This is a genomic window from uncultured Enterovirga sp., assembly GCF_964242715.1.
In the GTDB taxonomy this organism is placed as follows: Bacteria; Pseudomonadota; Alphaproteobacteria; order Rhizobiales; family Beijerinckiaceae; genus Enterovirga.
Window position 1 is genome coordinate 1 of sequence record NZ_CAXTAZ010000018.1, and the last position, 56,303, is coordinate 56,303.

At 65.7% G+C, this 56,303-nt stretch carries 52 protein-coding genes and 3 pseudogenes (1 of these 55 running past the window's edge); 14 read left to right on the forward strand and 41 right to left on the reverse strand.

Annotation, left to right across the window (positions count from 1 at the left end; translation table 11 throughout):
• The first annotated feature begins 344 nt into the window (after positions 1-344).
• Positions 345-965, forward strand: coding sequence for a tyrosine-type recombinase/integrase (locus tag ACFE87_RS10965; protein ID WP_375459669.1), 621 nt, complete (start codon positions 345-347; stop codon positions 963-965).
• Between the two features lie 513 nt (positions 966-1,478).
• On the opposite strand, the gene ACFE87_RS10970 is transcribed toward ACFE87_RS10965, so the two are convergent.
• From ACFE87_RS10970 to ACFE87_RS11000, 7 genes are all read right to left on the reverse strand, one after another.
• A complete protein-coding gene (locus tag ACFE87_RS10970; RefSeq protein ID WP_375459670.1) occupies positions 1,479-1,679 on the reverse strand; it encodes a hypothetical protein in 201 nt (66 codons plus the stop codon).
• A 298-nt stretch (positions 1,680-1,977) separates the two neighbouring features.
• The gene (locus ACFE87_RS10975; RefSeq protein WP_375459671.1) at positions 1,978-2,682 is read right to left on the reverse strand and encodes an amino acid ABC transporter permease; all 705 of its coding nucleotides are present in this window, start codon (positions 2,680-2,682) and stop codon (positions 1,978-1,980) included.
• Positions 2,679-3,377 carry an amino acid ABC transporter permease gene (locus ACFE87_RS10980; protein ID WP_375459672.1) on the reverse strand — a complete coding sequence of 233 codons (699 nt, stop codon included), beginning with the start codon at positions 3,375-3,377 and terminating at the stop codon, positions 2,679-2,681. The genes ACFE87_RS10975 and ACFE87_RS10980 overlap by 4 nt, the downstream gene beginning before the upstream one ends.
• A 25-nt stretch (positions 3,378-3,402) precedes the next feature.
• Positions 3,403-4,248, reverse strand: a complete 846-nt coding sequence (locus ACFE87_RS10985; protein ID WP_375459673.1) for a transporter substrate-binding domain-containing protein — start codon at positions 4,246-4,248, stop codon at positions 3,403-3,405.
• The gene (locus ACFE87_RS10990; protein ID WP_375459674.1) at positions 4,245-5,015 is read right to left on the reverse strand and encodes an amino acid ABC transporter ATP-binding protein; all 771 of its coding nucleotides are present in this window, start codon (positions 5,013-5,015) and stop codon (positions 4,245-4,247) included. Before ACFE87_RS10990 ends, ACFE87_RS10985 begins: the two co-directional genes overlap by 4 nt.
• Complete coding sequence (locus tag ACFE87_RS10995; RefSeq protein WP_375459675.1) at positions 5,012-6,139, reverse strand: pyridoxal phosphate-dependent aminotransferase; 1,128 nt, start codon at positions 6,137-6,139, stop codon at positions 5,012-5,014. The genes ACFE87_RS10990 and ACFE87_RS10995 overlap by 4 nt, the downstream gene beginning before the upstream one ends.
• Positions 6,140-6,327: 188 nt before the next feature.
• Positions 6,328-6,999, reverse strand: a complete 672-nt coding sequence (locus ACFE87_RS11000; protein WP_375459676.1) for a GntR family transcriptional regulator — start codon at positions 6,997-6,999, stop codon at positions 6,328-6,330.
• Between the two features lie 129 nt (positions 7,000-7,128).
• On the opposite strand from ACFE87_RS11000, the gene ACFE87_RS11005 reads away from it, so the two are divergent.
• Positions 7,129-8,463, forward strand: a complete 1,335-nt coding sequence (locus ACFE87_RS11005; protein ID WP_375459677.1) for an aspartate aminotransferase family protein — start codon at positions 7,129-7,131, stop codon at positions 8,461-8,463.
• Between the two features lie 110 nt (positions 8,464-8,573).
• Here the strand turns inward: ACFE87_RS11005 and ACFE87_RS11010 are convergent.
• The 3 genes and pseudogenes from ACFE87_RS11010 to ACFE87_RS11020 form a co-directional block, all read right to left on the reverse strand.
• Positions 8,574-8,996 (reverse strand): annotated as a pseudogene (locus ACFE87_RS11010) (transposase); the annotation flags it as partial.
• Positions 8,979-9,141, reverse strand: a pseudogene (locus tag ACFE87_RS11015) (IS5/IS1182 family transposase); the annotation flags it as partial. The pseudogenes ACFE87_RS11015 and ACFE87_RS11010, both read right to left, overlap by 18 nt.
• Positions 9,142-9,424: 283 nt before the next feature.
• Complete coding sequence (locus tag ACFE87_RS11020; RefSeq protein WP_375459678.1) at positions 9,425-11,608, reverse strand: diguanylate cyclase; 2,184 nt, start codon at positions 11,606-11,608, stop codon at positions 9,425-9,427.
• Positions 11,609-12,570: 962 nt separating this feature from the next.
• On the opposite strand from ACFE87_RS11020, the gene ACFE87_RS11025 reads away from it, so the two are divergent.
• Entirely contained in the window at positions 12,571-14,502 is a 1,932-nt protein-coding gene (locus tag ACFE87_RS11025; protein WP_375459679.1) for a putative bifunctional diguanylate cyclase/phosphodiesterase, read from the forward strand.
• Positions 14,503-14,814: 312 nt separating this feature from the next.
• Here ACFE87_RS11025 and ACFE87_RS11030 read toward each other — a convergent pair whose 3' ends face one another.
• Positions 14,815-15,837 carry a ketopantoate reductase family protein gene (locus ACFE87_RS11030; protein ID WP_375459680.1) on the reverse strand — a complete coding sequence of 341 codons (1,023 nt, stop codon included), beginning with the start codon at positions 15,835-15,837 and terminating at the stop codon, positions 14,815-14,817.
• 39 nt (positions 15,838-15,876) lie between these two features.
• Complete coding sequence (locus ACFE87_RS11035; RefSeq protein WP_375459681.1) at positions 15,877-16,458, reverse strand: carboxymuconolactone decarboxylase family protein; 582 nt, start codon at positions 16,456-16,458, stop codon at positions 15,877-15,879.
• Positions 16,459-16,601: 143 nt separating this feature from the next.
• Here ACFE87_RS11035 and ACFE87_RS11040 point away from each other — a divergent pair, with 143 nt between their 5' ends.
• The 4 genes from ACFE87_RS11040 (at position 16,602) to ACFE87_RS11055 (ending at position 20,564) form a co-directional block, all read left to right on the forward strand.
• Positions 16,602-17,678, forward strand: a complete 1,077-nt coding sequence (locus ACFE87_RS11040; protein ID WP_375459682.1) for a Gfo/Idh/MocA family protein — start codon at positions 16,602-16,604, stop codon at positions 17,676-17,678.
• Between the two features lie 77 nt (positions 17,679-17,755).
• On the forward strand, positions 17,756-18,328 hold the full coding sequence (locus ACFE87_RS11045; protein WP_375459683.1) for a hypothetical protein: 573 nt from the start codon (positions 17,756-17,758) through the stop codon (positions 18,326-18,328).
• Positions 18,329-18,396: 68 nt separating this feature from the next.
• A complete protein-coding gene (locus ACFE87_RS11050; RefSeq protein WP_375459684.1) occupies positions 18,397-19,305 on the forward strand; it encodes a Bug family tripartite tricarboxylate transporter substrate binding protein in 909 nt (302 codons plus the stop codon).
• A gap of 80 nt (positions 19,306-19,385) precedes the next feature.
• Positions 19,386-20,564, forward strand: a complete 1,179-nt coding sequence (locus tag ACFE87_RS11055) for an MFS transporter (protein WP_375459685.1) — start codon at positions 19,386-19,388, stop codon at positions 20,562-20,564.
• A gap of 596 nt (positions 20,565-21,160) precedes the next feature.
• Here ACFE87_RS11055 and ACFE87_RS11060 read toward each other — a convergent pair.
• From ACFE87_RS11060 to ACFE87_RS11090, 7 genes and pseudogenes are all read right to left on the reverse strand, one after another.
• Positions 21,161-21,658, reverse strand: a complete 498-nt coding sequence (locus ACFE87_RS11060; RefSeq protein WP_375459686.1) for a MaoC/PaaZ C-terminal domain-containing protein — start codon at positions 21,656-21,658, stop codon at positions 21,161-21,163.
• Positions 21,659-21,707: 49 nt separating this feature from the next.
• Positions 21,708-23,303, reverse strand: coding sequence for an acyl-CoA synthetase (locus ACFE87_RS11065; RefSeq protein WP_375459687.1), 1,596 nt, complete (start codon positions 23,301-23,303; stop codon positions 21,708-21,710).
• Between the two features lie 43 nt (positions 23,304-23,346).
• Positions 23,347-23,751, reverse strand: a pseudogene (locus ACFE87_RS11070) (PaaI family thioesterase); the annotation flags it as partial.
• Positions 23,752-23,767: 16 nt separating this feature from the next.
• On the reverse strand, positions 23,768-24,745 hold the full coding sequence (locus ACFE87_RS11075; protein ID WP_375459688.1) for a Bug family tripartite tricarboxylate transporter substrate binding protein: 978 nt from the start codon (positions 24,743-24,745) through the stop codon (positions 23,768-23,770).
• Positions 24,746-24,768: 23 nt separating this feature from the next.
• Positions 24,769-26,013, reverse strand: a complete 1,245-nt coding sequence (locus tag ACFE87_RS11080; protein WP_375459689.1) for a 4-hydroxybenzoate 3-monooxygenase — start codon at positions 26,011-26,013, stop codon at positions 24,769-24,771.
• A 44-nt stretch (positions 26,014-26,057) separates the two neighbouring features.
• Positions 26,058-26,861 (reverse strand): alpha/beta fold hydrolase, encoded by an 804-nt coding sequence (locus ACFE87_RS11085; RefSeq protein ID WP_375459690.1) that lies wholly within the window; start codon positions 26,859-26,861, stop codon positions 26,058-26,060.
• A complete protein-coding gene (locus ACFE87_RS11090; protein WP_375459691.1) occupies positions 26,858-27,706 on the reverse strand; it encodes a polysaccharide deacetylase in 849 nt (282 codons plus the stop codon). The genes ACFE87_RS11085 and ACFE87_RS11090 overlap by 4 nt, the downstream gene beginning before the upstream one ends.
• A 233-nt stretch (positions 27,707-27,939) precedes the next feature.
• Here ACFE87_RS11090 and ACFE87_RS11095 point away from each other — a divergent pair, with 233 nt between their 5' ends.
• Entirely contained in the window at positions 27,940-29,094 is a 1,155-nt protein-coding gene (locus ACFE87_RS11095; protein WP_375459692.1) for a cytochrome P450, read from the forward strand.
• A 28-nt stretch (positions 29,095-29,122) separates the two neighbouring features.
• Here ACFE87_RS11095 and ACFE87_RS11100 read toward each other — a convergent pair whose 3' ends face one another.
• Genes ACFE87_RS11100 through ACFE87_RS11110 form a run of 3 tightly spaced genes read right to left on the reverse strand, consistent with a single transcriptional unit; the run spans position 29,123 to position 32,102 of the window.
• Positions 29,123-30,094 carry a 3-hydroxyacyl-CoA dehydrogenase family protein gene (locus ACFE87_RS11100; protein ID WP_375459693.1) on the reverse strand — a complete coding sequence of 324 codons (972 nt, stop codon included), beginning with the start codon at positions 30,092-30,094 and terminating at the stop codon, positions 29,123-29,125.
• Positions 30,095-30,126: 32 nt separating this feature from the next.
• On the reverse strand, positions 30,127-31,098 hold the full coding sequence (locus tag ACFE87_RS11105) for a Bug family tripartite tricarboxylate transporter substrate binding protein (RefSeq protein ID WP_375459694.1): 972 nt from the start codon (positions 31,096-31,098) through the stop codon (positions 30,127-30,129).
• 44 nt (positions 31,099-31,142) lie between these two features.
• Positions 31,143-32,102: a Bug family tripartite tricarboxylate transporter substrate binding protein gene (locus tag ACFE87_RS11110; RefSeq protein WP_375459695.1), complete on the reverse strand. Its 960-nt coding sequence runs from the start codon at positions 32,100-32,102 to the stop codon at positions 31,143-31,145.
• Between the two features lie 181 nt (positions 32,103-32,283).
• On the opposite strand from ACFE87_RS11110, the gene ACFE87_RS11115 reads away from it, so the two are divergent.
• Positions 32,284-33,105, forward strand: coding sequence for an SDR family NAD(P)-dependent oxidoreductase (locus ACFE87_RS11115; protein ID WP_375459696.1), 822 nt, complete (start codon positions 32,284-32,286; stop codon positions 33,103-33,105).
• A gap of 45 nt (positions 33,106-33,150) precedes the next feature.
• Positions 33,151-34,122 (forward strand): dihydrodipicolinate synthase family protein, encoded by a 972-nt coding sequence (locus tag ACFE87_RS11120; RefSeq protein WP_375459697.1) that lies wholly within the window; start codon positions 33,151-33,153, stop codon positions 34,120-34,122.
• Here the strand turns inward: ACFE87_RS11120 and ACFE87_RS11125 are convergent.
• Positions 34,114-35,838: a TAXI family TRAP transporter solute-binding subunit gene (locus ACFE87_RS11125; protein WP_375459698.1), complete on the reverse strand. Its 1,725-nt coding sequence runs from the start codon at positions 35,836-35,838 to the stop codon at positions 34,114-34,116. The genes ACFE87_RS11120 and ACFE87_RS11125 overlap by 9 nt on opposite strands.
• Positions 35,839-36,053: 215 nt before the next feature.
• Here ACFE87_RS11125 and ACFE87_RS11130 point away from each other — a divergent pair, with 215 nt between their 5' ends.
• Positions 36,054-36,215, forward strand: coding sequence for a hypothetical protein (locus tag ACFE87_RS11130; RefSeq protein WP_375459699.1), 162 nt, complete (start codon positions 36,054-36,056; stop codon positions 36,213-36,215).
• A gap of 58 nt (positions 36,216-36,273) precedes the next feature.
• Here the strand turns inward: ACFE87_RS11130 and ACFE87_RS11135 are convergent, their stop codons facing one another.
• The 14 genes from ACFE87_RS11135 to ACFE87_RS11200 all read right to left on the reverse strand — a co-directional run bounded on the left by ACFE87_RS11135 (position 36,274) and on the right by ACFE87_RS11200 (position 50,059).
• The gene (locus tag ACFE87_RS11135) at positions 36,274-37,080 is read right to left on the reverse strand and encodes an alpha/beta fold hydrolase (protein ID WP_375459700.1); all 807 of its coding nucleotides are present in this window, start codon (positions 37,078-37,080) and stop codon (positions 36,274-36,276) included.
• A complete protein-coding gene (locus ACFE87_RS11140; protein ID WP_375459701.1) occupies positions 37,073-37,459 on the reverse strand; it encodes a hypothetical protein in 387 nt (128 codons plus the stop codon). The genes ACFE87_RS11135 and ACFE87_RS11140 overlap by 8 nt, the downstream gene beginning before the upstream one ends.
• Before the next feature lie 28 nt (positions 37,460-37,487).
• Positions 37,488-38,576 carry a mandelate racemase/muconate lactonizing enzyme family protein gene (locus ACFE87_RS11145; protein ID WP_375459702.1) on the reverse strand — a complete coding sequence of 363 codons (1,089 nt, stop codon included), beginning with the start codon at positions 38,574-38,576 and terminating at the stop codon, positions 37,488-37,490.
• Positions 38,577-38,608: 32 nt separating this feature from the next.
• On the reverse strand, positions 38,609-39,445 hold the full coding sequence (locus ACFE87_RS11150) for an amidohydrolase family protein (RefSeq protein ID WP_375459703.1): 837 nt from the start codon (positions 39,443-39,445) through the stop codon (positions 38,609-38,611).
• Positions 39,446-39,572: 127 nt separating this feature from the next.
• Positions 39,573-40,871 (reverse strand): ABC transporter substrate-binding protein, encoded by a 1,299-nt coding sequence (locus tag ACFE87_RS11155; protein ID WP_375459704.1) that lies wholly within the window; start codon positions 40,869-40,871, stop codon positions 39,573-39,575.
• Positions 40,872-40,891: 20 nt separating this feature from the next.
• Positions 40,892-41,719, reverse strand: a complete 828-nt coding sequence (locus ACFE87_RS11160) for a carbohydrate ABC transporter permease (RefSeq protein ID WP_375459705.1) — start codon at positions 41,717-41,719, stop codon at positions 40,892-40,894.
• Positions 41,716-42,648 carry a carbohydrate ABC transporter permease gene (locus ACFE87_RS11165; RefSeq protein WP_375459706.1) on the reverse strand — a complete coding sequence of 311 codons (933 nt, stop codon included), beginning with the start codon at positions 42,646-42,648 and terminating at the stop codon, positions 41,716-41,718. Before ACFE87_RS11165 ends, ACFE87_RS11160 begins: the two co-directional genes overlap by 4 nt.
• Before the next feature lie 51 nt (positions 42,649-42,699).
• Positions 42,700-43,671: a DUF6282 family protein gene (locus ACFE87_RS11170; RefSeq protein ID WP_375459707.1), complete on the reverse strand. Its 972-nt coding sequence runs from the start codon at positions 43,669-43,671 to the stop codon at positions 42,700-42,702.
• On the reverse strand, positions 43,668-44,888 hold the full coding sequence (locus ACFE87_RS11175; protein WP_375459708.1) for an ABC transporter ATP-binding protein: 1,221 nt from the start codon (positions 44,886-44,888) through the stop codon (positions 43,668-43,670). The genes ACFE87_RS11170 and ACFE87_RS11175 overlap by 4 nt, the downstream gene beginning before the upstream one ends.
• A 39-nt stretch (positions 44,889-44,927) precedes the next feature.
• Positions 44,928-45,740: a carbohydrate ABC transporter permease gene (locus tag ACFE87_RS11180; RefSeq protein ID WP_375459709.1), complete on the reverse strand. Its 813-nt coding sequence runs from the start codon at positions 45,738-45,740 to the stop codon at positions 44,928-44,930.
• 54 nt (positions 45,741-45,794) lie between these two features.
• Positions 45,795-46,673 carry a carbohydrate ABC transporter permease gene (locus tag ACFE87_RS11185; protein ID WP_375459710.1) on the reverse strand — a complete coding sequence of 293 codons (879 nt, stop codon included), beginning with the start codon at positions 46,671-46,673 and terminating at the stop codon, positions 45,795-45,797.
• The gene (locus ACFE87_RS11190; RefSeq protein ID WP_375459711.1) at positions 46,664-47,932 is read right to left on the reverse strand and encodes an ABC transporter substrate-binding protein; all 1,269 of its coding nucleotides are present in this window, start codon (positions 47,930-47,932) and stop codon (positions 46,664-46,666) included. Before ACFE87_RS11190 ends, ACFE87_RS11185 begins: the two co-directional genes overlap by 10 nt.
• A gap of 271 nt (positions 47,933-48,203) precedes the next feature.
• Positions 48,204-48,923: a molybdate ABC transporter substrate-binding protein gene (locus ACFE87_RS11195; protein WP_375459712.1), complete on the reverse strand. Its 720-nt coding sequence runs from the start codon at positions 48,921-48,923 to the stop codon at positions 48,204-48,206.
• A 47-nt stretch (positions 48,924-48,970) separates the two neighbouring features.
• The gene (locus ACFE87_RS11200; protein ID WP_375459713.1) at positions 48,971-50,059 is read right to left on the reverse strand and encodes an alpha-hydroxy acid oxidase; all 1,089 of its coding nucleotides are present in this window, start codon (positions 50,057-50,059) and stop codon (positions 48,971-48,973) included.
• A 388-nt stretch (positions 50,060-50,447) separates the two neighbouring features.
• On the opposite strand from ACFE87_RS11200, the gene ACFE87_RS11205 reads away from it, so the two are divergent.
• Both ACFE87_RS11205 and ACFE87_RS11210 read left to right on the forward strand, forming a co-directional pair.
• Positions 50,448-51,116, forward strand: coding sequence for an aspartate/glutamate racemase family protein (locus tag ACFE87_RS11205; RefSeq protein ID WP_375459714.1), 669 nt, complete (start codon positions 50,448-50,450; stop codon positions 51,114-51,116).
• 103 nt (positions 51,117-51,219) lie between these two features.
• On the forward strand, positions 51,220-52,026 hold the full coding sequence (locus ACFE87_RS11210; RefSeq protein ID WP_375459715.1) for an NAD-dependent epimerase/dehydratase family protein: 807 nt from the start codon (positions 51,220-51,222) through the stop codon (positions 52,024-52,026).
• Between the two features lie 24 nt (positions 52,027-52,050).
• On the opposite strand, the gene ACFE87_RS11215 is transcribed toward ACFE87_RS11210, so the two are convergent.
• The 3 genes from ACFE87_RS11215 to ACFE87_RS11225 form a co-directional block, all read right to left on the reverse strand.
• On the reverse strand, positions 52,051-53,148 hold the full coding sequence (locus ACFE87_RS11215; protein WP_375459716.1) for a substrate-binding domain-containing protein: 1,098 nt from the start codon (positions 53,146-53,148) through the stop codon (positions 52,051-52,053).
• 182 nt (positions 53,149-53,330) lie between these two features.
• Positions 53,331-53,993 (reverse strand): cupin domain-containing protein, encoded by a 663-nt coding sequence (locus tag ACFE87_RS11220; protein ID WP_375459717.1) that lies wholly within the window; start codon positions 53,991-53,993, stop codon positions 53,331-53,333.
• A 209-nt stretch (positions 53,994-54,202) separates the two neighbouring features.
• Positions 54,203-55,432 carry a Zn-dependent hydrolase gene (locus ACFE87_RS11225; RefSeq protein ID WP_375459718.1) on the reverse strand — a complete coding sequence of 410 codons (1,230 nt, stop codon included), beginning with the start codon at positions 55,430-55,432 and terminating at the stop codon, positions 54,203-54,205.
• Positions 55,433-55,685: 253 nt separating this feature from the next.
• On the opposite strand from ACFE87_RS11225, the gene ACFE87_RS11230 reads away from it, so the two are divergent.
• Positions 55,686-56,141: a substrate-binding domain-containing protein gene (locus ACFE87_RS11230; protein ID WP_375459719.1), complete on the forward strand. Its 456-nt coding sequence runs from the start codon at positions 55,686-55,688 to the stop codon at positions 56,139-56,141.
• Positions 56,142-56,147: 6 nt separating this feature from the next.
• On the opposite strand, the gene ACFE87_RS11235 is transcribed toward ACFE87_RS11230, so the two are convergent.
• Positions 56,148-56,303 carry the end of a phosphotriesterase gene (locus ACFE87_RS11235; RefSeq protein WP_375459720.1) on the reverse strand. Its footprint extends 930 nt past the window's final position, so only the last 156 of its 1,086 coding nucleotides appear in the window; its start codon lies beyond the right edge, outside the window; its stop codon occupies positions 56,148-56,150.

A 56,303-nucleotide genomic window follows, 5' to 3' on the forward strand; every position in this document is an offset into this window, starting at 1 on the left:
CGCTCCCTACCCAGTCCAACGGGCCCTCACGGCCCCGATGCGTTCTGAGGCCGTGCGAATGGGCGACGCTGGCCGAATGCAGGCCTGGGCCGGCAATCTGCTGCCCTGTCAAGAGCAGAGCCTGCAGGAGATGTGGTGCAAAGGCTCTGGACCGAGGCTCGCGCCATTCTCACCTGAGGCCTCGGGCGATATCCAGACCCTATCGATTAGGCAGGGACTCCGGCCCGAAGTGGCGGATCTTGCATCTGTTTTCGGGCAGGCACCTGGAGTCTGCTTCTGGCGCAGGTGATTAGTGGTCCGGCCCGTCGAGCGCGATCCTGACATCCCCTACTTAGGAGTGTGTCATGCGTTCAAATGTCGAGGCTCTTCGCGGATCCTGGAACCGCGGTCGAATCGTAGGGCCAACGCCTCCTCTTAAGCCGAGGCACATATGGGCCATCCGGACCCGTCTGCAGCACGAGGGCCGTACTCGCGACCTCGCCTTGTTCAACGCCGCGATCGACAGCAAGCTGCGCGGCTGTGACCTCGTCCGACTTCGCGTCTCCGATGTACACCTCGGCGACACGATCCGGCTGCGCACCACCATCGTCCAACAGAAGACCGGCAGGCCTGTACCCTTCGAGCTAACCGAACCCACGCGGGATGCGCTTGCGTCGTGGCTCCGCCTTCGAGGATTGCGGGGAAGCGACTGGCTTTTTCCGAGCCGAAGCCGCCCAGGCGACCACTTGACGACGAGGCAGTACAGTCGCCTGCTTGATGATTGGGTCGCTCTGGTCGGTCTCGATCCTGCGGCTTACGGAACGCACAGCCTCCGGAGGACAAAGGTCGCGCTCGTCTACAAGCGTACTGGCAATCTGCGGGCCTGCCAGCTCCTCCTCGGCCACACGAAGCTCGAAAGCACTGTCCGGTTTCTCGGGATCGAGGTTGACGACGCGCTGATCCTCTCGGAGCAGACCGACCTCTGAGACGAAGCACGGTGGCTAACAGCCGCCGTGCCCACCGAAGGACCGGGTTGGGTGGCAAGCCGAAGTTGGCTACCTACCCAAAGCAGGACGTTCGGCCTCGCGACCATGCAGGCAATCTGGGCGGTAAAACAGCATCCCGTGCAGCGCCAGTCTGACAACCTGATCCGTTGCCCCGGAGGAGCCTCTTGCGCCTGCGGAGAACCAACAAAACAGAGGCCTAGGTCGACTGGTCAGGACTCTCGGAGTGTTGTTTGATGAATTCCCAAAATGCTGAGGGCATTCTCCCCGCTCGTCGATCAGCGTAGATCTCGCATATGAATGCACGGTCACCCTCGTTCAAAAAAAGCTTAAATCGCGCATTCCAGGCAGATGCTGAGCTCGAAGTCCAAAGAAGCCACTGATTTGGAAAGACTTGTATCCAGTCGAACGCCTTATCGAGCGTCCGGCGAAGCGGCCCCGAATCAGGGGGTTTGCGAAAATCGGCTGTGATAAGAATGAAGCGCTTCCGAGGCATTATTTATCCACCTCTTCCGCATCGCCCTGCTCTGCAACTCCCTCTTCTACGTCCGGACCAGGAGGAAGTTTGCCAATCTTTGACTTGAGCATCTCCGTAGACAAGCGCGTCGCTCTCAATGCCCAGAATGCGCTTAGAGCACTCACAAGGGCGGAAAACCCTGAAATGATAACTGCGATTAGGCCAAGTTGGTCAGCCATCACTTAACCTCCGAAAGAGCTATGCAGGAGGTCGACACAACGCAGGCAAAAATCCACGTGAGACCAGAATAACCAAGAACATTCTTTGCAAAAAACATCATTAGAAAGCCCGTGCTCCGAAGCTCCTCGAACCAAGGCTTGAGCCGCGTCACTTGCCGATATCGTATAAAGGGCAGGCATGCTCCCCGGGCCCCAGATCTCAGCATTACCTATGACTGTCCACTGAAGAATCCTATTCTTTGTAGGCAATTTAAGAGCAGGTAAAGCTCGCCGTGCCGGCCATGCCGTCCCAGCACAGCTATCTGGCGAAGAAACAAAACGAGCGATTAAACCGGCCCCGATCCTCGAACCGGCGCATTCCGAAGCTCAATGAACAGTTCAGGATGAAGTATGCCCCGAGCAGCAATGCGTACACCTCGATGGGTGCCGTGAGCAGGCGATTGTTAATCTGCCGGCCGATCTCGGTGAGTTCGGCGAGGCCGATGAGAAAGGCGAGGGACGTGTTCTTGACCAGTGTGATGTAGCGGCCGGTCAAGGCCGGAATGACGTTGTAAGCCGCGATCGGCAGCACCACGTAGAGCACCTGCTGCGCCTGAGACATCCCAATCGCGCGCGCCGCCTCGATCTGCCCCGCAGGTACCGACAACAGCCCGCCGCGGAGGACCTCGGCGATATAGGCGGCATTGAACAGGACCAGCGCGACCAGCACGCTACCGAACTTCGAGGGGGAGAAACCGAAATACGGCGGCACGAAGTAAGCCCAGAAGATCAAGATCAGGAGCGGCACGTTGCGCAGGAACTCGACGTAACCGGCGGCAAGCCACCGCACCGGTCGGTTGCCGGCGAAGCGCGCGTAGCCCACGGCGAAGCCGATGACGGTGCTGGCGACGATGCCGAGGATGGCGAGGGTCAGCGTCAGCGCCAGGCCGCCCAGGACCGGCGGAAAATCGCCAACCAGTAGGCGGCGGAGATTGTTCGCCGTGAAGACCAGATCCCAGTTCACGCGACCACCCGCCTATTCCGCTGCAGGAAGCGCTGCATGAGGTTGCCGAACCCGGCGATGGCGAAGCAGACAATCAGGTAGAACAGCGTCACGACGAGCAGCGCCTCGACACCGCGGAAGGTGTAAACGTCGATGTAGCGCGCCTGATAGGTGATCTCGGTCACGCCGATGGCGAGCGCTAGGGACGTGTTCTTGACCAGGCTCACCGCCTCACTGGTCAGCATGGGCGAGACAATGCGCAGGAGCTGGGGCGCAAGGATCGCGCGGACCGTTTGCGGCAGCGTGAAGCCGATGGCCTGCGCCGCCTCGTATTGCCCGCGCGGGATGGCGTTGAGCCCCCCGCGTACGATCTCGGCGACAAAGCCACTATGGTACAGTCCGAGCGCGAATGTCGCTGCGATGAACTGGAACCCGTAATCGCGCAGGGCAACGATGGCTGCTTCCGGCAAAACTACCGTCGAGGAAAAGTACCAGAACAGTATCTGAACAAGAGGCGGTGTATTGCGGAAGAATTCCACGTAGAACCAGCACACGGGCTTCAGCCAAGGGATCTGTAGCCATCGCAGAACGCCGAAGAAGAAGCCGAGTATGAGCGCGAGCGCGAGGGAAGTTGCGGCGAGTTGAAGTGTAACCGCCGCGCCCTCGAGAAGACGGTCGCCGCTGGGGCCGAGCAGGATGCTCCAGTCGAGCTTCACGGTCGTGATTCCGGCCGCGGCCGGCTCAATCCCACAGGATCATCGAGAAGTTGATCTCGGACTTCTCGAGGTTGAGCTTCGTGCCAGGGCCGATCCAGCGACCGTAGATCTTGTCCCAGCTGCCGTCGCGCCAGATGTCCTGCAGCGCGAAATTGACTGCGTCGCGCCATTTTGAGTCGTTCTCGCGGAGTCCGATCCCGTAGTCTCCACCGCCGACCGACTCGCCAACAATGACGTAGTCGGACGGGCTCGGAGAGTTGGCGCGCAACCCCGCCAAAATGATAACGTCGGCCACAACGGCGTCGACCAGCCCGCGCTGCATGGCGAGGAACGCCTCCGGATAGCCCTCGAAGGTCTGCGTCGTGGCCTTCGGCTGGACCTTCTTCAGGTTCTCGACGACCCCGGCGCCGACCGTGGTGCCGGCTCGCTTGCCGGCCATGTCCGCCAAGGACTTGATGCTGCTGGTCTTCTTGACCATCAGCTTCTGCCCGGTCCAGAAATATCCGATCGAGAAGTCGATGACCTGGTCACGCGCACGGTAGTGAGTGAGCGTGGCGGCGATCAGGTCGATGCGCCCTTGCTGCAGCAGCGGCACCCGGGTTGCGGCCGTCACCGGGACGAGCTCGACCTTGGCGCCGAGGCGCGCCGCGACCTCGGTCGCGATGTCGATGTCGAAGCCGACGATCTTGCCGGCCTCGTCAACAATGCCGAAACCCGGCACCTCGGTCCGGACGCCCGCCCGAAGGGTGCCGCGCTTCTTGACCTCGTCCAGGGTCGATCCGACCTGTGCATGCGCAACCTGGGTCGCTCCGAGTGCCAAGCCCAGGGCAGCCGGCGCGGACAGCGCCGCAAGCAATCTTCGTCTGTTCATGACGTCTCCGCTCCCTCACTCTTGCCAAGCATGGTGCCGACGAACCTCTGCGCGTACGGGTTCTGAGGCGATTGAAAGAAGGAATGCGGCGTCGCCACTTCGACGATCTCGCCGGCATGCATGAACGCGACGCGATCGGCCACTTCGCGTGCAAAGTTCATTTCATGGCTGACGACGATCATGGTCATTCCCTGGCGGGCGAGCTGGCGCATGACGTCGAGCACTTCGAGGACCATCTCCGGATCGAGCGCCGAGGTGGGCTCGTCGAACAGCATCAGGGCCGGTTCCATGGCCAGGGCGCGCGCGATCGCGACCCTTTGCTGCTGTCCACCGGAGAGGAAGTCAGGGAAGACGTCGGCCTTCTCCAGAAGCCCGACGCGTTCGATCAGTGTCCGGGCGGTGCGCTGCGCCTCGGCGGCGCTCTTGCCCAGCACCTTGCGGGGTCCGAGCGAGACGTTCTGCACCGCCGTCAGGTGCGGGAAGAGGTTGAAGGACTGGAAGACCATGCCGACATGCCGGCGCATGTCGCGGAACCCGGCGCGACTGAAGGGAACCGCGTCGCCACGGAAGCGGATGCTTCCGCCATCCGGCGTCTCCAGGCCGTTGACGCAGCGCAGGAACGTGCTCTTGCCCGAGCCGCTCGCCCCGCACACTGCGACGACCTCGCCGGCTCCGATGCTGAAATCGATGGATTTCAGCACCTTCAGCGAGCCGAACGCCTTGGACAGGTCGGTGATCTCAAGCAGCGGCGCAGGCTCGCCCGTCATGCAGGTAGCTCCGCAACAAGCCTGGTCACGCCTTCCACGATCATCGGTAATGGGCCGACGAGATTGATCCGGATGTGATCCTGCCCGGCCGTCCCGAACGCGGCGCCTGACGTTACGGCGACACCAGCCCGCAACAGATGCTCCGTCATCGCGTCGCCCGACAGCCCGGTTCGCGCGACACGGGGGAAGAGGTAGAACGTGCCCTGCGGCGGCGTCAGTTCCAGGCGACTGTCCCCTGCGAGGAGCGACATGCAGGCGTCGCGCTTTCTCTGATAGGCTTGGCGCAGCGTCGGCGCCCAGGACGGCTCGACGACCAGGGCCTCCATCGCGACCTTCTGCGAGGCAAGGCTGACGGACGAGATCACCTGCTGGGTGCAGTTCGCGACGAGCCTGCAGACCGATTCAGGCCCGACGAGCATGCCGACGCGATGGCTCGGCATCGCGAACGCCTTGGAGAAGCTGTAGAGCAAGATCGTCTGGTCCCGGATGGCGTCGAACACGCCTGGGCTGAGGTGACGGTTGTCGTCGAAGACGAAGAGGTCGAAGCTCTCGTCACAGATCAACCAGAGCTTCCTGTCCGACACCAGCGCGGCCAGCGCCGACAGCTCCGTCTCCGTGAAGACGCGGCCGGTGGGATTGTGGGGCGTGTTGATAATGATGGCGCGCGTGCGTTGGCCAACGGCTGCAGCGACGGCGGCCAGATCGAGCCGGTCACCCGCGCCCAAGGCGACGGGAACTGAACATCCCCCGGCGAGCGCCACCGACGGCCCGTAGGTGACCCAGCAGGGGTCGACGATGACGACCTCGTCCATCGGCTCGAGCATTGCGAGCAGCGCGAAATACAGGGCCTGCTTGGCACCGATCGTCACGACAATCTCGGTGCGCGGCGAGCGCTGCACTCCGTGGATCCGCGCGAGCCGCCGAGCGAACTCCTCCCGCAGAGCGGGCTCGCCCCACGCGTCACCGAGCGTGTTCTCGTCAGGCCGGATCTCAGGTGATGCGAGCGGGATGGGCGCTCTCGGATCCGGCGAGCCGCCCGACAGGTTAAAGACCTGGTGCCCTTCGGCCCGCAAGGCTCGTACCCGCTCGCCGACGGCCAGGGTTCCGGAAGGGGGCAGTTCCAACAAACGTCGTGAAAGATGCACCAGGGCCCTCGTCAAGCAACCCACTCCGACCGACATTCATTGTAGAATGTCTACAAGCGCAATCCGAATGAGAAGCGAGACCCGCTTGTTTGTCAATTGCGCGTTGCCCGCTCCGCTCCCGTTCCTGTCGAGACATCGGCGTCGCAAGCCCCGCGCCACGGCTGCCGCTATGCCGCTTCCAGCGCCTTGAAGTAGATCTCGATTGCACGAGACAGATTTGTGGTCACGTGCTCGGTCGTCAGCTTGCGGGCGAGAGGAAAATTTCTGTCTCGAAGAGCTGTGCTGATGCGGCTGTGATAGTCGTATTGCGGACGACCGGAAAACTCTTTCAACATGAGCAGGTACCGCGCCGGTAAGGACATCGCATTGACTTGATTCATGACCGTCGACAGCACCGCGCTTTCGGCCGCATCGATGATGCGTTGGTGAAATGCGATGTTGGCTGAAAAGTACGCGTCAATGGCACCGGCCAGCGCGTGCTGCAGCATGTCGGCGTTGATGCGGTCGAGCGCGTCGGCCAGGACCCCGACATCCTTACCGGCTAGGACGTCGATCACCTCCCCTTCCAGCTGAGCGCGAAGGCGATAGAGCTGGCGCAGTTCCTCTTCCTGCCACTTGCGGACCCTGAACCCTCGTCGCGGCGAGTGCACAACCAGTCCCTGCAGCTCCAGAATCCGGAAGGCCTCCCGCACCGGCCCGCGGCTGCTGCCGAACTCGGCGCCGAGTTCGACCTCCCGCAGGTTGCTGCCCGGCGGGAAGCGCCAGCGAATGATATCGCCTTTGATCTTCTCCGCCAGGAAGTACGGAATGGTGTGCGGTAGCCCGCCCGAATCACTCATCCAAACCTTCCCTGAGCCGGACCTGTCGGCCCAGCTCCGCCCGCGAAGCAGCCATCTTGTAGACAATCAACACTTGACAACCAGTGCCCCCGCATGATGCATCCTGGCTCTCGGGACGGGAGAAGAGAGATGGACGCACGGGCAGTCAAGGAACTCGTCGACGAGTGGATGATCCCGACACCTCCCGGCGCGTACATGGCTGGCATCGAGAACCGACCGGTGATCGCCCGCGCTGAAGGCGTGGCCGTCTACGACACCAATGGCAAGCGCTACCTTGATTTCGGCTCGGGCCAGATGGCCGCCGCACTTGGCCACAACCATCCGCGCTACGTCGCCTCGGTAAAGCGTAGCCTCGAAACGATCAGCCACTCGACCAAGACGTTTCTGAACGTCGACCGGCTCGAGCTGCACCGCCGTCTCGGGGAAATCCTGACGCGGCCGCTACAGAAGAGCCTGTTCCTGGTCAGCGGCAGCGATGCGATCGAGGCTGCCGTCGACATGGCCCGCAAGGCGACGGGTGGGGTCGACGTCCTAGCGCTCAACATGGCGCTACACGGTTCGACCTCCTTTGTAACGCGTTCGCTCACCTTCGGCTGGAACCGCAGCAGGCACGGTCTCGCTGCGCCCGGTACCTCGGCGATCCTCGCGCCTTACGCGTACCGCAGCCCGTTCGGCGACGAGCCCGACTTCGTCGAGAAGTGCCTCGACCTCAGCTTTGAGATCGCGGACAGCAATTTCACCGGCAGGCCGGCCGCGGTCATCGTCGAGCCGGTCCTGAGCGCCGGTGGCGTCGTGGTGCCGCCGCCCGGGTACATCAAGGCGCTTCGCCAGAGAGCGCACGACCGCGGCATGCTGCTGATTATGGACGAGTCCCAGACTGGGCTCGGCAAGACTGGGCGGATGTGGGGCCACCAGCACGAGGACATCGTGCCCGACATCATGACGGTATCGAAGCATTTCGGCGCCGGCCTGCCGGTCAGCGCCGTGTGCACCACGCCCGCGATCGCCGAGCGGGCCGTCGGGAACGGCTACTTCGCGACCCGTTCGCACGCCTGCGACCCTATCGTCTGCGCGGCGGGCGTGGCCAGCATCGACATCATCCAGGAGGAGGGACTCGTCGAGCGCGCGGCCGCGATCGGCACGCGTGTGCAGGCGGAGCTTCGGGACATGATGCAGGAAATCGAGGCCATCGGCGACATTCGCGGGCGCGGGGTCCTGCACGGCATCGAGTTGGTCGAGGACCGAAAGACCAAGGCACCGGCCAACGAGCTTGCCCGCGCGGTGGTTCAGCAGTGTCAAGAAGCCGGGCTGTTGCTGCAGGCTCGAGGCAGCCACGGGCGGCTGAACGTCATCCGCCTCGTACCCCCGATGACATCGTCCGATGACGAGATCGACGAGGGCATGTCGACGCTCCGCAAGGCTCTCAGCACGCTCCAAAAAACAAGGCGCTTGCAAGCGGCGTAATGAGGTACATCTTCAGCCTGTGTGAGAGCGCCGAAAGACGTCAAGGCTGTGGCGGAAGGGGCTGACGGTTTGCGCGGCGGGCTTGCGGAGGAGCCTCCGCTCACTCGCGACATCACGACCACAGCCTGGCTGAACAGGTTTAGTCTACGGCACAGAACCACGAACTGCTTACAGGCAGCCTGGATGCCGGACCCTTATCCTTGCGGAAGTCAGCCAGCCTCGCGAAGTCGCGATCAGCCGGCCATTGAGTCAGATCAGCTCGAGGTTGCGCTGGCTCTCGCGTTCGAGACGACGGCTCGTCGGGACGCGGTTGAAATAGCCGTAGAGATAGAACTTGAGCAGCGTCGCCGGATGGTAGGCGGGCCGGCCCGTCGCCTCGGCACGGCGCTGGCGAAGCCCAACGCGGTCAGATCGAGATCATCGACGAACACCTCGATAAGTCGAACTGGATTGTCGGCCCCGATGTAGTCGTCGAGGCAGTCGGGAAGGGGGGTGACCTGCTGGCGATCCTTCGCGATCAGCATCCGGATCATCAGCTCGGGATCGATCGAGGGCCGTCCGATGTCGCTGTAGAACGGCCGCAGGTGCGCCCGCAGATCCGACAGATCGACGACCCGGTCGATCGCGCGCAAGTTGGTCAGCCGGGACATGACGCTCCAGGCTGAACTCGTAGAACAGCGCTTCCTGCGCCACCCGCCGCTCGCCCATCATCCCGTCGCCCTCCGTCCCGAGAGCGACTGAATCAGGACTTCAAACCCGCAGCAACGCCGACTTTTTCAACGCAATCGGCGCTACCACGACCTTGGTCGCGCGCAGGGCGAAGTCGGCCTCGCGCCCATCCCGGCCATTCGAGGCCGCGACACGGATGCGAAACCAGACACGCCACGTTCGAGGCTCGAACAGGAGGAAGGTTACCGTCCTAGAGAGCTTGGCGCCGTTTTCTTCAACGTCGGCGGAGGCCCTAAGCCGCCACTACCTGACGAGGTCCCCGGGCCGGCTGAGCCAGCTCGACCCGATTTCGCCCGGCGGCCTTGGCCGCATAGAGAGCTCTGTCCGCACGCGCGATCAGATCGGACATGGCCTCCCCTGAGGCGTATTGGGCGACTCCAAAGCTACAGGTGACGCTGACCTCCGCTACCATCATGGCGGCAAGCGCGCCCCGGAGCTTCTCCGCCACTTGGCAGGCCGCTTCGACGTTCGTGTCAGGGAGCACGATCAGGAACTCCTCCCCACCCCAGCGAACCACACGATCGGCCGGACGGACGAGACCTGATACAGTTCTCGATGAGGCGGCGAGGACCTCGTCACCTGTCGCGTGGCCGAACCTGTCGTTGACCTTCTTGAAGTTGTCGATGTCGTAGAGAACGACTGAAATTGGGCTTTCACGCCGGTCGGCCCGCGCCAATTCCCTCGGAAGAAAATCGTTCAACGCAAGACGGTTGTGCAGACCGGTCAAGGCGTCCGTCGTTGCCTTGACGCTCATCTCGCGAGCGAGATCATGAAGTTTGGCTTGAGCCGCGCGTTGCGCCTCCTCGTGCATCCATCGCTCCCTCCCGAGGAGGTAGATCACGGTCATGACCGTGACCAGCAACGTGATGATGATGCCCACGAACCGCGTCGCGAATATCTCGCGGGTCGGCTTCAGGATGATCAGCGACCACCCATCGGCCCCGATGAAGCGGCGGCGAACATATTCCCGTTCGCCATCCAGTTGTGTCCAGACACCATCCTCGATCTGACGAATGGAGATCGGTCGAAGATCGAGCTTCCCAAAACGGCTGCCGAGTTCGAGTAGGAGGTCGTTCTCAACCGGCCACAGGGTGCGACGGAGCGAGTCCGGCACGTTGGTCATGACAACGACCCCGTTGGGGTCGATAAAGAAATAGGGCCTGTCGAAATGCTCTAGGTCACTCGAGAACCCCTGCACGGAGGTCACGAGGGTCGCGGCACCGACCGTTCGATCGCCGGCGAGCACCGGCTGGCTCCTGGCGAAGAAGGTCGTACCTGACCCGGGCTCGAAGACGAAGGCCGATGTGTGCTTTGCGACGCTTCGGAAGGAGCGGACGAGGAGGCCCTGAAGTTCCTGGGCGGAAGGCCCGGACGAAGCCAGGACGGTACCCTCGCCATTGGTGATGTATCCGGCCTGAGCTCCGCCGGCCTCGATATGCAACCCCAAGGCCGAGCGTGCTTCGACGAGAGGGGCCGAGAGGGGGTCGGCTAGCAATTCCTGGACGGGCCTAGCGCCGGCTAGGGTCTTCACGAGGGCCTCGACCGCTCTCGTTTCGCCCGCAAGCCGGCTCGCGAGCAAATCAATGTCCCCGCTCGCCTCCAGCTGTACATTGTGCCGGTAGATGCCGCCCAGCCACTCAGTCAGTGTCCATCCAGCTACGAGGATCGTGGACATCGCAACCGCGGTCCAGATCAATTGCTTCCGCAGGTACTCCGCGAAGGAATTTGAGGAGACATCGCTGGAAAGCCGTTGGCCCCAGATGGCCCATGCGGAAAACGCGATCCAGCAGGCGAGAAAGCCACGCACCAGCTGGACTGGCATGCCGGTGAGGGCGGCGAATGCTGGATAGTTCAGAACGCTCGCGGGCCAGAATGACGCGGCGGGAACGATGGCGCCCGCCGAAAGGCCGTAAAGCGCAAACCCCACGGATGCCGCCAGCGCATAGGATTTGCCGCGTGCGGAAAGGGCATCCGCCCGGCGGACAAACATGACGCTCGCCGCCAACGATCCGAAGAGGCCGAAGCTATACCTCGCGGCGATCCCAGCCGGTAGGGTGCCGGCCCACAGCGCCACTGCGCCGATCCCGAATAGGATCGGCAGATAGGCCCATCGGCCGGGAACTCGGTGCCCCATGCCGGCCGCCTGCAGCCGAGCGAACTCAGTCAGGAACACGAAGGAGATCGTCATCCCGACCATCCGGATCGCCGCGAAGCTCGGGCTATCCCCGAAGAGCAAAGCGCTCAAATCCAGCCATTCGCCCGCGCCATGGACGAATCCAAAGCCAGCGAGCATCGTCCAGGATCGATCACGTGGCGGGCGCCTGGCGATCGCCCAGCATGTCGCCCCAAGGAGAATGAAGGCCAGCCCGTAGAAGAAGAAAATGAAGTCAAGCTGATCGCTCAGGAAACCTGCCATTGTCTGCCTAAGGTCTCCCTCGACACGGTGGATGGACATGAGGTTAGGCCTTCGACGGTTTCTAGCGGGTTCTGAAGTCGCCTGGACCGGCGGATAATGAGACAGACAGGGCCGCTATTTCGAGGACCGATCAGGTCGCCAAAGTGTAAGAAGGCGCCCGTTCTGCCTCATGCAGGCCGCGAAAGGGTCAGGCCGAAGCGCGCGCGACCTCGAGTATCTCTGCCCCTCGCGACTGTCAGCGCAGCCATTCTCAGGTCTTCCATCGAACCCGGTCCATCGCGTCCGTGCCTCTCACCGATCTTGCGCTCGAACCGGGAACGCAATTGTTAAGATCCGATCGGATCACGGACCCGTAGCGCCTCCCGGACCGATACTCCTGGGCGGAGTGCGAGGTCGGTTCCTTCTCGACGATTGTACCGGCCGGCATTCTGTGTCGGGGCCGTGTTCGACGTTGACCTGGACAGCGAACTCGCTGGCGCTTCTCAATGGGCTTCTTTCGAGCCACGGCATCGTTGCCGCCTCCATCGGACCTGGAGCCCTGCCTCAGATGAGCTCCAAGGCAACACGGACCGGCTGCCAATCGTAGCCCTTCTCCTACTGAGGCGCCGTTAGCCGTGGCAGTTGCATTTGACGCACCGGCCCAGCTGCCAGCTGATGGTCTCCGGCCCTCAGTAGGCCGGCTGCAGAGCCGGGATCGGAGTAGAAGCAGTAACCGCCACGCAAGCCGACAATTTACGCTTCCGGGCAATTCGCCAATCTCGGCTCATGGCGGCGCACCCCGGAAAGGCCTCGTTCGCGAAGTCAAGGGGCGGATCGCGCCGACTTCGACCTTAGGGACGTCACTGGGCCCCGAAGCCTCTCACCTATGTGATCATGTGTACGGGGCGGGCAGAGAACCGATTCACCTTTCTCAACCAGGGTCTTGCGAGATCAGGACCCGGGCGATGCGAAGAACCTCTCGTATGAAGACGCGAGCGAGCAAGGGCGAACCCGAAATGGCCAGCTCCAGCGCGCCAGAACTCGAGAAGGAATCCTCTCGCGTCCGCGACAGAAAATTGTCCGTTATCGCGAAGATCGTCCCGGTATCCGTCTTGATCAACGCTCTTAACGGCGTCTTTGTATCGTATTTGTTCTGGAACTATGGCCACAATACTGCCTTGCTGATCTGGTGTGGAACCAACCTGCTCTACTGCGGCTCGATGCTGCTGGATCCACGTTTGTTAAGGTGGACGGTCGAAACAAAGACGCCTTGGCTATACCGGTCAATCTTGTTCCGGGCACCGATCCTCGGCGTCATCTGGGGCAGCCTGCCCTGGATTGTGTGGCCCACACACACGCACGGCGACGCTCTGCTGGTGGGCATCATCGTCAACGGAATGATCGCGGGCGGCATGATGCGCCTGTCCGTCTTCCCGCAGGCCGCCATCACTTTCGGCTCCGTCGCGGCCATGCTCGTCACGGGAGCTGCTTTCAAAGCGAGTGTTCAGACCGGGATCGCTGCGCTCGTTCTGGAGACCTCCTTCATCGTGTTCATGGGCAAGCACATTACCAGCCATGTCGACACCATCGTGGAGAGTTGGTCGAGCACGGAGGCTGCTGCGCAGGCTGCCGTCGAGCAGCGCCTGAGGGACCCGCTGACAGGCCTGCCCAACAGGTTCGCCTGCAACCAGAGACTGGAGGCCATGCTCGGAGAGGCGAAGCCGGTCAGCATCCTCCTCCTTGACCTCGACAGGTTCAAGGACGTCAATGATGCGCATGGTCACGCCTTCGGAGACTACTACCTCCAGTCACTTTCGCGGCGGCTCTCGAATCTGATCGGCTCTCGGGGAACGCTATGTCGTACAGATGGCGATTCGTTCGTCGTGCTGGTCCCGAGCAAGGAAGCGGTCGAGGTTCTCGATCTCGCCCAGCTCTGCGTTGAAGCGTCAAAGGAGACGCTTCAGATTGGGAACATCGTGATATCGGGCGAACTCAGCGTCGGTGTCGTGTTCGCGAGCGGGCAGCCGCCGGATGCCCTTATCCCAGAGGCCGAGCTGGCCCTCAGCGAGGCCAAGGCGGCAGGTCGACGTCAGATTGCCGTTTTCGAGCCGAGGATGCGCAAGCAAGCGCAAGAGTGGCGCGCCTTACAAGCTGAGCTATCGCGGGCTGTCGAGCAAGGGGAGTTTCGTCTCGTTTACCAGCCCCAGGTCGACCTTCAATCAAACCAGCTGGTCGGCTGCGAGGCGCTACTGCGGTGGCAACATCCGGACAAGGGCCTGCTCGCTCCGGGCGCGTTCATCGACGGCTTGGCCGACGATCTTGCTGAGAGGGTCGGCTGGTGGGTTCTCGATGAAGCATGCCGTCAGTTCGGCGCGTGGCGTGACGACGGCCTCGACGTTGGTCAGATCGGCGTCAATCTTTTCGAGACCCAGTTCCGGTCCGGTCAGCTCGGGGCTCGGGTCAGAGATGCCTTGCTGCGCCACCGGCTTCCACCAAATGCGCTCGAACTGGAAATAACGGAGACGATCACGCTGCATCATCACGATGCTGCCCTGGCGCCCCTTAGATCGCTGCGCGCTGCCGGAGTAAAGATTGCCTTCGACGATTTCGGGACAGGTTTTGCTTCGCTCAGCATGGTCAAACGCTTTCCGCTAACCCGCTTGAAGGTCGACCGGAGTTTCGTTCGCGATCTCGGGCTCGACTTGCACGACGACGCCATTGTGCGAGCGGTTCTGGCGATGGCACGGGCTCTGAACCTCGACGTAGTCGCTGAAGGTATTGAGAGCGAAGGGCAGGCCGAACGGCTGGTTGGCTTAGGATGTCCTATCGGGCAGGGATTCTTGTTTGGACCTGGTCTGCCGCCCACTGATTTCACCCGCCGTTACGGTCGCGCTCAGATCAGAGATGCTGCCTAGTCGCCTTTGAGGGCTGGAGCTTGCCGAAAGCAAAAGGCCAGTTTTCCAACGCCGGGATGCAGACAACGATTTTGACGCTTCTAGCCCAGCTCCAACTTTCAACGGAGCTTCCTGGACGTGGCGGTTCGGAAATCCTGGGAAGGAGAAGCGAATTCTTCCACGAGCCTGAATGGAGTCGCGCTGCCGTTGGGCGTCATCGGAGCGCTCACGACCAGAGCGCGTCAGGTGCTCGCCGTGGCAGGTCAGCGAGGGAGTGCCGCCCCGGCACAGCACCTTGCCTTGGCTGCAAGCGTGCTCTCAGGCCGGATTGGCCTATCTCTGTGCGGCGGCGCTCGCAAGCTCGTCGGCGAGTTCGCGCCCGATTGCCCGCTGCCCGGTCTCAATCGCTCGGACGAGGTCGACCAGTTGGTCCAGAAGCGGCGTCGAAATGCCGTGCCGGCGTGCGATGGCGCGAACCGGCGCCAGTTGCGCCCCGATGTCGGTTGGACGGCGGCGAACGGCGAGATCGCGATGGTAGCCGCTGTGCTTCTTGGCCGATCGCCGCTTGAAGACGAGGTTCGCCTCGATGGAAGCGGCGACCGCATGCGGATCACCGCTGAGGAACGCGGCCGGATCGTAGCCCTGGAAGCCGCGAGGCGTGACGCCCTCGGCAACGGCGGTCAGCAGAACCTCCCGGGCGAGACCGGTCAGCGCCGGTTGCATCCGCGGGTCGCCGATGAATTCGACCATGGTGTCGTTCGTCAACGCGGAGGCGGCCAGCAGGGTGGCGTAGCCGGTCTTCCCCCACAGGATGGCGAGGACGTCCTCGCTCACGTCCGTGTCGGGCTCGAAGTCGCGCAGTATCCGACCGATGGCCTCGACCCGCTCCGTCCGTTCTCCGTCCAGCTCGCCGAGGACAAGGTTGCTGCGCGCGCCGTAGATGATGCGGCCGGGCTCGAGCCAGTCCGCGGAGAAGTTGACGAAGGCGCCGATCGTCCGTTCTCGCCCGACGATCCCGGCGATCTCAACCGGATTGAGACCATTCTGGCAGGAGACCAAGGCTCCATCCGGTGCGAGGTGCGGAGCAAGCTGCCGGGTTGCCTCGGCGGTGTGGTGCGCCTTGACGCAAAGAAGGATTAGGCCGTGCTGACCGGCGATCGACCCCGGTGTGACGGCCGAGGCCCCGACCGTGAAGCTCGCGATCGGCCCCTCGATCGACAGCCGGCCCGATGCGATAGCTTCGACATGTTCCACGACGACATCGACGAACAGCACCTCGTGGCCGGCCCGAACGAGGTGCGCGCCGATTGTGCCGCCGATCGCGCCCGCGCCCCAGATCACGATCGGTGCGGTCATGCGCGGCCCTCGTTCATCACGTGCGGATCGGCAAGGTGCTCACGCGCGCGCCTGCTGCTCGTCAAGCCACTTGCGCTGCCAGTTGAGCTCCAGTTGACAGACTTCCGGCGGCTCGAGCTGGACGTCGTGGCCGATTATCAACGCGCCGGCCGACAGGTAGAAAGCGCTGAGGAGGCCGAAATCCGTGACCTGGCGTGGGCTGAAATGGCGGAGCGCCTCGTCCGTTACCTCCTGCGGCACGCCCGACATCGACGAAAACGCGAAAACGTATCGGCACAGCGCTTGGTCGGCGTCCGAGAGCCCGGGCGGGACCTCGCCGCGCTTGAGAACTTCCATCTGTTCCGGCCTCAGGCCGCACTGGATGGCGAGCGGAGCGTGGTGCCCCCACCCATAGGGGACATTGCGGACGGTTGCGCAGATGACGAGTTCGCGCTGCGCCTCGGTGAGGTCGGTACCGTAGCGCCCGTAATGTCCGAGCGACTGATAGGCTTGCAGCCCATCCGGAGCCTGGGCGAGGGAGCGCATCAGGTTCGAGACCCAACCCCGGCTCGCCTTTACCCGCTCGAAGCTCGCGGCAATGGCGGGGTTCTTGGCGAGGTCGACCTCCGGCAGCTTCCCCATGCTTCTCTCCTTACCTTTGAGACGCCGACGCTCGGGCGTCGGAAGATGCTTAGGCAAGACGGGCGTCGGGCGCCATGCCGATCGGCGCCGGAGCCATGCGTGAAACGCATTGACGAAACAGGCTGGGCACGAACACTGCCGCCGTGCCGCGCTCGCAGATAATCCGTCCCAGAACAGCTGATCGAGGTTCCTCGCGGCGCATCCGTCTCGGCCTCATCGGATGCGGTCGCATCGCACGATCGGTGCACCTGCCCGCCATCGATCGTCTGGCGCAGAGGTTTGAGCTTGTTGCCATCGCCGATCCGGACCGGGAGGCGGCGGGCCGGGAAGCGGTCATCCGCCTGGCCTCGGCCGATGTGGACGGCCATGCGCTCCTGGCCCGCGACGACGTCGACGCTGTCTTGATCGCCACTCCCGACGAGCTACACGCCGAATACGCGATCGCGGCCGCCCGGGCCGGCAAGCACGTCATGTGCGAGAAGCCGATCGCAGCGAGCCTCACTGATGCAGACGCCATGATCGCCGCAGCCCGGGTGGCAGGGACCCGGCTGCTCGTCGGCCACTCGCGGCGGCACACCCGGCGGTACTTGGAGGTCAAGGCTGCGCTCAACGAGGGTCGGATCGGGCGGCTCCGCCTACTCCGGGAGAACGAACGCCGGCACCGCCCGGCTGCAACCATCCTGCCCGGCGGAGCCTCGCCGCTTGGGAAGGGCGTTGCGTGGATGAACGCGATCCACGAGACGGACCTTCTCAGATGGTTCAGCGGGCAGGAGCCCCTCTCGGTTTACGCCCAGCAGCGCGCCACGGGGGCGGCCGGCGCGATTCCGGACTTTCTCACATTTACGGTTCAGTTCGCCGATGGGGCAATCGGATCGAGCGAGCTCAGCAACGGCGTGCCGGAGAGCTATCCAGCCCGCCACGCGCTCGAGCTCTACGGCACCGCGGGCGCGATCCGGGCCAAAGACAACGATTTGGTTCCGCTCACCATCTACGCTCCGCAGGGAGCCTCGTTCCCGGGCAGCCTCGGCTTTTTTCAGTACAATCCGGCCACATACGACAGGCAGCTCGCCGCCTTCGCGGACGCCGTTGCCGACCCGGCTTCGGGGCTGCCGATCTCGCCGGAGGAGGCCCGGGCGGCGCTCGCACTGGCGATCGCCGCGGTCGAATCGGCTGAGAGCGGCCGCGTGGTCGCCCTTGGGCCGGCGCCGCACAAGGTTTGAGCGCCGTGGCCGATAGCGACGTTCGTCGCCGGAGCAGCTCCGGCCTTCTGGCGCGGACGGAGGCGGGCTCTCTGGCGATGGCGAGCGTCTCGGCCGGCGAGCTGGGCGGCGTGGAGTCCTTGTACCTCGCGATCCGGACCTCACGCCTCCCTGAGCCGGCGGGCGGCGCGGACGTGCTGGCGGAGCTTGGCCCCGAGGCGCTGGACTTTGCTCTGGCGGTCCTGCCCGGACGGATCGCCTCGGTCCATGCCACAGGCGGCGCGCTGTTCAGGGAGGCCGTGCTCGATACGGTGGTCCTGATCATCGCAGCCCAGCCCGGAGCGGTCGCCACGATCGAGCTGTCCCGCTGCCTTCCGTCGACCATTCCGACGACCGGACTCGGCGAGGTCGAGATCGAGGTGATCGGCAGGTTGGGCGCGCTCCGAATAACGCCGTACCCGGCGGTCATGGTGACCACAGACCACGGAGTCGCGGCACGGCCGTTGCTTGACGTGCCCAACCCGGCCCGCAGCGGCCCGATCAGGTCTCTGGACGGCAACGAAGCCGTCCAGGCTGCCCTGGCCGCGGCTCGGCTCTCGCTGACGCGCGGCGTTCCCGTTGATACGGTTTCGCTACCTGCGGCCGAAGAGATGAAAGACCTTCGCCCATGATCAAGCCTTTCGGAGTTTTTGTTCGCTGTGCCTTGGTCTGCGCGGCTTACCTCTGGTGGCCCTTAGAGGTGGCCGCCCAGACCTATCCGGGCCGAACGGTCGTGCTGTCCGTCCCGACGCCGCCGGGCGGCCAGCCCGATATCTTAGCGCGTCTGGTGGCCGACCGGCTGAGCAAGGCCTTGCCGCAGCGTCTCGTGGTCGAGAACCGGGCGGGCGCCAACAGCAACATCTCGCCCCGAGAGGTGGCGCGCGCCGCTCCTGACGGGCACACGCTCCTCGTCGCCAGCGCCCCATTTTTGATCAACACGAGCCTCTACACCGACCTCGCATTCGACCCGATCCGCGACTTCGTGCCTGTCGCGATGCTCGGTGCCGCGCCGAGCATTCTGATCGTTCATCCGAGCGTGCCGGCGAAGACACTGGCCGAATTCGTCGACTACCTGCGCCAGAGTGCCGGGAAGCCGATCTACGCTTCGCCTGGCGCCGGCACGGCGAGCCGGCTCCTGTTCGAGCAGTTCAAGCGACTTGCCGGCGTCGAGCCCGGCATCGTACCCTACCGGGGCGCCGGCCCGGTCTTCAACGACGTGCTGGCCGGCCACGTTCCCATGACGATTGCCCAGGTGGAGGTGGCGGCTGCGATGGTCCGCGAGGGTCGCCTCCGCGCGCTGGCCGTCAGCTCGCGCGAGCGTAGCGCGCTGTTGCCGGACGTACCCACCTTCCGGGAGCTCGGCTTCCCGATCGAAGTGACGGTATGGTCCGGCCTCTATGCCCCTGCCGGGACGCCGCCCGCCATCGTCGAGCTGCTCAATGCCGAGACCCGCAAGGCGCTCGCTGAGCCGGCGGCGCGCGACGTCATGGGCAAGCTCGGCATCGTCTCCGAGCCGCTGACGCCTGCCCAGCTCGGCGACTTGGTGAGAGCCGAGATCGCGCGCTATGCGGGGATCGTGAAGGCGGCCGGGATCACGGTCGATCAGTGACGACAGGAGAGGACGAAAGCTCGTCGAGCAAAGGCACTACCGATCGAGTCTGGATCGTGGCGCTCGGCGCCACGTTAGGCATGCAGACAGTTGCGTCCTTTCTCGACCAGAGCCTTGCCGTCGTCGGACCACTCCTCACCGCGGGACTCGGCATTCCGGCCGAGCGGATCGGCCACTTTTCGTCCCTAAGCGCATTCGGTGTCGTGCTGTTCCTGACCTTCGGCACGCCGCTGCTCGCCCGCTTCGGACCGGTCCGCATGCTGCAGGTCGGAACGGCCCTCGCCGTCCTCGGACTAACCTGCGCGGCGAGCCGGTGGTGGCCGCTGATGTTCCTCGCGCCCGTCCTGATCGGGATCGGCTACGGCCCCAACCCGCCGGCCGGAAGCCGCATCCTGTCGGCGACCGCGCCGGGGCGGCACCGCACGCTGATCTTTTCCCTGAAGCAGGCCGGCGCCCCCGCCGGAGGTGCGCTGGCCGGCCTTCTCCTCGCGCCGGCCGCCGCCGCCTGGGGTTGGCCGGGCGCGATCGCGCTCGCGATCGCTATCGCCATCTGCGCCGCGTTTGCGATTGAGCCGGCGAGAACGCGCCTCGATGTTGAGCGCGACCCTGCCCGCCCGGTCCGGCCAAGCGACCTTCTCAGGCCGGCGAACGTCATCGCGCCCTTCCGGCTAATCCGGGACGAGCCCGGGCTTCTGACTTTGACCGCGCTCGCGGTCTCGTTCTCGATCGTCCAGGGATCGCTGTTTTCGTTCGCGGTGACGTATCTCGTCATTTCTCGCGAACTGTCACTGGCCGAGGCGGGTATCGTTTATGCCTGCCTGCAGGCAGCGGGCGTGGTCGCCCGGATCGCGATCGGCTGGCTCGCAGACCGCACGGGATCGGCCGCCCGAAACCTCGCCGTCCAGGCGCTCGCCGCGGCCGCGATGGTCTGCGGGTTCGGCTCGCTCCCGGAGCACACGCCACTCGAGATTGCTTGCCTCGTCGCCGGCGCAACCGGGTTCTTCGCAGTGAGTTGGAACGGTGTCTTTATGGCCGAGGTTGCCCGCCTAGCGCCGCCGGACCGTGTGGTTGAGGCGACCGCATCCAGCGGCGTCATCACCTTCCTCGGCTACATGGCCGGCCCGACCCTGTTCTCCCTGCTCGTGACTGCAGCGGGTAGCTACAAAGCAGCGTTCCTGGCGGTCGCGGCCCAGCTCGCCTGCGTAGCTACAGTTCAGCTCTTCCTGCTCTTTCGCCACAGCGGCCAGTTCCGGGCCTGACATCCCGATCGGAGGCGAACTCCGGCGGGGTGGCGACCTCCCGGCCGCCACCAGCGTTGTCAGCGCTTTCGCCGGCCTCGATCGATCTTTCGGGTGCGTAGAGTCCCGATGTTCATAGGTCATCCGTGCGGTGCAGCGCGTCGTATCGATCAGGATCGCGATGTTGGGATCGCCGAGGTCGAAGGTGCTGAGAGCCCCGTCCTGGGAGAAAGGCGCCACGTGGTGGGTTCGGAGCCTGTTGCGCGGTGAGGCATGTTTGCTGGCCAGCCTCGCGCCGATGCGGCGGGTTGGTCGCCGACAGGGCCAACGATGCCAACCACCTGCGCGACGTCCTGGCCGCCCAGGGCACCGAGGCCGTTGTCCCGCCCAAATCGAACCGGCCCCGGCCACCCCAGCCACGATCGCCTCGCTTACCGAATGCGCAGCGTCATCGAGCGCGCCTCATGCAGGCTCAAAAACTGGCGAGCCATCGCATCCCGGCCCCCATACCGGACACCGGCAGTCTTCACGGCTATCCCTTGACGCTTCTCACTCGCGAGAAGCCATCGGCGCGAGCATTTTAGCGGACGTTAGACATGTCGCCGAGGTGAGTCGCCTCATGCGGTAATCGCCTGGACGCGGCGCCTCAGCACGAGCGTCCAATCGCCCTCCACGACCGGCTGGTCGTGTTGGTTCAGGACCCGCCGGCGCATCATGATCACGCCGCGGTCGGGCTTCCGGCTCTCGCGCGTCTCGGTTACGGACAGCTCGACGCGGATCGTGTCGCCGATGAAGGTGGGCTCCAGGAAGCGTAGGTTGACGCCGGCGAGGCCCAGCGTGCTGCGCTCGATACCCCTCATGATAGGCAGCCGGACCACGAGGCCGGCGGTCATCGCGACCACCAGCATGCCGTGCGCCATGCGCCTCCCGTGTGCGGTGCCGGCCGCATAACTCTCGTCCATGTGCAGGGCGTGGAAGTCTCCCGACACGCCGGCGAAGTTGACGATGTCCGCCTCGGTCACCGTGCGTCCGCCTGACAGACAGACGTCACCCGCCCTCAGGTCCTCGAAGAACAGCTGCCGGTCCTCGGCCAATGCGAACGACGGTTCGGTCATGGGTTCTCCTTCATGGCCGCGCGGCGGCAGTCCTGGTTGCGCCTCCCGCTCACGCGGTTTCCGATGCGGGCTCGCCCAACCTGAGCGCGCGGCGCGAGATCTTGCCCGAAGCGGTGCGCGGCAGGGCCGCGACGAAGGCGACGCGGCGGGGGTATTTGTAGGGCGCGATTTCCGCCTTCACGTGGTCCTGCAGCTCCTTGGCGAGCTCGTCCGATCCGCTGAGACCGGGCCGGAGCACGACGAAGGCCTTAACGACCTCGCCCCGGAGGTCATCGGGCGCCGCGGCGACCGCGCATTCCTGCACGGCCGGATGCAGCATGAGGGCGTTCTCGACTTCCGTTGGGCCGATTCGGTACCCGGATGAGCTGATCACGTCGTCGGCGCGCCCGACGAAGTAGAGGTGACCCGTTTCGTCCTGATAGCCGGCGTCTCCCGTCCTGTGCCAGCCATCGCGGGCGAAGGCGGGCACAACCTGCCCGTCCTGCCAATATCCGAGCATCAGACCCGGATTGTCGCCCAAGAAGGCGATCTCGCCGTGAACTCCGGCGGGACAGGGGCGGCCCTCGTCGTCCAACACCGCCATGGCGTTGCCCTCGATGGCCGCGCCTATCATTCCGTTGACGGCCTCCCGGCCGGGGTCGGTCAGTGTCGAGGTGCAAGTTTCCGTCTGCCCGTATCCCACTATCAACGGGGAGCCGGAGAACCGTGACCAGCTCGCGGACAGCTCCGCAGTCATCGCCTCGCCGGCCGAGATGGTGAATCGCAGGCGGGGCAGCGGACGGGGTGACGCCCGGCCGATAATCTGGCGCAGCTCGGTCGCGACGGCGCTGAACACCGACACCCGGTGCTCGTCGAGCAGTCTCACCTTGTCGTCCGCAGTCAAGGAACGTTCGACTATAAGCGAGGTCGCGCCCCAGAACCAGCTGCCGTATAACAGGCAGGATCCGGCGCGGGTCCAGCCGGGGTCGCTGGTGGTCCAGATCACGTCGTCGGCGTCGATCCCGAACTGGACCCAGGGCTGCCAGCTGCGAACGAAGACCGCTCGCGCGCCATGCACCACGGCCTTGGGGAGGCCGGACGACCCGGACGTGAAATACATCAGCGCGGGCGCGTCGGCCGGCAGTGCCGGAGCGTCCGGCGCCTCGCGTGGCGTGTCGACGATGCGATCGAGATCGTGCCATCCCTGCGCCGGGTCACGCGCGATCCGGACCGGGATCCGGTCGTGCAGCCCCTCGAACAGGTGCAGCAGCTCCCCGCTGCTGATCGCGGCAGTCGCGCCGCTCCTGTCCACCCGGTAGGCCACCTCGCCAGCGCCGATCTGGGTCACGCAGGGCACCGGGATGGCGCCGAGATGGTGGCAGGCGCCGAGCGCGACCAGCCAGAGCCCCGTCCGGGGCATCAGCAGAAGGACGCGGTCGCCCGCGCCAACTCCGAGGTGGCGCATGGCGCCGGCCAGGCGGCCGACGGCCTCTGAGACCTGTCGGTAGGTCCAGGTCGTGGCCGAGCCATCCGGACCGACACTGATGAGGGCCCGCCGGTCCGGGGTGGCGCGGCCCCGGGCATGGATGACGTCCCCGGCGAAGTTGAACCGGGCGGGCGGCGTTAGGCGGCCTCCCTGGAGGCCCTTCCACTCGTGTCCGAACATGGGTGTTTCCGTGCGAGGCAGGGCTCCGGCGCCGAGGCCGTCGTCAATCCGCGGATCTCCGGGTGAGCTTGAAGGTGCCGGAGGCCGTCGCGACCGGCTTGTCGTCCCCGTCCAGCGCCCGGGCTTCGCAGAAGGCAATCGACCGCCCCCGCTGAATGCAGGTCGCGAGGATGCGCAGGTCGCCCTGCGCCGGCCGCAGGAAGCTCGTGTGCATCTCGATCGTGCTGGCTCCGAGCCCTTCCGGGTCGGACGCGCGGGCGGCACCCGACATGGCGAAATCGAGAGCCGCCATCAGGCCCCCGCCATGCAGGTGGCCGGCGCTGTTGGTGAGGTCCGTCCGGAAGGGCAGTCGGACCTCCGCGACGTCGGCCGAGGCCGTCCCGGCCTCCGCGCCGAGAAGGTGGAGGAACGGCACGTGGCGGCCGAAATGGCGGGGCTCGTTCATGCGAGGACGCGCCGGACGGTCAGGACTTGCCCTCGCTGAGCTCGATCGCGCGACCCCACTTGCGTCGCTCGCGCGCCAGGTGCTCGGTCAGGTCCGGGCCGGTCAGCGGCGTGACCCTCAGGCCGGCGTTGACGAGCAGCTTGCGGGCCTTCTCCTCGCCCATGACCTTGGTGATCTCCCGGCTCAACCGGTCGATGATGGCGGGCGGTGTCCGGGCGGGCGCGAAGATGCCGAACCACGAGACGATCTCGTAATCCTTAATGCCTTGCTCGGCGATCGTGGGCAACTGCGGCCAGGCCGGGTCGCGCTTCGCGGCCGAGAGGCCGATCGCCTTGAGAGACCCGGATTGCATGTGCGGCGCGGCGATGGACAGCTCGATCGAGCCGAAATCGATGTGCCCGGCCAGGAGGTCGGTGACCACCGCCGACGTGCCCTTGTACGGCACGTGGTCGATCTTCAGGCCGGCCTCTCGGGCGAAGAGGTCGCCTGCCAGCGAATGGGGGGAGCCCACGCCGGAATCGCCAAGTGTCAGGGGACGCCCCCGGCTTTGCGCGAAAGCCACCAGCTCCGCGACGGACCGGGCCGGCACGGCTGAGCTCACGAGCAGCACGTGCGGCACGGAGGCCGCGAGCACGACAGGCATGAGGTCCTTCGCCGTGTCGTAGGGAAGGGGCGGCTGCATCAACGGACGGATGCTGATCGATGTCGTCGACCCGACCAGCAGGGTGTAGCCGTCCGGCGCGGCCCGTGCCACGGCGGCCGTCCCGATCGCGGCCGAGGCCCCGGCTCGGTTCTCGACGATCACGTTCCGGCCGAGACTCTCCCCCAGCGGTTCGGCGATCGCCCGGGCGACGAGGTCGACGGAGCCGCCGGGCGCGAAGGGCACGATGATGGTGACGACGCGGCTCGGGTATTCGTCAGCGCGGGCGTGAGGGATCAGGGCCGATCCGATCCCGAGGGCGACGAGGCTGCGGCGGGAGAGGGGCTTTTCGGGCATGGAGGTCTCCTCGGGTCAGGCGATCAGCCGAAAATGGGGCGCGGCGGCTCGCAGATGCGCGGGTACTCTTGGCCCTCGCTGTCGGGCAGGAAGCTCGTTTTCAGGCGTGCTCCCGCGTAGCACTGGGCGAGGCTGGTGGCCGCGGCGCGATTGGTCGTGACGTATTCGAGCTGCGCGAGCTGCTGCTTGCGGAGGTAAGGGTCGTCGAAGCTGTGCCGCTGCAGCATCTGGGTCTGGCTCGCGGTGAATTGCTGGGAATGCCAGACTCGGGCCAGACACACGGACGAATAGCGGTTCAGGCTCTCCTCGCTGCCTGTCCGGAAGAAGTCGCGCGCGGCGTCGGCCAGCACGCAGACGTCGGCGATCGCCTGGTTCATGCCCCGGCCGCCGGTCGGCGGGACGACATGGGCAGAGTCGCCGGCCAGGAACAATCGACGGTACTGCATCGGCTCGCACACGAAGCTCCGCAGGTCGAACTTCGCCTTTTCCCGGATCGGGCCCTCGTTCAGCGTCCAACCGTCGATGTCGATGCGGGCGTGCAGTTCGCTCCAGACCCGGTCGTCGGACCAGTCGTCCGGGGCGTCGCTCAGGGGAATCTGGATGTAGTTCCGACTGACCTCCGGCGACCGCATGCTGTGCATCGCGTAGCCGCGCTCGTGCGCGCACGTCACCAGCCAGTCGCTGGAGGGAGGCGCCTGCACCAGAATGCCGAGCCAGGCGAATGGATACTGGCGTTCGAAGATGCTGACGTGTCCGTCGGGGATACGGCCGCGGCCGATCCCGTGAAAGCCGTCGCACGCCGCCAGCAGGTCGCAACGGAGCGACCGCTCCTCGCCCCCGTGCCGGAAGATGATGGTCGGCCGGTCCTCCTCGAGCCCGTCGATCCGCACCGCTTCGGCGTCGAACAGGATGGCTGCCCCGTCCCGCGAACGGCGGTCCAGCAGGTCCTTCACGACCTCCTGCTGGCCGTAGATCACGTTCCGGCGACCGTCGACCAGCTCGAACCAGTTGATGAAGCGCCGCTTTCCATCGAAGCGGATCTCCATCTGCTCCTGCGGGAGCCCCTCGCGGTCCATCCGGTCGCCGACCCCGGTCCCCCGGAAAAGGCCGGCTACGTCGCTGTCGATCACGCCGGCCCGCACGCGTCCGCGCACGTACTCGCGGCTCCGCGCCTCGATGATCACGGAATCGATCCCGTGCAGGTGGAGCAGATGCGACAGCATCAGTCCGGCTGGACCCGCCCCGATGATCCCAACCTGCGTTCTCATCCTGCCTCGTTCCGTGACGTCACTGCGGGCCCTGCGGCGGGCTCTTAATGCCCGCGCCGCTTCAGGAAATCCGTCAAGTCGTCGACGCAACGGGAGGCGTAGCCATCGCAGATGTTGTGGGCTGCCGTATCGTAATACATAAGCTCCGAACCCTGGATGCGCTTGTTCATCTCCTGATAGGCGCTCGCGTGGCCGATCTTCTCCTTGCCGGCCGCGACGATCAACGTCGGAGCCGTGATCTTCGACACATCCTCCATGAAGTCATGGGTGGTCATGTGGAGGACGAAGCGCGCGATGAACGCCGGGTCGTTCGAGCCCGCCTGCTCGATGAACCACTTGACGAGGTCCGGATCGGCGTTCGAGTCGAACCGTTCGTCGATCGTGTTGGCCAGGAACGTCTTCAGGCCGACCTCCTGGATCTTCGGGATCCAGGTCGGGGCGTGGCTGTGCTTCAGGCCGGGGGTCGACCCGAACAGGGCGAGCGTCTCGACCCGCTCCGGATGGTGGATGGCCAGCTGCTGCGAGACGTAACCCCCGGCCGAGTTGCCGACGATGTGCGCGCGCTCCGCCCCGACCAGGTCCAGGAGCTCGAGGGCGTCGGACACCAGCAGAGAGAGCGAGAACGGGTCGTCGGCCTTCGGCATCTCGGACTCGCCGTGGCCCCGCAGGTCGAGCCGAACCACGCGGTGCCGGCGCGCAAGCCTCGGCACCCACTGGAACCATCGCCGGGAGTTGCCCATCGCGGCATGGAGCAGGAGCAGGGTCTCGGGTTTCCGCCACGGATCGGTGAAGTCGTCGACATGGTAGGCGAGCCGCAGCCCGTCCGCGGTCGTGAAGCTCTGGCTCATGTGGGGTCCGATTCGAACGGGAATTTTGCGTCGTAGGCGGCCGCGGCCTGTTCCATCGTACAGAAGACGGCGCCGCCCTCCTTTAAGGTGCGCAGGAGACGCTCGAGCACCAGCATCCGATGGCCGCGGCCAATGACGAAGGGGTGGAAGGTGTAGCTCAGGACGCCCCAATCGACGTTCTGCTGCATGTAGACGAAATCGTTGACCCAGTTATCGAGAACGCTGTTCGCGTTCATCAGGCCCGGCAGGATCGTGGTCTTCGTCCGCAAGAACTCAAAATGCGGGTAGTCGTCGAGCGACCAGCTGATCGGCAGCTCGATCAAGGGCGTGCGAGGGCCGAAGACGGTCGGCTGATCGAGCGTAACCACGTCGCCGCGGCGGACACGGTAGGGCGTGTAGTCGTCGCCCATCATGCTGCTCTCGTAGATGAAGCCGTGTTGGAGCAGGAGGTCCACGGAATGCGGGCTGAGATCCCAGGACGGCGACCGGTAGCCGCGGGCGTAGCGTCCCGTCAGCTTTCGGATCTGCTCGTTGGCCCGGACCAGCCCCTCCTCCTCCTGCTCCCGCGTCATGTCGCTGGGCGGCTGATGCGTCCACCCGTGGTGGCCGATCTCATGGCCGGCTTCGGCAACGAGATCGCTCTCTCGCCGGTAGGTCTCGAGCGTGTGGCCGGGGATGAAGAAGGTCGCCGGCACCTCGTAGCGCCGGAGCAGGGCCAGGATGCGGGGGATGGCGACGGGGCCGAACTCGCCCCGGGACATCGGGGTCGGCGTTGTCAGGCCGCGGGCGATGAAGCCGGACACGGCGTCGAAATCGAACCCGATGCAGATGAGATGGGTCGGCAAACGTCACCCCGCTTGGTCGGCGCCCTACCGTGAACTTGTGTACCGTTCCAGCTTGTGGAACGGTAGCGTGCGGTTCATGGAACCGCAAGCCGGTCCGCGAGCCGTGAGGGCTGTTACCGATGTCGTCCGCAACTCCCGTTCAATCAGCGAGTCACGAGGTCTCGCCCCTGCAGGCCGTTTCGGGCTGCCCGGTGGGCGCTGGGAGGCGCTTCCCGGTCCCGCGCCAGGACCCGATGCGGCCTCCCGCCGAGTATGGGGCCTGGGGCCGCGCGGAACGGATCTTCGAGGTCACCCAGTGGAACGGCTCCAGGGCCTGGTTCGTGACCCGGTTCGACGACATCAAGACGCTGCTCCGGGATCCTCGCCTGAGCGCAGACGCCGCGCACCCGAACTATCCCGCGCAGACGGCCGCCCTCGCCCTGGTGCGCCGCGACTACCAGGTCTTCGCCCAGATGGATCCGCCCGAGCACACCGCGGAACGGAAGCTCCTGGCCGGCGAATTCTCAGCCCGAGCGGTGGAGCAGCTTCGGCCGAAGGTGCAGGCGATGGTCGATGCGCGGATCGACGAGATCGCGGCCAAGAAGGGGGAAGCCGACCTGGTCCAGGACTTCGCGGCGCCGCTCCCCTGCCAGGTTATCTGCACCCTGCTCGGTGTCCCGGCCTCCGACCACGCCGCGATCCAGAGATGGGCGCTCGGGATCTCGACCCGCGCGATGTCGCACGAGGATGCGGCCGCGATGATCAAGACCTTCTGCGACGGCTACCTGACCGACCTCGTCGAGGAGAAGGACAGGAACCCACAGGACGATCTGCTGAGCCGGCTCATCGTCAACCACGTGCGGTCCGGCACACTGACGAAGCACAAGGTCGTGAGCCTCGCGCGGCTTCTCCTCACGGCCGGGCACGAATCCACGACCGGCACGCTCGGCGTCGGGCTCGCGGCGCTGCTCTACCATCCCGAACAGCTCGACAAGCTGCGGCGCGATCCGGACCTGATCAAGGGCGCCGTCGAGGAGATCCTGCGCTACACGGACGTCACGCATTCGGGCCGGCTTCGCACGGCCAAGGAGGACATCGACTTCGCGGGCGTCACCATCCGGGCCGGTGAGGCGATCATCATGCATCAGCCGACGGCCAACCGGGAGGAAGGCGTCTTCGATCGCCCGCACGACTTCGACATCACGCGCGAGATCACGCAGCACCTGACGTTCGGCACCGGCATCCACAACTGCATCGGCCAGCCGCTGGCCCGCATGGAGCTGCAGATCGGGATCGGCACCCTGGTCGCCCGGCTGCCAGATCTGCGGCCGAAGCTCCCGCTCGGCAGGCTCGAGTTCCACGGACAGCTCGCGATCTACGGCCTGAACTCTCTCCCGGTCGTCTGGTAGGTAGGCCCGGGCTTCCGGCCGCCCGGGCTCAGAATTCGGTCGGCTCGCCGCGGCGCGTCATCCGGGCAATGGTCTCTTCGAGCAGTTCCGAGAACCGCTTCAGCCGGTCTGGCACCGTATCCGGGTCCCACTCGTAGAAGCCCTTCCCGGTCGTGACGCCGCGATGCCCGTCCTCGACGAGCTCACGGAGCCTCCGGCTCGGCTCGCTGCCGTTGTGCAGCGTCGGATATATCTCCCGAGACGCGGCCAGATGGACCGGAAGACCGTGGATGTCGCGGGACACGACCGGGCCCAGAATGTGGTACCGCAGTCCGAAGCCGAACCGGACGGCGAGATCGACCATCTGAGGGCAGGCATACCCCTCGTCGATCAGGTGGTAGATCTCCCGGTACATCGCATGCTGGATCCGATTGATGAGCATGCCGGTGATGTCGCGATCGAGCACGATCGGGACCTTTTCCATCTGCTTCATCCACGACACGAGCTGGGCCATGGTCCGGTCCGAGGTGTGGTCGCCGCGCGTGATTTCCACCGCAGGCATGACGTGCGCTGGAACCATGAAGTGGAGGCCCGCACTCCGCTCCCGCAGCTTCAGCCTCGACGTGACATCGGTGATCCGCAGGCTCGACGTGTTCGTGGCCAGGATCGCCCCGGGGCCGACACGCGGCTCGATCTCGTCCAGGAGGGCATGCTTGAGCTCGAGGTCCTCGAAAACGGCCTCGACGACGAGGTCCGCTGCCGGCAGATCCGCGTCGCCCAGGCTCGCGTGACAGGCGATGGTTCCCCCGCCCAGGTTCTCGGCGAGGCGGGACATCTCGCGCTGCCAGTACGCGCGGGCCCTGTCGCGGATTGCGGGATCGCTTTCAACGACCTTGCACCGCCAGCCCCCGATCGCGAAGGCGAGGGCGATGTCGGCGCCCATCCGGCCGGCCCCGACCACGACGACGTGGAGCCGCGACGTCGCGTCCTCGCGGCCGTCGCTCCGCTCCCCGGCATCCACGGAACGCTCCCGAGACGGCTCTCCCGACGACGTCACTCGACCTTGATCCCCGCCCGCTCCACGACCGACGTCCACTGGTCAATCATCAGGCGGAACTGCGCGGTGTGCTCCTGAGGCGTGTTGGCGATCGGCGCGTAGCCGAGACTGGCGAGCTTCTTCTCGTTCTCCGGCAGCCGGAGGGCCTCCGTGAACGCGCGATGGAGCTTCGCAACGATTTCGTCGGGAACCTCGGCCGGAGCGTAGATGCCCCAATAGGAGCTCCCGTCGACGTCCAGGCCGCTCTCTTTAAAGGTCGGCACATCGGGGAGGCTCGGGTGACGGGTCCCGCCCGTGATCGCGATCGCCCGGAGCTCCCCGGTGGCCAGGAACGGCGCAGCCGAGCTGATCCCGATGAAGGCGAGTTCGACCTGCCCCGACAACACTCCGGTCAGGGCCGGGCTGGTGCCCCTGTAGGCAACGTGTTGGACGTCGATGCCGGCCGCGAGCTTCATCAACTCGCCGGCGAGGTGGGGCGCAGTCCCGATCCCGCCCGACCCGTAATTGAGAACGCCGGGCTTCGCCTTTGCGAGGGCCGTGAGCTCCGCGAGAGTCTTGGCCGGAATCTTGGGATTGACGACCAGAATGGCGGGCGAGGTCGCCATCATGGTCACGCCCTTGAGTTCCTTCGCGGTGTCGTAGGGCAGGCGCGACTTGAAGAGGCCCGGATTGATCAGGAGGGCGGAGTCGGTGGCGAGCAGCGTGTACCCGTCGGCCGGCGAACGGGCCACGGCGCCCGTTCCGGTCATGGTCGACGCGCCGGGGCGGTTGTCGACCACGATCGACTGCCCCAGGGCGGCTCCGGCGGCCGGCGCGATCATGCGGACCACGATGTCGGTCCCGCCGGCCGGCGCGTACGGGATGATGACGCGGATCGGGCGGTCAGGATAGGTCTGGGCGTGGGCGCTCCAGGCCGATCCCAGGATCAACGCGGCGACGACGCCCCGAAAAGACGCTTTCAAACCCATTGCACTCGCCTCCAGCCGCGTCCCGACCTGCAGAACTCGCGTTTTCACTCTTTCCCGAGCTTCAGATCTCTGACCAGGCGGGTGTATTTCTCGAGATCGCTCGCCATCAAGGCCTCGAATTGCGCGGTCGTGCTCGACATTGGGTCCGCGCCGCCGTCGATCATCTGCTTCTGCATCTCGGGAGTGGCGACGATCTCGACGAGCAGCTTGTTCAGGCGCTCCACGATCTCGGGGGGCGTCCGCCGGGGCGCGAGGATGCCGTACCAGCTGTTCAGCTCGTAGCCCGGGACGCCGGCTTCCGCGATGGTCGGGATGTCGGGCAACGAGACGGCCCGCTTTTGGCTCGTCACCCCGAGCGGAACGAGCTGCTTGCCGTCGATGTAGCCGCGCAGGCCGGCAATGGTCGACGCGTACATGTCGATCTGGCCGGACAGGACGTCCGTGGTCGCGGGCGCGTCGCCCCGGTACGGAACGCTTCGCATGTCGATCCCGGCAAGCGACTTCAGGAGCTCCATTGTGATCAGCGGCGTGCCGACGCCCGAGGTCCCGTACGTGAGCTTTCCGGGCTCCTTCCTGGCAAGGGCGATCAGCTCGGACAGTCGCGTGATGTTGAGCGACGGCCGGACGACGAGGAGGTTCTGCGAGGAGACGAGCGTCGAGACGGGCGCGAAATCCTTGACGGGATCGTACGGCACCTTTCCGAAAGCGGCGTTGATAATCATGTTCGCCGTCCCCATCAGGAGCGTGTACCCATCCGGGGTCGCCCGGGCGACGGAGTCGAACCCGATCACGCCCGAGGCTCCGGGCTTGTTCTCGATGATGACGTTCTGCCCGAGGATCGGCCCCAGCTTCGCCGCAACCTGGCGGGCCAAGATGTCCGTCGCGCCGCCGGCCGGATAGGGGACTACCAGCCGGATCGGTCTCGTCGGGTAGGTGTCGGCCCAAGCCGTGGCAACGTTCATTGCCGCCATCAGGACAGCTGCGATCAAGGTTGAAAGCCTCATGAAACCCTCGCGCTCTCCGAGATGCATGGAAGCCATCGCGCGCAATTCCCGTTCCAGTTCAAGAGGAAAAGCGCAACCTTAGCTGTTCCAATAGGCGAAACACCCGCCTTGTCAACGGCATCGGTCTGTGACAGCGGTGCCGGCCGAGCTGCGGCGATCCGCGTCGTCCACGGAGCCAGGCATGACGAGTTCGACCCGGGCGGATGCTCCGTCCCGCCCGCCGGGCCGGTTGAGCGGCAAGGTTGCCTTCATTGCGGGCGCCGCGGCCGGTATCGGGGCCGCGACCGCCCGCATCTTCGCCCGGGAAGGCGCAGCCGTAGCGCTCGCCGACATCAATCTGGCGGCCGCCAAGGCCGTCGGGGATGAGATCGCGGCGGGCGGCGGCCAGGCGCTCGTCCTGAAAGCGGACGTGGCGTCGGAGGAGAGCGTCGCGGCTGCGTCAGACGCGGCCGCCAGCCATTTCGAGGCGATTCACGTTCTGTTCAACTGCGCCGGCGGCTCCCTGCCGGTGGATGCACCGGTCACAGACGTCGATCTCGGGGTTTGGGACACGACCATGACGCTCGACGTGCGGGGCACGATCCTGACCTGCCGGTCCGTCATTCCTCACCTGATCGCGGCCGGCGGTGGCACGATCGTGAACATGTCGTCGGGCGCGGCGCTGCGGGGCTCCGGAAAGGCTCACATCTACGCGGCCGCGAAAGGCGCGATCATTTCGTTGACCCGGACGCTGGCCGGAACCTATGCGCGCCACAACATCCGGGCGAACGCCATCTGCTCCGGCCGCGTCAACACGGAGAGGGTGCGGAGCACCTACGGCATCCCGGGTCGGCCGGGGAGCCACCACGATGCCATGCGGGTGACCGAGCAGGTCAAGGAGTACCCGTTCTGGTTCGGGGAGCCCGACGACATCGCCAATATCGCGCTGTTCCTCGCCTCGGACGAGTCGCGAATGATCACCGGCGCCGCGATCCCGGCCGATGGCGGACGCTCGGCCTACTGAAACCGGCCGGCAGGTCCGGGTGCCGCACCGTCCTGGAGCCTGCTGATGCCGCGGAACCGACCATCCGACGCCCGGAGCTGGGTCCGCTCCCATTACCGCGGCTATTTCGCCGCGCTGTACACGCCGTTCGGCACGGACGGGGAAGTCGATCACCCGGCGCTCGCCAGAAACGTCGAGATCACACTGCAGCTTCCTGGCGTCTGTGGTCTGTCGCTTAATTCGATCCACCAGGAGTTCTGGACGCTCACGGATACGGAGCGCCTGCGGCTGACCGAGACGGTTCTCCGGACCGTGGACAGCAGGAAGCCCGTGATCGTCGGCGTGTCCCACACGTCGTCGCGGACGGTGGTCGAGTTCGCCCGGCACGCGGCGGCGGTGGGCGCGGATGCCGTGATGGTCTGGCCGCCCTATTACGGGTCGCGGTCGACCGATGGCGTCCGGGCCTTCTACGAGTATGTCGCCGAGCGGATCGACATCGGCATGTTCGCCTACAGCACGACCTTGTCAGAGCTCGGCTTCTATCTGACGCCCGAGATGGTCGAGGCGCTCCTTCCCCTGGAGAACCTTTGCGGCGTCCACTCGTCGACCATGAACATCGCGTCCTACGCGTCCATGTTGGAAAGGGTCGGGGCGGAGATCGCCGTGTCGACGTCGCTCGAGGAGTACTTCCTGTTCGGGAAGCTCTCCATGCCCGAGCGCACCCCCGATTTCCTGATGGGCTGCTCGCGCCCCCTCTTCGTCCAGACCCGCGACAAACCGCATTGTGGACGATTCATCGAGGCGGCCTTGTCCGGCGACTTCGTCGCCGCCGCCAAGGAGGCGCGCACAATCCTGACCTTGGCCGAGAAGCTTCAGAGCCGCTACTTCGCCCGCGGCTATCACAATGTCTCGCTCTCCAAGGCCCTGTCAGAGAATGTCGGGCTGACGAGCGGCCCGGTTCGGCCACCCGCGAGCGCGGCCGAGCCGGCAGATCTCGCGGAGTGCTTCGAGCTGTTGCGCGAGGCCGGCCTACGATGACCGGCGCGGCTCGCGGGGAGCCGACGCCTTACCCTTTCGACCGCGCCGGGCCTCATTTGGCGACTCGGATTCGGGCGCTGCGTTCGCGTAGCGCGGGAGGATGCTGACCTCGCCGAAGTAGCGTCCGGCGCCCGGATGGATCGGCGCCGTAAGGCCGTCCAGGACGAAGTCGGGGCCGAGGCGCGAATAGGCGGACGAGATCTGCCCCAGTAGGGCGCGCTGCTCGTAGATGGTGCGGGCCACCTCGCAGACCTCCCCGCCGTCGCGGTCTGCGCGGCAGACCAGCGCCGTCGGCACCGTGATGGTTGTGATGTCCGCCTTGAGGGGCTCCGGAAACAGGTGCCGCGGGATCGTGCCGACCCGGTACCCGACGTTGCGGGACACCATGCGGCCGATCGTGTCCTCGTCGGGCGCGATGAGGCGGATCGAACCCGAGGAGACGAGTTCGCGAAGCGACGGGTTCGAGAACGACGTCATCCAGACAATCCCGTCGATCGTGCCGGCGTCGAGCTGCCTCTTGGCTTCCGGGTAGTCGAGGTAGATGCTGGTGAGGCGCGAAGGACGGCGCCGATCCGCGTTGCGGGTCGCAGCCAGGACGTCCTCGTAGGTCTGCGCAGCCGAGAAGCCCTGCTCGCCGGGGGAGATCCGGAGGCGGGCGAGGCTGTCGACGTCCCGGACCTTCAGGTGGGACCTGACCGCAATGACGAGGCAGAGCTCGGAGAGGTGCATCACTGTCCGGAGGTCGGTCAACTTCCGCTTGAACTGGTGGCGCGCTTCTCTCGCGTCCGCGATGCTCGACGCGAGCGTCAGCCCATAGGCGGCCGATCCGACCTGGATGTGCTCGAGGTTTCGAACGCCGCCGCCAAGGGCCGGCAGCATCGCCAGCGATGGATTGGTCCGCCCAATAAGGTCGCTGATGACCGTCGCGCCCTCCATCCAGCTTCCCACGCTCGCGCCGCCGAGCAGCTTGAAACCGAGACGCGAGGAAACCCGCTGCGCCGCCTCGCGGACGACCGCACCCAAGGCGACTTCCTGGCCGTCCTCCAGGCGGGCCAGCGGCACGACAATCCCTAGGCTGCCGACCGGAGCGCCTGACTCGTCCAAGACGGCCGCAGCGATGACCGTAGCCGAGTCGACCTCTCGCGCCCGCATAGTGGCGTATCCGTTGGCCCTCGCGGCCGCGATCTCGTCGGGCCGGACCTCGCTGCCGCCGCCCGCCCTAGACGTACGGGCGACATCCGTCGCCCAAAGGCTCGCCAGGACGGCGGTCCCGCAGGCACTCTCGGACAGGTGCAGCGCTCGCCCGATCGGCGCGAGATAGCGGAGCGTGTGGGTGGACTTCGTTTCCGCGATGTAGGCGAGGCGGTCGCGATGGGGATCGAACAGCGCGAGCCAGACGCCCTCTCCGGTCCTGTCCGTGATCTCCTGCATGACCGGAAGGGCCGCTGAACTGAAGCCTTGCCGGTGCATGATCGCCGAGGCGAGCCGCGTGAACTCGAAGCCGACGCCGTACTTCTGGCTCTTCCCGTCATAGCTGACGAAACCTTCCAATAGTAAGCGCGCGAGGAGCCGATGGGCCGTGCTGGGCGGCAGCTTCAGGGCGGCAGCGAGCTCACGAACGCCCCATTCGTCCTGCCCGTCGACGAAGGAGCGCAGAGCCGCGATCCCCTTCGCGACGCTTGCGACTGGGGAGGGCGCAGCCGTCCTCTTGTTCATGCGCGGCGGTCCGTGTCGATTCGCTGAGAAGTTCGTATAGGCACTCTGACACCCGATGCCTCTGCGAAACTAAAAAGCGGGGGAAAGCGCCCGTCCGCGAACTTCTTGTGTGGATTGGCCAGCCCCCATCGGGTGGTTCGGGCTGAACGTTAGACTAGAGCACGTTCAGCGCTCTCGATTTTGAAGTGGGATTCGCGGCTGAGGCGACGTGTTTCGTGGCCGGCTTCATCGGCATGAACAACGTGCTCGATTGCGAGCTCGACTTCGGGCGCGCCGTCGTCGCGGGCGTGCCTCTCGCCTTCGCCCTCACCGGCGCGCGCTCGCTGACGATAGCGCCGAGCAGCACCGCGCTCCCGTTGAGCTTTATAAGGCTCTGATCGGCCGAGGCGCTGCGGCCGGATCACGTCGGCACCGTTCGTCTCGGCCCCCAATCCGTCAAAGCCCGGCCTTTTCGAAAAAGTCGAGCATGACCTCGCTGACCCGGTCTGGGTCCTCCAGATGCGGGAAGTGGCCGAGCCCGGGAAGCGAGTTCATGCAGACGAGGGGAGCGTTGACGAGGCGGCCCTGAGCCGCTTCCACCATCTCCTTCGAGGCCAGCCAATCTTCGGTGCCATGCGCGAGGAGAACGGGCACGCGCACCTTGTCCATCAGCGAGCGGATGTCGCAGCGACCGTAGGCACGCAGGTCGCCCTGCTGCGCCAGTGGAACGATCGAGAGAACACCCCACTCGGAGAAGTCTCGGCCCTCGGTCGTCGATTGCGACCCCACGAGGCTCATGGAGAAATCCATGTTGGAGTGCATCAGGCTGACCTGCGGATGAGTCATGATATCGAGCGCCGTCTCAGTGAAACTGGGCGTGTGGTCGCAGCCTTGCAGCGCGACCACTCCACGTACCTCGTCGAACAGCGCTGCCATGAGAAGGGACAGGTTGCCGCCCAGCGAGCACCCCGTTACGATGAAGCGTTCGCCGATCGCGGCCTCCGCGAATTCCCGGAGCCAGCCCGCAATGTCGTGCGCATCTTGGAGGCAGCGATTGCCCGCCAGCGGCCAGCTCTTGCCGTGGCCCGGGAGGTCGGGAACGAATACCCGGTAGCGCGCGGCGAGGTGCTCCATGACGCCCTGCCATTGCCGGCCCTCGCGGCCGGCGGTGTGAATGGCGAGGATCGGAGCGCCCTCGCCGCAGCTCTCGAAATAGGTGCGGCGCCCGCCTACCTCGACATAGCGGCCGAGGATCTCACCCATGGGTCGTCCTCCCGAGCAGCGTGGACGAGATGCGCCAGAGCTGCCACAGCGCCGGCGTCATCCACGTGAGCGCGAGTGCATCACCCTCTACCCGCAAGCGCCCGTGCAGGACGTTGATCGCCCGCGCGTACGGGGTGGCCCCCGTAAGCACACCCTCCCACTCGTCCGCCGGCCCTACGATCGAGAAGCTCGCGCCCCGCAGGTCTGGCGGCCGGATCACGGCCAGCCGCCCCCGGTGGAACTCGAGCAGGTGTCGAGCCTCACCGACCATCACCGAGAAGGCACAGCCTCGCGCATGTTCGCACTTGGCGCGCAAGGCATCGTCGCGGCTTGCGGCGGCGGCCAGCTCGGCCCAGAAGGAGGCATCGCGAATTTCCATTCGGCTCCCCAAGAGGGCTGTCGCTTGCTCACCGGTCACGGCTGTAGCGATCGATGATGTCGCGAGAGAAGGTCAGGCCGAGGCCAGGGCGCTCTGGCAGGCGAAACATCCCGCGCTCGATGTCGGGCTGCTCCTCGAACAGTTTCTCCCACCAGCCCGGGAGGTATTCGGAGAAGGTCGCGTTCGGCAGGGCGGCGACGAGATGCGCGGAGATCTCGGTGAAGGTGTGCGAGGACACCTGCATGTGCTTGCCAGCCGCCAGCGCCCCAATTTCTAGGAACTCGGTGGGCCCGCCGCACCGCATCAGGTTCGGCATGAGCACGTCGCAGGCTGCGGCCTCGAGCAGGTCGCGATGTCCCCAGCGCGTGAAGACGGATTCGCCGGCCGCGACGGGGATATCCAGGGCATCGGTGACGCGTGAGGTGCCGGCGACGTCGTAGACCGAGACGGGCTCCTCGAACCAGCACACTCCGAGCTCCTGGAAGCGCCGTCCCGCGCCGATCGCGTCCACGACACTCCAGGCCTGGTTCGCGTCGACCATGATCCCGAAATCGTCGCCGAGGGCTGCGCGCAGCTTCTCGACCCGCGCGACGTCCTCGCGCCATTCGGGGCGGCCGACCTTGATCTTGCAGCGACGATATCCCGCGGCGCAGTGCTTCTGCGCTTCCTCGATCAGAGCCTCGATTGGATCGGCCAGGAAGCCGCCGGTCGGGTACAGCTCGATCTCGTATCGCACCGGCCCGAGGAGGCGCCAGAGCGGCATGCCCTGGGCCCGGGAGAAGAGATCCCACAGAGCGGTGTCGACGACGCTCATCGCCATGGCGGACGGCCCAGTCTGGCCGATAAAGTTCAGCTGGCGCCACATTGAGGCCGAATGGCCGCGCACGTCCGCAACCGTCCTGCCAACCATCGCCTCGGCGAGGTCTTCGACCAGAAGACGGACGGCCGCAGCCTGACGGTGGGCAAAGTTGAACGCGTAACCGATACCCACGAGCCCCTCGGCATGAATTTCCAGGAGGACGTTCTCCAGGTCGCGATAGACGTGATTGCCCGTCTTCAGGGGGCGCTCGAAGGGGATAGAGACGTGATGGGTGGTGAATCGTTCGATGATCGGCATTTTCCCCTCGTCGCGTTCCGGCTGGCAGGTGATCAGATACAACCGAAGCGCGAGAGGAACGCCTCGGCATTGCCGTGCAGCACGCCTTCCAGCGCGTGCGGCGTGAATGGCAGGGCGGAGACGCGCTCGATGGCGGTGCGCACGGGCACGATCGGAAAGCAGCTCGCGAACATGATCCGGTCCGGAATGATCGTGTTCGCCGCCTCTGCGAACAGCGCCGCGCCCGGCAGGTGCGAATAGAGAGACGTGTCGATGAAGACGTTCTGGTGCCGGAACGCGATGGCGATGGTCTCCGTCACCCAGGGCCATCCCGAATGGTCGATGACGATCGGCAGTTCCGGGAAATCACAGGCGACGTCGTCGATGCAGTTGACGTCGCCGTGGGCCAGACGAGGCCCCGGGAATGGCAGCGGCCCGCAGGTGATCACGACCGGGACGTTCAGCTCAGCGCACTTGGCATAGACCGGGTAGAGCCGGCGGTCGTTGGGCTGCACGAGCCCGCCATAGGGATCGACTGAGATCCCCTTTAGGCCCAGGTCGCGAATGGCGTGCTCCACGGCACGAACGGAGCGCATGCCCTGCAGCGGGTCGATCCCGGCAAAGCCGATCACCTTGCCGGGGAAGCGGCGCGCCACCTCGGCCACGTATTCGTTTCCGACGTCGTGGCCCGTAGTGCCCTCGGACTGGCGGCCGGTGAAGACGACGCGCTCCACGCCATCACGCTCGAAGTTGGCGACCCACTCCTCCAGGGAGGCGGGCGTCGGCTGGGGGGAGCCGAGCTTGCGGATCACGTCCTGGGCGACGGGCGAGCCCAGCGCGACGAGGTATTCCTGCGTGTTGGGCCGAGAGCGGAAGTCGATCACACGCATGGCAAGGCTCTGGCGGGTTTCGTGGTGCCGTCGGTCGGCGCAGATGGAGGATCGCCGTCGGCCGAGGAGGCCGACGGCGAGGAGCGTGGTTCGAGGCCGTCGCGGGCAGCGTGCGCCTGGCAGGCTCTTACTTCAGCGTCTCGACCGCCGCCTCGACGGCCTTGGCGGGCGGCATCTTGCGGATGACCACCTGCTCAAGCGCGCGCGCCAGCGTGAAGCGCTGCAGCACCGGCCCGAGCTTCAGGACCGGCACGCCGGATTCGCTCAAGGGAAGCTGGCCGATCTCGATGGCCTTCCGCAGCACCGCGAGCGACCTTTCGCCAGCCGGCGTCTTGAACAGGGGCTGATTGAGAAAGTCCTGACTCTCCGCGACGCTCTTCAGCGGCGGCCAGTAGTGGACCGGAACAGTCTTCATCATGCGAACTTTACGGTCGCCCGTCTCGAGATAGGTGATGAAGTCGTCGGCCTGCTTCTGGTTCTTGGCGCCTTTCGCGAAAGCCCAGCTCTTGACGTAGAGCAGCGCGGCCGGATGGGCACCCTCGCCCGTGCCAACAGGATGCAGCATCGGCACGGCCACGTTGAGCAGGGCAGGATTGAACTGCTCGAGATAGCTTAGCAGCCGGAACGGGTAATCGGTGTGGCCGACCGCCCCAGTCGCAAAGGCGTTCATCATCTCGTTGTTCGAGTAGTTGTTCATACCTGGCGGCGCAAAGGCGGTTAGCTTCGCTAGGAATTCGAAGGTTGCGACGGCGTTGGGCTTGTTGAGCGTGACCTCGCCGTCCTTGTCGAAGATCGTGGCGCCGTTGGACCACATCCAGTTCTGCACGATGTCGTTGGTCAGCCAGTTGGCGCCCACGGCCATCGCGGTCCCGTAGAACCTGCCACCCTCACCCTCAGCCTTGGACAGCGTCTCAAGGTTGTGGAGGTACTCGGCCCAGGTCCCGGCCTCCTTCAGGCCATGCTTCTCATAGAGATCCTTGCGGTACCAGAGCACGTTCACGCCCGTGCTGAAGGGCACGGACCAGACCTTCCCGTCGAGGGAGTTGGCCTTCAGGATCGGCTCGAAATAGTCGGCGCGCCCGACGCGCTCGACGATGCCGTCGACCGGGCGGGTGATGCCGCGGCGGGCGAGCTCGAAGGTCTCGTACTGGTTCTGGACGTTAAAGACCTCGGGAGGCTCGCCCGCGGCGACGGCGGCCATCAGCTTCTGCGTCAGGTCCTGGAACCCGACATATTGCACTTCGATCTTGGTGCCGGGATTGGCCTTCTCGTAATCGGCAACGACGGATTCCAGCACCTGCTTGGTGTTCGGGTTGGTTTCCGTGGTCATGATCCTGACCGTGGCCGTCTGCGCCATTGCCACAGCCATCGGCACCATGGCGATCGCCAACGCGGTCGCGCCGAGAAGTGCTTTGATACTATTCATGTTTGATGCTCCCCTTGATGTCAGCCTTTGATTGCGCCGCCGGCCAGGCCCGCGATGAGCCACTTCTGGACGAAGGCGAAGCCGACCAGGACCGGCAGCGTGATCAGCACGCCGCCCGCCATCAGCAGACCCCATTCCACGCTCGTTGCCTCGACGAACCCGGCGACGCCGACCGGGAGCGTCTTCTTGGATTCGTCCACGATCAGCACGAGAGCGAACAGGTAGTCGTTCCAGGAAATGATGAAGGCGAAGACGCCCATGGCGACGAGGCCCGGAAGAGCCACCGGAAGGACCACCAGCCACAGGGTTTTCAGCCGGCCGGCGCCGTCGATCATGGCCGCCTCATCGAGTTCAAGCGGGATGGCCTGGAAAAAGATGATGGCGAGCCACATCACGAGAGGAAGCGTGAAGGCAACGTGCGCGAGCGCGAGCCCGAGCAGACTGTTGATGAGGCCGACATTCTTCAACATGACGAAGAGCGGGATCGACAGCAGGATCGGCGGAAACATGTAGGTGAACAGCACGCTGCTCGCGATAAGGTCCCGGCCGACGAACTTGAACCGCGTCACCCCGAAAGCCGCGAGGATGCCCGCGACCATGCAGCCGGCCGTCGCCAGCGTCGACACGATCAGGCTGTTGAGGAAGTACCGTGGGAACGGGGTGTCGCGCAGCAGGCGCGCATAGTTGTCGAAGGTGAGCTGCGTCGACGGCAGGAGGGCCAGCGTCCGGCTGAACAGCTCCGAAAACGGCTTCACCGACGAGATGACCATCCAGTACAGGGGAAACCCGACGATGCAGACCGTCAGGACGATGGTCGCCCAGAGGAGGGTACGGCCCGTGATGCTCACCGGCCGTCCTCCTGCTTGAGCTTACGGGCGTACCAGACGCCGAACAGGGCGAGCAGCATGAAGATGCATGCCGAAGTCGCGGCGCCCGCGCCGAGCTGGTACTCCTGGAAGGCCTGCATGTAGGCGAGGATCGGCAAGGTCGCGGTCTTTCCCACGGGGCCGCCCTGCGTCAGCAGCCAGATCGTGTCGAACTTGTTGAACATCCACAGGCCCCGGATGAACACGACGAGCAGGATCGTGGAGCGCAGCTCGGGCAGCGTCACATACCAGAAGCGCTGCAGCGGGCCGGCGCCGTCGATGCGGGCCGCCTCGTACAGATCGCCCGGGATGACCTGAAGACGTGCCAGCACCTGGATGGTGATGAAGGGGAAGAACATCCAGACGTTGATCAGGACAACGCTTGGCATGGCGAATTCCGGTGAGCCGAGCCAGGCGATGCTCTCCTTGATGATGCCGAACTCCATCAGGGCGAGGTTGGCGACACCGTAGAGATCGTTGAGGATCCACTTCCAGATCAGCACAGCCACGATCGTCGGGGCGACGAAGGGGAAGAGGATCAGTCCCCGCACGAGGGCGCGTCCCCGGAAGGCGTTGTTCAACAGCAGGGCGGTCGCGATGCCCACGAGAAGCTGAAGGACGACCGTGAAGAAGCTGAACACCAGCCCATTGACGAGACCTTCCCAGAAACCAGCTGACGAGAAGAGCCGGCGGTAATTCGCAAGCCCGCTGAATTCGGGCGCAGCGCTGAACACCTCGACGTCGTGCAGGCTCAGCCAGAGGGTCGACGCGAGCGGGTACGCGGCGAAGAGCACGAGCAGGAGCACGGCCGGCGCGACGAACAGGTATCCCTTGTAATTCTCGCCACGGGGCCGCCATCCGCGGCTGCGGGTGCCCGTCGGGGGTACGAGCGGGAGGGTCGACGATCCCATGACGTCAGCGGGATCGCGGGGCGGCCGGCAGCGCAGGGAGGAGCGACATCGCTACCAGCCCTCGAAGCCGACGATGCGCGCTGGGTTGTGGTGGAACATCCTGCGGATCTCGTCGGGGGTGATGCCGACCTTCAGCAAGATCGCGATGTAGGTGCGCATGCCCTCCACCGGCAGCGGGGAATAGAGCTGGCCGAGGTCGGAGCTGATGAAGCAGCGCTCCGGTCCGATCTCCTTCATGGCGGCTGCGATTTCGCGCGGGTCCTTGGGTGTCTCTCCGTGCACGAAGTGCATGTAGGGCATCATCAGGCCGAAATCGAACTCGACCAGACAGCCGAGCTCGGCGAGTTCCTTGACATCCGCCATGGTGAGCCGCGTCATGGCCCATTGGGAATGGCTGAGGATAATCCGTTTGAGGCCCTGGTCACGGGCCTCGCGCACCACGAGGTGGCTCTCCTCGGCGGAGATGTGGCAGGTCGCCAGGCAGGCGTCGAATTCCTTCACCAGGGCGATGACGTCCCGCACCTCCTGCTTGAGGCGTCCGTCCCGCGTGACCGTGACGGCCTCCTCTTCCTCGAGAGGCAGGTTGACGCCCGCGTAGAAGCGCTTGCGGTAATCGTGGTGGTTGAGGGTGTCGCCGGTTGGAAAATGCACGACCCTTGCGCCGTCGCCATGCGTCAGCGCCACCCAGACGGCGCGCGGATTGATGCCGCCGCTCGCGAGGTTCATGACATGGGCTCCGTAGACAGGGATGCCCGGCCCCAAGCGGCTCGCCACGTAAGCGGTCCCGGTCGTCGACGGCCCGATATCCTTGATGACCAGAGCCCGCATCCCGGCGGCATGCGCATCGGTCGCAAGGCCGATGACGTCCTGCGAATGGGCGAGCGGGAACACATGGGGATTCGTGTGGATGTGCACGTCGATCCCGCCGACCATCAGCTCGCGGACAGCACCAGCATCGAGGCCTCGCTGCATGTCGGCCCGTTTGGGATAGCCGGCGACATCACCGGCGGCTTGCGCACTCATCCCGCGTTCCTCCTGTTTGAACCGAGTTCGCTACGCACGCGAGCAATCGAAGATCGGGATTCCACGCCCTCTGATCGATCGGTGTGGTTTCCGCCGTGCTCAGCTCCCTCGAGGTCCGACAAGGGCGCGAGCGATCGGCCCGTGGCCCGGTCGAAGATGCGCAGCGCCTCGCCCGGGAAGCTGACGAAGATCGTGTCCTGAAGCTGATATCCGGCGGTGGGCGGCGCACGGGCGACGATCATGTGCTCGCCCATCCGGACGTGGACATGCTGCTCCGACCCAAGCTGCTCGCACAGGATGACGGTGCCGTCCGCCATGCCGGTTCCCTTCACTCGGTGCAGTCCCACATGCTCCGGCCGAATTCCGACCGCGACCGGCAGGCGCGCCGGGGCGCTGGCGGCTGCGTCCCCGAGGACGGGGTCGTCCAGGGTGAGCGAGGGACCCCCCTCAATGCGGAGCCCGCCCTTGCCACCGCGGTCCAGGATGGCGTCCATCATGTTGATGCCGATGTCTCCCAGGAACGACGCGACGAAGCGGTTCGCGGGCCGGCTGTAGAGCGCGATCGGCGTTCCCACCTGCTGCAGCTCGCCCTCGGCCATGACGGCCATGCGGTCCGACAGCGTCATGGCTTCGGCCTGATCGTGCGTGACGTAGATGACGGTCGCGCCGAGCCGCTCCTTCAGCAGCCGAAGCTCCGTGCGCATCTGAATACGCAGCCGAGCGTCGAGGTTCGACAAGGGCTCGTCCATCAGGAAGACCTGGGGGTCCCGCACAAGGGCGCGGCCGAGCGCCACCCGCTGCCGCTGCCCTCCGCTCAGGTGCCGCGGGTAGCTGTCGAGGAAATCCTCGATCGCCAGCACGGTGCTGACCTCACGTATCCGGCGCTCGATCTCGGACCGGCTCGCCTTCGCGGCCTTCATCGGCAGCGCCAGGTTGTCCCGCGTCGTCATGTGCGGATAGAGCGCGTAGTCCTGAAACACCATCGCGATGCCGCGATGCTTCGGGGGGATGTCGGTGACATCCTTGCCGCCGATGTGGATGCGTCCCGCCGAAGGGGCCTCTAGGCCGCACAGGAGCGCGAGCAGCGTGGACTTGCCGCAGCCCGAGGGTCCCAGGAGGCTGAAAAACTCCCCGTCCGCGACCGTCAGGCTGACGTCGCGGACGGCATTCTTGCCGTCGAAGGACTTCGACAGGTGCGAGACGCGTATCTCTGCCATCAGGATCCCGTCTCCGGTCTGGATGAGGTTGGCATCGGCCTAGCCCTTCACGGCCCCGGCCGTGAGGCCCTGGGTCAGCGTCCTCTGCACGAAAGCGAAGAGGACCAGGACCGGGAGCAGCGCGACCGTCACCGCGGCCGTAAGCTCGCCCCACTGGATGCCGAACTGGCCGACGTAGTTGTAGAGCCCGACCGTCACCATGCGGTTGGGTTCGGACGTCGTCAGCGTCACGGCCAGGATGAAGTCGTTCCAGACGAACATGAAGATCAGGATGGCGGCCGCGGCGAGCCCGGGCCGGACGAGCGGCAGGGCGATCCGGTAGAAGATCGCAAGGGCGCCATAGCCGTCGACCTGCGCTGCCCGGTCGAGACTGGGCGGCACGTTCGCGAAGAAGTCCTTGAGCAGCCAGACCGCGATCGGCATCTGCCAACCGCTGTATACGAGGACCAGGGCCAGCTTGGTGTCGAGCAGGCCGAGCCTGGAGCCGAGGATGTAGAGCGGAACGATATTGGCGACCCGGGCCACCATCATGGAGGCGAGGATCAGGTACAGCAGCGCGTCCCGCCCCCGGAAGGAGAAGCGGGAGACCGCGTAGCCGGCATGGGCGGCGATCGCGAGGGACAGGACGATGGTAAGGGCGGCGACCAAGACGCTGTTCAGGACGTAGTAGGGCAGGCCAGAGGTCAGGACGTTCGCATAGTTCTCGAGGGTCGGCGAATTCGGGATCCAGACGGGTGGATAGGCGACGACCTCCGCCTCGCCCTTCAGCGAGGTGGCAAAGCTCCAGGCGAGCGGGAAGAGCGCGAACACGCAGGCGAGCAGCAGCAGGCTGTAGACGATGAACGAGGACATTCGGCTCACCGGCACGGCTCACCTCCCCGAAGCAAGTGCGGGATTGCGGGTCATCTAGGTCGCCCGGCGTCGCGCGGCGAGAATGTAGAAGACGGTCAGGACGCAGTTGAATGCAAAGACCACCACGGACATGGCCGAGGCATAGCCCGTATTGTAGTAGTCGAAGGCTTCCCGATACAGCCGGAGGGGCAGGATCTCGGTCTGCCGGCCGGGGCCGCCTCCGGTGAGGATCAGCGGCAGCTCGATCATGTTCAGGTAGTGCATGGACGCGACGATCGTCACGATGAGCAGCGTTGGCGTCAGATGCGGCAGGAGGATGTGGCGGAAGACCAGCCACGGTGAGAGGCCATCCACGCGGGCCGCGCGGCCGACGCTCTCGGGGATCTGCTGCAAGGAGGCCAGGAGGAGGATCATCGAAAAGGCGTAGCCGTTCCAGGCCGAGGCCAGGACGAGGGACGGCATGGCCCAGGTCTGGTCCAGGAACTGGATGCCCGACAGGCCGACCGACTCTAACGCGCGGGGCAGAGGACCCAGGTCACCGTTGAGGACGAACCTCCAGAGGAGGGCCGTGATCACCAGGGAGGTTATCCAGGGAACGATGAGAAGGGTTCGGAACAGGCCTGCGAGCCGGACGCGCACATCCAGGAGGAGGGCCAGTCCGAGCCCCAGCGCCACCGTGGCCGGCACGCCGGCCAGCAGGTAGATGCCCGTCGTCCAAACGTTGCCGCGCGTGCTCGAGTCCGCGAACATCTCCCGGAAATTGGCGAGGCCGACGAAGCGCTTCTTCAGCGCGATCGTCGCCTCGTAGAGGCTGTAGTCGAAGGCCGAGTAGGTGCCGTATCCTGTCACCCCGGCAATCAGGAGCACGGCCGGCGCCATGAAGGCGTAGGCTAGCAGGCTCTCCCCGCGGGGCGAGGTGACTGCTACCGGCACCCGACCGCCCTGTCATACGCCGCGACGCTATCGGTCAGGGCTTTCTGCACCGGAACCTTTTCCACGGCGACCTGCTGGATTGCCTGGATGACTAGGTCGTGGAACTTGGCCGGGTTCTTAGGATAGACCTGCGGCGAGCCCTCGAAGTCGGCGAGATACGTGACGAAAGCCTCGGAGACGGCCGCGTTAGCGGGATTAAACTTGATGCCGGCGAGTGAAGACGCCCGGGCCGGCAACTCGCCGGAGGTCTCCGCCTTGATGTGGTCGGCCGCGGCCGCCGTCATGAACTTGACGAGGCGAGCAGCCTCCTGCGGGTGCTTGCTGGCGCTGGAAACGCCGATGCTCCAGCTATAGATATGGGGCGGCGAGCCCTTGGCTGACGAATCCGAGGGGAAGCGCCACAGGCCGACCTTGCCCTTGGTGATGTCGGAAGATGCGGCCGTGGAAGCCCGCGAGGCCTCCTCTACCACGCTTGCGAACCTGCCCGCCCGGAAGCCGTCGAGCACGTCGTCGTTGGTGAGGCGCAGCACGTCCGATGGCATCGCCTTGTGCACGTTCATCATGTCGAGGAGGAACTGGACCGACTTGACGCCCGCGGGGCCGTCCCAGGCGCCGCAGGCCCCCTCGAAGATCTTGCCGCCCGCGCCCCAGATGTAGGGCTGGACGAAGTTGGGAACGAGGCTCTTGGCCGGGCTCAGCCCGATCCCGAAGCCGTGGACCCGGTCCTTGGTCATGGCCGCAGCGACCTTGGAGAAGTCGTCCCAGGTCTTGGGCTCTGGCAGGCCTGTCGCGGCGAACAGGTCCTTGCGGTAGAGGATGGCGTTCGGCACCGGCGTGTAGACGATCGCCATACGCTTGCCGTCGAACACTGTGCTTTCGCCAAGAAGGCCGGTCCGCTCGTCGCCCTGCAGGTAGGGATCGAGCGGCTGTAGCGTATTGAGGTTGATGTATTCGAGCGTCTGCCCGAAGGAGACCCGGCTCACGTCCGGGCCGCCACCGCTCTGGACGGCGAGGATGGTCTTCTGGGGAAGCTTATTCCAAGGCGTCGTATCGACCTTGACCGAGATATTCGGGTTTTCCTGCATGAACCGCTTCAGTATCTCGCGCTCCGTCTGGGCCCTCGCATCCCTCGAGCTGTGATCGAGCATTGTCCAGTACGTCAGCTCGACCTTGTCGCTGCCTCGTGCCGCATAGGGCAGGATCGACATCGTTGTGACGCAAACCACGGCAATCGACGCGCGGATCTTCGTCCCTCTCATGGCATTTCCCTCTTCGCGTTTCGTACACGGGCGCCGAACGTAGCGTCTGCCGTGGCTTGCACATGTAAGCGGTTTCTTTGGAGAATGAGGCGAGCTTTGAGCCGAGTCAATCGAAACGTAGTCGCCGCGCGACTTGAGCGCCTGGCGGCCGTAGCGGGAAATCGAGGTTTCCCTAGGCTGGGGCACCCAAGGATTGTAAGCGTTTGCAGCAGGGTTGCGTCAGACGCGGGCGCGACGAGTGGGTGCCGCATCGACGGGCCTGGAGTAACGCTTAAGGTCCCGGCTCGATCGGGTCGAGGCCGCTCGCTGCAAGCCTCGCGCGGCTTTCGTCGCCCTGGAGGAAGCGAAGGAAGCCAGCCGCCGCCTCGACATTCGAGGCGGCTGTCGTGAGCGCCGCGGAGAAGGACAGCACCGTCTGACCGAGCTCCGGGAAGGGGCCGACAACCTCGATCCCGTCGACCATCAGCAACTCGCTGATCTGCTGGACGGCGAGGTCCGCTTCGCCGGTCACGAGCGTCTCCGCCGTGAGGCCTGTCGGGATGAGGGTCGCGCGGCTGCGAACCGCGTCGGCAATGCCGAGGTGCTCGATCAGCGCCGCGAAGACTGCGCCGCTCGCGCCGGCGTTCGAGAAGGCGACCGAGCGTGCGGCCGTCAGAGCGGCCTTGAACGCGTCGATGCTGCCGATCTCGGGATGAGGGGCACCCCGTGCGACCGCGAGGCCGAGCCGCGACGTCGCCACCTCGACGCGACTGGACAGATCGACAATGCCCGATCGCTCCATCTCGTCCATGGCCTCGCGCGTAATCAGGAGAATATCGGCATGCTCGCCCGCGGCAACCTTCGCGGCAATCACGGTCGTCGGGGCCCACTCGATATGGACGCTGTGACCGCTCCGCTGCTGGTAGTCGGCCAGGATGCCCGCTTCAAAGGCGCGCCGAACCGCGAAGCCCGACATGACCCTCAGCCCGACTTCGGACGCATTCTTGCGCATTGAAACCTTCCAGCTGATGCGGCCCAGGTCGTCGCTAGACGTCGTAGCTAGACCTGCTGCCTGAGGATGAAGTCGGGCGACAGCTCCGACAGTCTGTTGACCCCGAGCAGCGCCATGCCGCGATCAATCTCCTCCCGAAGAATCCGCATCGCGTGCACCACCCCCGGCGTACCGCCGATGGCGGCGGCATAAATCATGGGCCGCCCAACGAAGACGAAGTCCGCGCCGACGGCCAGCGCCTTCAACACGTCGGTACCGCGTCGCACGCCGCTATCCACCATCACCTTCATAGCGCCCTTGTTGGCGACGATCTGGGGCAGCACGTCCATCGGAGCCGTCGCGTAATCAAGCTGCCGGCCGCCGTGATTGGACACGATCACGCCATCCGCGCCGATCTCGCGCGCCAATTCCGCATCGGCCGGCGCCTGCAGTCCCTTCACCAGCAGGACACCCTTCCACCGCTTCCGGATCGCTTGGAGATGACGCCAGCTGAGGCGGTCGCGGGCTGCGCGGTTGCGCACGCTGCTCTGCGACAGCATGGGTGGTCCCCGCTCGGCTTCGGTGTTCTCGAAATGCGGCGCGCCGTGCCGCAGGAAGGTGCGGGCCACCGTGCCGAGCAGCCAGCGCGGGTGGAGCGCGCTCTGCAGGGCGACTCTTGGGGTGATGCGCATGGGCATGCTGAAGCCGCTGCGCGTGTTGTGCTCCCGGTTGCCGAGGACCGGCGTGTCGATCGTCACGACGAGGGTCCCGTACCCCGCTGCCTCTACGCGATCGACGAGGCGGTCGATTCGAACCTGATCTCCCGCGAGATAGGCCTGGAACCAGGCGTCGCGGTTTCTGGCGATCACGTCCTCGAGCGAGATCAGCGCCGACCCGCTCAGGATCATGGGCACGCCCATCGCTTTTGCGGCCTCCGCGAGTGCGATATCGCCGCGATAGGCGACGAAGGCCGCTCCGCCGATGGGTGGAACGCCGAACGGAGCCGCATAGGAGCGCCCGAACAGCGACACCGACATGTCGCGCCTTGAGGTGTCCACCATCATGCGTGGCAGGAAGGTGTAGCGATCAAACGCGGCGCGATTGCCTCGCAGGGCCGCCCCCGTTTCCACGGCGCCGGCCACGTATTGGAACACCATCGGTGGCAGGAGGCGACGCGCGTGACGTTCGAAATCATCGAGCGCGAGAAGGTCGCGGAATCGCCGCGGAACGACGTTCGCCTCGCGCTCGACGTTGTTCTGGAACGAGGATCGTGCAGTCTCGGCCGCGGGCTCCATCCGGCTGGCGTCCAAGCCCATGACTGCGCCCCATCCTTCGGCTGCGCCAGGCGCCAAGCTTTAGCGCGGCGCGGTCACGGCATGTAAGCGCTTGCCGATAATGCGCCGGAGAACGCCAGTCAATCTGAAGTGCTGGCTTCGAAATGCAATGGAAGCGCTTTCATAGTGGAGTTGCGTGCGGCATACACGGGCGCGCGTCCGACACCTCGGGCGCTGGTCGCCTCGGCGGCCGCCTTCGAGCGGGGTTGCGATGGCTTGTCGGATTATTCTGCTGCACGCGACGCCGGTGGCCATGCAGCCCATCCAAAGCGCCTTCGCGGAGCGATGGGCCGAGGCCGAGACGATCAATCTCCTGGACGACGGCCTGTCGATCGATCGCGCCCGCGAGAGCACGCTCACGGAGGAAATGATCGACCGCTTCGTCGCGTTCGGCCTCTACGGATACCGCATGGGTGCGGACGGCATCCTGGTGACGTGCTCGGCATTCGGCCCTGCCATCGATCGCCTCGCCGCTGCCGTTCCCATCCCTGTCCTGAAGCCGAACGAGGCGATGTTCGAGGAGGCGATCGCCCGCGGCCGGCGTATCGGCATGTTGGCGACCTTCGGACCCTCCGTGCAAACCATGACCGACGAGTTCGAGGATTTCGTCGCGCGGGAGAAGCAGCCGGCGCGGCTGACGACCATCCTGGTTGATGACGCCATCGACCGCATCAAGAGCGGAGACGTGGAGACGCATAATCGTCTCGTGGCGGCGCGTGCCCCGGAACTTGCCGATCAGGATGCGGTCATGTTAGCGCATTTTTCGACCTCGCGTGCACGGGAGGCCGTCAGCGCGGTGCTCGATCGTCCGGTGCTCACGGCGCCGAACGCGGCGGTGGAAAAGATGCGCACGATGATCGGCGGGGCAGCACGGCATTGACGGTGCCCTCCCCATGATCGCGGGGCGCCTGTGCGCGCCCCGGCTCCGGGCCGTTCTCGCCGGTGACGCTGGGTTTTCATGATCACGGTCTGAGAGGACGAGCATGCCTGATCCAGCCCGCAAGCCGGTCCTCCTGACCGGCGCCTCCGGTATCCTGGGAACAGTGCTCGCGCCGGAGCTCGCCGCGCTCGGATGGACCCTCCGGCTCACCGACCTGCGGCCGTTTCCGAACCCGCTGCCGCCCCGCGCGAGCTTCGCGCAGGCCGACCTGTCGGACCGGGCGGCCGTCCTGCGGCTGGCGGAGGGCTGCGGCACGATCCTCCATTTCGGCGGCGTCAGCGTCGAGCAGCCGTTCGAGGACGTGTACGGCCCCAACATCCGGGGCCTTTACCACGCCTTCGAAGCCGCGCGGTTCGAAAGCGCGCGCATGGTCTTCGCCAGCTCGAACCACACCGTCGGCTTCCATCCCCGGACGGACGTCCTCGACAGCGACTGCACAGTGCGTCCTGACGGGTATTACGGCCTCTCAAAAGTCTACGGAGAAGGCATGGCCCAGCTCTATTGGGACAAGCACGGCGTGGAGACCGTCTCGCTCCGCATCGGCTCGGCACGAGCCGAGCCGACTGATGAAAGGATGCTCGCGACCTGGCTGTCCTATCCGGACCTCGTCAGCCTCGTCGCCTGTGCTGCGGCGGCCGACGACATCGGCCATGCGATCGTCTGGGGCGTCTCGAACAACCACCGGATGACGTGGTGGCGCGGCGATGCCCGCGAGCGGATCGGCTGGTTGCCCCGGGACAACGCCGAAGCCTGGGCGCCTCAGCTGCGCGGGCTCGTCGAGCCCCATGCGGTAAGCGAGGAGCGTCAGGGCGGCTCCTACTGCGCCATCGGCTACTCGCGGCCAGTGTAGCTCCGTCCCGATCTCGATCCGGGCTCAATGCGCGCGCCGCGTGTTGCTCGGCGGTGCCGTGCTGCCGCGCACAATCAGCTCTGCGTCGATGATGTTCACGCGAACGGTGCTCCGGCCGGAGATCCGGCTGATAAGGTGATCGCTCGCGACTCGTCCGATGTCGGCCGCATGGACGCGCACCGTCGTCAGGCCCGGGCTTAGGAAGGCTGCATAGTCTGTGTCGTTAAATCCGATCACCGACAGATCCTGCGGGATCCGCAGTCCTTGCGCGTTGGCCTCGATCATCGCTCCGAAGGCCAGCTGATCGGTCCCGCACAGGATCGCCGTCGGCCGCTCCCCCGGCTGCGAAAGCAGGTGGCGAAGTCCGTCGCGGCCCGCGCTGATGCCAAAGCCGGCCACTACGTCGTGCTCCGGCCGTAGCGCGAGGCCTCGCGCTACGAGCGCCTCGGTCAGCCCGCGGACGCGCGGGCCGGCCCGGTCGTTCTCCTGTCGCGTCCCGGTGATCACGCCGATGCTGCGATGGCCGAGGTCGAGGAGGAAGTTCGTGGCCTTCGCGGCCGCCGCGATATTGTCGAACCCGACGCAGTTCTCGCGGTTTGATAACGTGAAGGTCTGCACCATCGGCAGGCCTTGCCGCCGGATGCGTTCGAGGAGCGCTTCGCGATGAATGTCGCCGACGAGAAGTAACCCGTCGATGCCGCGCTCGAGGAGCAGCGTCGCCTCGTGCATCTCGATATCCAGGTCGTAGCCGGCGCTGGTAAGCAGCAGCGTATAGCCCGCCTTGCGCAGTCCCGCCTGGAAGGCGGAGATTGCCCGAATGAACTCGTCATTCTCGATGTTCGGAATGACCGCGCCTACGGTCTCGAAGCGTCGCCGGGTCAAGGCGCGGGCGGCGGCGTTCGCGACGAAGCCGAGATCGGCCGCAGCCTTCAGCACTGCTGCGCGCTTGGCGGGACTGACGCCGCCCGCACCGTTCAGCACACGGGAGACCGTTGCGGTTGAGACGGCCGCGCGTGCCGCGACATCGCGCGCGACCGGGAAGCGCGTCGCTTCGTGGGTCGAGGAGCGTCGCGATTTGCGTCGCTCACGACCGACATTTTCGTTCTTATCGTCTCGAGACAAAGCGGCTGACCCCAGGTGTTTAGGTGCGCTTTACACCAGGGGTGGTCGTTTCAGAATTGCCATCATCTGCGTAGCCGGTCCGGCAACGAGGCCCGGCCTGACACGTCCGGTCAGCCTGCGGCAGTCTAGGGGCGGCCAAAGCCGCCCCGGCAGAAACACGAGTTCCGCCATCCTAACCCCTATCAGGCTCGGCACCCGAACTTAACGAGCCGGACGGGGATGTCGCCGATGTTCCGGAATGAGTGGGGCACGCCGGCCGGGATCCAAAAGCAGCTCGAAGGATCGAGCGCGTATTGCCACTCGTAGTCCGTCCCGGCGAGCTTCACATGGGCGATGACGGAGCCCCCTGACAGCGTGTAGACGGCTTCGTGATCCGGGAGGATCGCCTCGGCGGTCTTCTGATCCTCGGCGACGTCGAGGCGCGTGCAAGTGAGCCGGCTCAAGAGACGCGTCTGGTCTTCCGGGAGAACGTCGTCGGCGCTCGCCATGTATGTCGCCTGCACCGGACAGTCGCCGATCTCGGCGGAGATCAGCACGTGCTCCAGGACGTCCTCGCCGGAATTGACGACGTGATGCTCGATCCCGCTGGGGATCGCGACCGCGCTTCCGGGGCCGACCTCGATATAGTTCTTGCCCAGAAGCACCTTTCCGCGGCCCCGGCGAAAATAGATGATCTCCTCCGAATGGCTCTCGGCATGGATCGGTGAGCGCCCGGACGTGAAATACGTCGACCGCTCGACGCCGAGGATCCGCGACGCCTCGAGGTCGCTCGGCGTGAACACGACCTGGACAATACGGTGGTTCTCGTTACGGGGCGTGGGCGCCGTCAGGGATCCAAGGCGCATCAATGTTCCCATACCGCTTTACTCCTCCTGGCCGATCGCTCGAGCTCGGATCGCTCGGGCCTCGGATCGCTGCAATACCTTGATCGGCTTGCTCGGGCGCTGGCAGGCGCTTGACGACGAGCTGGATGGGTTGCGAGGGCGATGAGCGGGGTCCTGCAGGCGCCGGACCGCGGTTCGGTCGGCCTGCCGCTCGGCGCTGCCGATCATTCTCAAGCCTGCGCAAGCTGCAGCACCGCCTCCATCAACACCGCGCAGCCCACCGCCAGCTCGTCGGGCGAGGTGTATTCGGCCTCGTTGTGGCTCACGCCGTCCTTGCTGGGCACGAACAGCATGGCCGCCGGCACGACGCGTGCGATCGGGATTGCGTCATGCCCGGCGCCGCTCACCAGGGGCTGGCTAGAAAAGCCGCCGTTCTCCGCCGCCCGCCTGAGCGCCGCCACACATGTCTCGTCAAAGCGCAGCGCCGGATTGCTCCAGTACAGCCGCGAGGTCATGCCTACGTCGTGCCGTTCCGCCTCGCGGCGTAGGATGTAGTTCAGCTCCTCCGTCATGCGCTCGAGCATGTCCGGGTCGGCGTGGCGGCAATCGGTCGTGAGCGTGACCCGGCTCGCAACAACGCTGCGGACGTTCGGCGAGATCTGCATCTGCGCCACCGTGGCGCGACCGTCCGGCTCGTAGCGGAACGCGAGCTCGTTGACGGCGGATGCGATCCGGCAGGCGGCCAGAAGCGCGTCCTTGCGGCGTCCGACCGGCGTCGTCCCGGTATGGGCCTCGACCCCGGTCAGCTCGACCTCGTAGGCGTTGACCCCCATCGAGCCCTCGACAATTCCGACTTGGCAGCGCGTCTCCTCAAGTATCGGGCCCTGCTCGATGTGCCCCTCCAGATACGCCTTCGGCAGCGTGCCTCGCACAGGCGCTTCGCCGAGATAGCCGATCGCCCGGAGCTCGTCCTCTAGCCGCTTGCCGTCGGCGTCATGCCGGCTCAGCCCTTCTTCCAACAGCAAGAGGCCCGCGAAGACTTCCGCGCCAAGCGAGGACGGCTGGAACCGGCAGCCCTCCTCGTTGGTCCAGTTCACGAGCTCGACCGGGTGGTCGGTGTCCATCTCTCGCGCGTTCAGCTGCCGCACGATCTCGAGGCCGGCGAGCACGCCGAATGCGCCGTCGAACTTGCCGCCCGTCGGCTGCGAATCGAGATGGCTGCCGACGAGGACCGGGGGCAGATCGTCCCGACGCCCCCGGCGCCGGGCGAACATGTTGCCGATCCTGTCGACGCGCATGTCGAGCCCGGCCTCGCGACACCAGGCCGCGAACCGGTCTCGGCCAGCCCCATCTTCGGGCGAGGCGGCCAGGCGGCAGACACCGTCGTTAGCCGTGGCGCCGATCTGCGCCAGCTCCATATGCGTCGCCCAGAGCCGCTCCGCGTCGATCCGGGTCGTCATGATCGAATTCCTTGCCGTTCGGATGCTCGGGCTGGAAACGCGCGCCTGTTTAGTAAGCGCTTACTTCGAGGCGAGAGGTATCCGTGACTTGAAAAGGTGTCAATGAACGGCACGGCCGGGCCGGCGGGCCCAGCGGCTACCCTTCCTGGACGCCCCAGCAGGGGCTAGGACGGGCGGACGAAGTCCACCGTCCGCGAGGAGGGTCCGTACGCGGGCCGGCTCCGGCGTAACCCGGATCGGCCTAATCGCGGGGGTGACGGACGGCAACGACAGGGCTGACGCGCGCCGCCGCGGTGTCCTGCAGTGTCTCGCCGAGCCCGGCCTCGCCCTTGAGGCCGGCTGGTTCACCGAGCGGCCTTATTGCGTGGCCGACGGGCGGGCGGCAATGCGCTCCCTCGTGCAGGCGCGGCCCCGCCCGACGGCGGTAATCTGTGGCAAAGACCAGCTCGCGCTCGGCCCGCTGATCGAGGCGGCCGCGCAGGGGGTTATCCGTGCCCACCGACATCTCGATTGCCGGCTTCAACGACCTCGAATTTGCGGCCCAAACAAATACGTCTCTGACCACGGTGCGAAGATACCGACGAGAAGATCGGCGCCCTGGCGGCGCGGCTGCTTGTGCAGCCATCCAAGAGAAGCGCCATTCCGCTTCCGTCACGCCGCCCTACGTCATTGTGCGGCGCGGCCGCACGCTCCGTCGAGGGCGGCGTAGGCCGGCTCAGGCGCCGCCGAACACTCGCCGCGGGTTGCGGACCATCAGGATCTCGATTGCATCGTCGCCGACCCCGTGCAGGCGCAGGCGGGGCAAGAAGCTGCGTAGGATGTGGCCGTAGCCGTGGCCGCCGTACTTCCTCAGCATCATCTTGAGGAAAAT

Bases quoted from the DNA above. Each gene is read 5' to 3' on its own strand.
- ACFE87_RS11065 (WP_375459687.1), bottom strand. From the start codon at position 23,303: ATGTTCGGACACGAGTGGAAGGGCCTCCAGGGAGGCCGCCTAACGCCG.
- ACFE87_RS11205 (WP_375459714.1), top strand. From the start codon at position 50,448: ATGGCTTGTCGGATTATTCTGCTGCACGCGACGCCGGTGGCCATGCAG.
- ACFE87_RS11135 (WP_375459700.1), bottom strand. From the start codon at position 37,080: ATGGGTGAGATCCTCGGCCGCTATGTCGAGGTAGGCGGGCGCCGCACC.
- ACFE87_RS10990 (WP_375459674.1), bottom strand. From the start codon at position 5,015: ATGACGGGCGAGCCTGCGCCGCTGCTTGAGATCACCGACCTGTCCAAG.
- ACFE87_RS11035 (WP_375459681.1), bottom strand. From the start codon at position 16,458: ATGGGGAAGCTGCCGGAGGTCGACCTCGCCAAGAACCCCGCCATTGCC.
- ACFE87_RS11170 (WP_375459707.1), bottom strand. From the start codon at position 43,671: ATGAGTGCGCAAGCCGCCGGTGATGTCGCCGGCTATCCCAAACGGGCC.
- ACFE87_RS10965 (WP_375459669.1), top strand. From the start codon at position 345: ATGCGTTCAAATGTCGAGGCTCTTCGCGGATCCTGGAACCGCGGTCGA.
- ACFE87_RS11095 (WP_375459692.1), top strand. From the start codon at position 27,940: ATGCGGCCTCCCGCCGAGTATGGGGCCTGGGGCCGCGCGGAACGGATC.
- ACFE87_RS11165 (WP_375459706.1), bottom strand. From the start codon at position 42,648: ATGGGATCGTCGACCCTCCCGCTCGTACCCCCGACGGGCACCCGCAGC.
- ACFE87_RS11025 (WP_375459679.1), top strand. From the start codon at position 12,571: ATGAAGACGCGAGCGAGCAAGGGCGAACCCGAAATGGCCAGCTCCAGC.
- ACFE87_RS10985 (WP_375459673.1), bottom strand. From the start codon at position 4,248: ATGAACAGACGAAGATTGCTTGCGGCGCTGTCCGCGCCGGCTGCCCTG.
- ACFE87_RS11175 (WP_375459708.1), bottom strand. From the start codon at position 44,888: ATGGCAGAGATACGCGTCTCGCACCTGTCGAAGTCCTTCGACGGCAAG.
- ACFE87_RS11190 (WP_375459711.1), bottom strand. From the start codon at position 47,932: ATGAGAGGGACGAAGATCCGCGCGTCGATTGCCGTGGTTTGCGTCACA.
- ACFE87_RS11000 (WP_375459676.1), bottom strand. From the start codon at position 6,999: ATGAGTGATTCGGGCGGGCTACCGCACACCATTCCGTACTTCCTGGCG.
- ACFE87_RS11220 (WP_375459717.1), bottom strand. From the start codon at position 53,993: ATGCGCCTTGGATCCCTGACGGCGCCCACGCCCCGTAACGAGAACCAC.
- ACFE87_RS11225 (WP_375459718.1), bottom strand. From the start codon at position 55,432: ATGACGACCCGGATCGACGCGGAGCGGCTCTGGGCGACGCATATGGAG.
- ACFE87_RS11140 (WP_375459701.1), bottom strand. From the start codon at position 37,459: ATGGAAATTCGCGATGCCTCCTTCTGGGCCGAGCTGGCCGCCGCCGCA.
- ACFE87_RS11105 (WP_375459694.1), bottom strand. From the start codon at position 31,098: ATGGGTTTGAAAGCGTCTTTTCGGGGCGTCGTCGCCGCGTTGATCCTG.
- ACFE87_RS11030 (WP_375459680.1), bottom strand. From the start codon at position 15,837: ATGACCGCACCGATCGTGATCTGGGGCGCGGGCGCGATCGGCGGCACA.
- ACFE87_RS11150 (WP_375459703.1), bottom strand. From the start codon at position 39,445: ATGCGTGTGATCGACTTCCGCTCTCGGCCCAACACGCAGGAATACCTC.
- ACFE87_RS11180 (WP_375459709.1), bottom strand. From the start codon at position 45,740: ATGTCCTCGTTCATCGTCTACAGCCTGCTGCTGCTCGCCTGCGTGTTC.
- ACFE87_RS11195 (WP_375459712.1), bottom strand. From the start codon at position 48,923: ATGCGCAAGAATGCGTCCGAAGTCGGGCTGAGGGTCATGTCGGGCTTC.
- ACFE87_RS11110 (WP_375459695.1), bottom strand. From the start codon at position 32,102: ATGAGGCTTTCAACCTTGATCGCAGCTGTCCTGATGGCGGCAATGAAC.
- ACFE87_RS11155 (WP_375459704.1), bottom strand. From the start codon at position 40,871: ATGAATAGTATCAAAGCACTTCTCGGCGCGACCGCGTTGGCGATCGCC.
- ACFE87_RS11115 (WP_375459696.1), top strand. From the start codon at position 32,284: ATGACGAGTTCGACCCGGGCGGATGCTCCGTCCCGCCCGCCGGGCCGG.
- ACFE87_RS11125 (WP_375459698.1), bottom strand. From the start codon at position 35,838: ATGAACAAGAGGACGGCTGCGCCCTCCCCAGTCGCAAGCGTCGCGAAG.
- ACFE87_RS11200 (WP_375459713.1), bottom strand. From the start codon at position 50,059: ATGGTGTTCCAATACGTGGCCGGCGCCGTGGAAACGGGGGCGGCCCTG.
- ACFE87_RS11060 (WP_375459686.1), bottom strand. From the start codon at position 21,658: ATGACCGAACCGTCGTTCGCATTGGCCGAGGACCGGCAGCTGTTCTTC.
- ACFE87_RS11145 (WP_375459702.1), bottom strand. From the start codon at position 38,576: ATGCCGATCATCGAACGATTCACCACCCATCACGTCTCTATCCCCTTC.
- ACFE87_RS11005 (WP_375459677.1), top strand. From the start codon at position 7,129: ATGGACGCACGGGCAGTCAAGGAACTCGTCGACGAGTGGATGATCCCG.
- ACFE87_RS11055 (WP_375459685.1), top strand. From the start codon at position 19,386: ATGCAGACAGTTGCGTCCTTTCTCGACCAGAGCCTTGCCGTCGTCGGA.
- ACFE87_RS10970 (WP_375459670.1), bottom strand. From the start codon at position 1,679: ATGGCTGACCAACTTGGCCTAATCGCAGTTATCATTTCAGGGTTTTCC.
- ACFE87_RS11020 (WP_375459678.1), bottom strand. From the start codon at position 11,608: ATGGCAGGTTTCCTGAGCGATCAGCTTGACTTCATTTTCTTCTTCTAC.
- ACFE87_RS11045 (WP_375459683.1), top strand. From the start codon at position 17,756: ATGGCGAGCGTCTCGGCCGGCGAGCTGGGCGGCGTGGAGTCCTTGTAC.
- ACFE87_RS11075 (WP_375459688.1), bottom strand. From the start codon at position 24,745: ATGCCCGAAAAGCCCCTCTCCCGCCGCAGCCTCGTCGCCCTCGGGATC.
- ACFE87_RS11210 (WP_375459715.1), top strand. From the start codon at position 51,220: ATGCCTGATCCAGCCCGCAAGCCGGTCCTCCTGACCGGCGCCTCCGGT.
- ACFE87_RS11080 (WP_375459689.1), bottom strand. From the start codon at position 26,013: ATGAGAACGCAGGTTGGGATCATCGGGGCGGGTCCAGCCGGACTGATG.
- ACFE87_RS11120 (WP_375459697.1), top strand. From the start codon at position 33,151: ATGCCGCGGAACCGACCATCCGACGCCCGGAGCTGGGTCCGCTCCCAT.
- ACFE87_RS11085 (WP_375459690.1), bottom strand. From the start codon at position 26,861: ATGAGCCAGAGCTTCACGACCGCGGACGGGCTGCGGCTCGCCTACCAT.